The sequence below is a fragment of the Azospirillum sp. 11R-A genome (genome assembly GCF_049472615.1).
Taxonomy (GTDB): domain Bacteria; phylum Pseudomonadota; class Alphaproteobacteria; order Azospirillales; family Azospirillaceae; genus Azospirillum; species Azospirillum palustre.
The window spans coordinates 112,572-169,242 of sequence record NZ_JBCEBL010000005.1 but is presented as its reverse complement, the minus strand read 5'-3'; the positions used below and the strand labels follow the sequence as shown (position 1 = coordinate 169,242).

54 protein-coding genes (1 of these 54 running past the window's edge) are annotated in these 56,671 nt (G+C 68.0%); 29 read left to right on the top strand and 25 right to left on the bottom strand.

Translation table 11 applies throughout. The features are described from left to right. Positions 1-170: 170 nt before the first annotated feature. On the bottom strand, positions 171-464 hold the full coding sequence (locus tag VH569_RS10065) for a (2Fe-2S)-binding protein (protein ID WP_423315220.1): 294 nt from the start codon (positions 462-464) through the stop codon (positions 171-173). Positions 465-672: 208 nt separating this feature from the next. Between VH569_RS10065 and VH569_RS10060 the strand changes: the two genes are divergently transcribed. Next, entirely contained in the window at positions 673-1,656 is a 984-nt protein-coding gene (locus VH569_RS10060) for an SAM-dependent methyltransferase (protein ID WP_423315219.1), read from the top strand. Between the two features lie 30 nt (positions 1,657-1,686). Here the strand turns inward: VH569_RS10060 and VH569_RS10055 are convergent, their stop codons facing one another. Further along, complete coding sequence (locus VH569_RS10055) at positions 1,687-3,267, bottom strand: matrixin family metalloprotease (RefSeq protein ID WP_423315218.1); 1,581 nt, start codon at positions 3,265-3,267, stop codon at positions 1,687-1,689. Positions 3,268-3,401: 134 nt separating this feature from the next. Beyond that, the gene (locus tag VH569_RS10050; RefSeq protein ID WP_423315217.1) at positions 3,402-4,424 is read right to left on the bottom strand and encodes a patatin-like phospholipase family protein; all 1,023 of its coding nucleotides are present in this window, start codon (positions 4,422-4,424) and stop codon (positions 3,402-3,404) included. A 362-nt stretch (positions 4,425-4,786) separates the two neighbouring features. On the opposite strand from VH569_RS10050, the gene VH569_RS10045 reads away from it, so the two are divergent. The 5 genes from VH569_RS10045 to VH569_RS10025 all read left to right on the top strand — a co-directional run bounded on the left by VH569_RS10045 (position 4,787) and on the right by VH569_RS10025 (position 11,120). Beyond that, positions 4,787-4,915, top strand: coding sequence for a hypothetical protein (locus VH569_RS10045; protein WP_280177257.1), 129 nt, complete (start codon positions 4,787-4,789; stop codon positions 4,913-4,915). 294 nt (positions 4,916-5,209) lie between these two features. Then, complete coding sequence (locus VH569_RS10040) at positions 5,210-5,917, top strand: protein phosphatase CheZ (RefSeq protein WP_423315216.1); 708 nt, start codon at positions 5,210-5,212, stop codon at positions 5,915-5,917. Between the two features lie 4 nt (positions 5,918-5,921). Then, the gene (locus VH569_RS10035; protein WP_423315215.1) at positions 5,922-6,776 is read left to right on the top strand and encodes a hypothetical protein; all 855 of its coding nucleotides are present in this window, start codon (positions 5,922-5,924) and stop codon (positions 6,774-6,776) included. After that, positions 6,773-7,504, top strand: a complete 732-nt coding sequence (locus VH569_RS10030) for an OmpA/MotB family protein (RefSeq protein WP_423315213.1) — start codon at positions 6,773-6,775, stop codon at positions 7,502-7,504. Before VH569_RS10035 ends, VH569_RS10030 begins: the two co-directional genes overlap by 4 nt. A 1-nt stretch (position 7,505) precedes the next feature. After that, positions 7,506-11,120 carry a tetratricopeptide repeat protein gene (locus tag VH569_RS10025; RefSeq protein ID WP_423315212.1) on the top strand — a complete coding sequence of 1,205 codons (3,615 nt, stop codon included), beginning with the start codon at positions 7,506-7,508 and terminating at the stop codon, positions 11,118-11,120. Positions 11,121-11,190: 70 nt separating this feature from the next. On the opposite strand, the gene VH569_RS10020 is transcribed toward VH569_RS10025, so the two are convergent. From VH569_RS10020 to VH569_RS09995, 6 genes are all read right to left on the bottom strand, one after another. Beyond that, the gene (locus VH569_RS10020; protein WP_423315211.1) at positions 11,191-11,736 is read right to left on the bottom strand and encodes a fasciclin domain-containing protein; all 546 of its coding nucleotides are present in this window, start codon (positions 11,734-11,736) and stop codon (positions 11,191-11,193) included. Positions 11,737-11,906: 170 nt separating this feature from the next. Beyond that, positions 11,907-13,805: a potassium transporter Kup gene (locus VH569_RS10015; RefSeq protein WP_423315210.1), complete on the bottom strand. Its 1,899-nt coding sequence runs from the start codon at positions 13,803-13,805 to the stop codon at positions 11,907-11,909. Positions 13,806-14,081: 276 nt separating this feature from the next. After that, positions 14,082-14,870: a flagellar type III secretion system pore protein FliP gene (gene fliP / locus VH569_RS10010; protein ID WP_423315209.1), complete on the bottom strand. Its 789-nt coding sequence runs from the start codon at positions 14,868-14,870 to the stop codon at positions 14,082-14,084. After that, a complete protein-coding gene (locus VH569_RS10005; RefSeq protein WP_423315208.1) occupies positions 14,867-15,208 on the bottom strand; it encodes a FliO/MopB family protein in 342 nt (113 codons plus the stop codon). The genes fliP and VH569_RS10005 overlap by 4 nt, the downstream gene beginning before the upstream one ends. A 22-nt stretch (positions 15,209-15,230) precedes the next feature. Further along, positions 15,231-15,716 (bottom strand): hypothetical protein, encoded by a 486-nt coding sequence (locus tag VH569_RS10000; protein ID WP_423315207.1) that lies wholly within the window; start codon positions 15,714-15,716, stop codon positions 15,231-15,233. Beyond that, entirely contained in the window at positions 15,713-16,096 is a 384-nt protein-coding gene (locus tag VH569_RS09995; RefSeq protein WP_423315206.1) for an EscU/YscU/HrcU family type III secretion system export apparatus switch protein, read from the bottom strand. Before VH569_RS09995 ends, VH569_RS10000 begins: the two co-directional genes overlap by 4 nt. 223 nt (positions 16,097-16,319) lie before the next feature. Between VH569_RS09995 and flgB the strand changes: the two genes are divergently transcribed. The 8 genes from flgB (at position 16,320) to recA (ending at position 23,746) form a co-directional block, all read left to right on the top strand. Continuing rightward, positions 16,320-16,724, top strand: coding sequence for a flagellar basal body rod protein FlgB (flgB, locus tag VH569_RS09990; protein ID WP_423315205.1), 405 nt, complete (start codon positions 16,320-16,322; stop codon positions 16,722-16,724). 49 nt (positions 16,725-16,773) lie between these two features. After that, positions 16,774-17,184 carry a flagellar basal body rod protein FlgC gene (flgC, locus tag VH569_RS09985; protein WP_174475116.1) on the top strand — a complete coding sequence of 137 codons (411 nt, stop codon included), beginning with the start codon at positions 16,774-16,776 and terminating at the stop codon, positions 17,182-17,184. A gap of 52 nt (positions 17,185-17,236) precedes the next feature. Then, positions 17,237-17,536, top strand: a complete 300-nt coding sequence (fliE, locus tag VH569_RS09980; protein WP_395458160.1) for a flagellar hook-basal body complex protein FliE — start codon at positions 17,237-17,239, stop codon at positions 17,534-17,536. A 45-nt stretch (positions 17,537-17,581) separates the two neighbouring features. Then, entirely contained in the window at positions 17,582-17,941 is a 360-nt protein-coding gene (locus VH569_RS09975) for a flagellar biosynthetic protein FliQ (RefSeq protein WP_395458158.1), read from the top strand. Beyond that, positions 17,938-18,708 (top strand): flagellar biosynthetic protein FliR, encoded by a 771-nt coding sequence (gene fliR / locus VH569_RS09970; protein WP_423315204.1) that lies wholly within the window; start codon positions 17,938-17,940, stop codon positions 18,706-18,708. Before VH569_RS09975 ends, fliR begins: the two co-directional genes overlap by 4 nt. A gap of 13 nt (positions 18,709-18,721) precedes the next feature. Further along, positions 18,722-19,798, top strand: coding sequence for a flagellar biosynthesis protein FlhB (gene flhB / locus VH569_RS09965; RefSeq protein WP_423315203.1), 1,077 nt, complete (start codon positions 18,722-18,724; stop codon positions 19,796-19,798). 147 nt (positions 19,799-19,945) lie between these two features. Further along, positions 19,946-22,492, top strand: coding sequence for an ATP-binding protein (locus VH569_RS09960; RefSeq protein WP_423315202.1), 2,547 nt, complete (start codon positions 19,946-19,948; stop codon positions 22,490-22,492). Positions 22,493-22,666: 174 nt separating this feature from the next. Further along, entirely contained in the window at positions 22,667-23,746 is a 1,080-nt protein-coding gene (gene recA, locus VH569_RS09955) for a recombinase RecA (RefSeq protein WP_423315201.1), read from the top strand. 91 nt (positions 23,747-23,837) lie between these two features. Here the strand turns inward: recA and VH569_RS09950 are convergent, their stop codons facing one another. Beyond that, a complete protein-coding gene (locus VH569_RS09950; RefSeq protein ID WP_423315200.1) occupies positions 23,838-24,404 on the bottom strand; it encodes a hypothetical protein in 567 nt (188 codons plus the stop codon). Positions 24,405-24,492: 88 nt separating this feature from the next. After that, complete coding sequence (locus tag VH569_RS09945) at positions 24,493-27,102, bottom strand: glycosyltransferase family 2 protein (RefSeq protein WP_423315199.1); 2,610 nt, start codon at positions 27,100-27,102, stop codon at positions 24,493-24,495. Between the two features lie 271 nt (positions 27,103-27,373). On the opposite strand from VH569_RS09945, the gene VH569_RS09940 reads away from it, so the two are divergent. After that, a complete protein-coding gene (locus VH569_RS09940; RefSeq protein ID WP_423315198.1) occupies positions 27,374-27,814 on the top strand; it encodes an HIT domain-containing protein in 441 nt (146 codons plus the stop codon). Between the two features lie 42 nt (positions 27,815-27,856). Here the strand turns inward: VH569_RS09940 and VH569_RS09935 are convergent, their stop codons facing one another. Further along, a complete protein-coding gene (locus tag VH569_RS09935) occupies positions 27,857-29,788 on the bottom strand; it encodes a di-heme-cytochrome C peroxidase (protein WP_423315197.1) in 1,932 nt (643 codons plus the stop codon). 195 nt (positions 29,789-29,983) lie between these two features. Here VH569_RS09935 and VH569_RS09930 point away from each other — a divergent pair, with 195 nt between their 5' ends. Then, entirely contained in the window at positions 29,984-30,181 is a 198-nt protein-coding gene (locus VH569_RS09930; protein ID WP_098740080.1) for a hypothetical protein, read from the top strand. A gap of 63 nt (positions 30,182-30,244) precedes the next feature. Here VH569_RS09930 and VH569_RS09925 read toward each other — a convergent pair whose 3' ends face one another. The 3 genes from VH569_RS09925 to VH569_RS09915 form a co-directional block, all read right to left on the bottom strand. After that, entirely contained in the window at positions 30,245-31,198 is a 954-nt protein-coding gene (locus tag VH569_RS09925; RefSeq protein WP_423315196.1) for an ACT domain-containing protein, read from the bottom strand. A gap of 1 nt (position 31,199) precedes the next feature. Continuing rightward, positions 31,200-34,841, bottom strand: coding sequence for a transcription-repair coupling factor (mfd, locus tag VH569_RS09920; protein WP_423315195.1), 3,642 nt, complete (start codon positions 34,839-34,841; stop codon positions 31,200-31,202). A gap of 78 nt (positions 34,842-34,919) precedes the next feature. Continuing rightward, on the bottom strand, positions 34,920-35,243 hold the full coding sequence (locus tag VH569_RS09915; RefSeq protein ID WP_423315194.1) for a succinate dehydrogenase assembly factor 2: 324 nt from the start codon (positions 35,241-35,243) through the stop codon (positions 34,920-34,922). A gap of 237 nt (positions 35,244-35,480) precedes the next feature. Here VH569_RS09915 and sugE point away from each other — a divergent pair, with 237 nt between their 5' ends. Continuing rightward, entirely contained in the window at positions 35,481-35,798 is a 318-nt protein-coding gene (gene sugE, locus VH569_RS09910) for a quaternary ammonium compound efflux SMR transporter SugE (protein ID WP_098740076.1), read from the top strand. A gap of 18 nt (positions 35,799-35,816) precedes the next feature. Here sugE and VH569_RS09905 read toward each other — a convergent pair whose 3' ends face one another. The 4 genes from VH569_RS09905 to tldD form a co-directional block, all read right to left on the bottom strand. Beyond that, complete coding sequence (locus VH569_RS09905) at positions 35,817-36,356, bottom strand: glycine cleavage system protein R (RefSeq protein ID WP_423315192.1); 540 nt, start codon at positions 36,354-36,356, stop codon at positions 35,817-35,819. 247 nt (positions 36,357-36,603) lie between these two features. Continuing rightward, a complete protein-coding gene (locus tag VH569_RS09900) occupies positions 36,604-36,891 on the bottom strand; it encodes an immunity protein Tsi6 family protein (RefSeq protein WP_423315191.1) in 288 nt (95 codons plus the stop codon). A 46-nt stretch (positions 36,892-36,937) separates the two neighbouring features. Next, positions 36,938-37,498 carry a polymorphic toxin type 46 domain-containing protein gene (locus VH569_RS09895; RefSeq protein WP_423315189.1) on the bottom strand — a complete coding sequence of 187 codons (561 nt, stop codon included), beginning with the start codon at positions 37,496-37,498 and terminating at the stop codon, positions 36,938-36,940. Positions 37,499-37,652: 154 nt separating this feature from the next. Then, the gene (tldD, locus tag VH569_RS09890) at positions 37,653-39,086 is read right to left on the bottom strand and encodes a metalloprotease TldD (RefSeq protein WP_174469714.1); all 1,434 of its coding nucleotides are present in this window, start codon (positions 39,084-39,086) and stop codon (positions 37,653-37,655) included. 230 nt (positions 39,087-39,316) lie between these two features. Between tldD and VH569_RS09885 the strand changes: the two genes are divergently transcribed. The 10 genes from VH569_RS09885 to VH569_RS09840 all read left to right on the top strand — a co-directional run bounded on the left by VH569_RS09885 (position 39,317) and on the right by VH569_RS09840 (position 49,375). Continuing rightward, complete coding sequence (locus tag VH569_RS09885; RefSeq protein ID WP_423315188.1) at positions 39,317-40,702, top strand: DUF3422 family protein; 1,386 nt, start codon at positions 39,317-39,319, stop codon at positions 40,700-40,702. 567 nt (positions 40,703-41,269) lie between these two features. Further along, positions 41,270-42,118, top strand: a complete 849-nt coding sequence (coxB, locus tag VH569_RS09880) for a cytochrome c oxidase subunit II (RefSeq protein WP_423315187.1) — start codon at positions 41,270-41,272, stop codon at positions 42,116-42,118. Between the two features lie 119 nt (positions 42,119-42,237). Continuing rightward, positions 42,238-43,857 (top strand): cytochrome c oxidase subunit I, encoded by a 1,620-nt coding sequence (gene ctaD / locus VH569_RS09875; protein WP_423315186.1) that lies wholly within the window; start codon positions 42,238-42,240, stop codon positions 43,855-43,857. Positions 43,858-44,023: 166 nt separating this feature from the next. Next, positions 44,024-44,935, top strand: a complete 912-nt coding sequence (cyoE, locus tag VH569_RS09870) for a heme o synthase (RefSeq protein ID WP_423315185.1) — start codon at positions 44,024-44,026, stop codon at positions 44,933-44,935. Further along, positions 44,932-45,117, top strand: coding sequence for a hypothetical protein (locus tag VH569_RS09865; RefSeq protein ID WP_109051101.1), 186 nt, complete (start codon positions 44,932-44,934; stop codon positions 45,115-45,117). Before cyoE ends, VH569_RS09865 begins: the two co-directional genes overlap by 4 nt. Position 45,118: 1 nt before the next feature. Beyond that, the gene (locus VH569_RS09860) at positions 45,119-45,760 is read left to right on the top strand and encodes a cytochrome c oxidase assembly protein (RefSeq protein ID WP_423315184.1); all 642 of its coding nucleotides are present in this window, start codon (positions 45,119-45,121) and stop codon (positions 45,758-45,760) included. Positions 45,761-45,781: 21 nt separating this feature from the next. Continuing rightward, on the top strand, positions 45,782-46,657 hold the full coding sequence (locus tag VH569_RS09855) for a cytochrome c oxidase subunit 3 (protein WP_423315183.1): 876 nt from the start codon (positions 45,782-45,784) through the stop codon (positions 46,655-46,657). Positions 46,658-46,729: 72 nt separating this feature from the next. After that, the gene (locus tag VH569_RS09850; RefSeq protein WP_109449459.1) at positions 46,730-47,101 is read left to right on the top strand and encodes a DUF983 domain-containing protein; all 372 of its coding nucleotides are present in this window, start codon (positions 46,730-46,732) and stop codon (positions 47,099-47,101) included. After that, positions 47,098-47,910, top strand: a complete 813-nt coding sequence (locus tag VH569_RS09845; protein ID WP_423315182.1) for an SURF1 family protein — start codon at positions 47,098-47,100, stop codon at positions 47,908-47,910. The genes VH569_RS09850 and VH569_RS09845 overlap by 4 nt, the downstream gene beginning before the upstream one ends. Further along, positions 47,888-49,375, top strand: coding sequence for a carboxypeptidase M32 (locus tag VH569_RS09840; protein WP_423315180.1), 1,488 nt, complete (start codon positions 47,888-47,890; stop codon positions 49,373-49,375). Before VH569_RS09845 ends, VH569_RS09840 begins: the two co-directional genes overlap by 23 nt. A 413-nt stretch (positions 49,376-49,788) precedes the next feature. Here VH569_RS09840 and trpE read toward each other — a convergent pair whose 3' ends face one another. From trpE to VH569_RS09815, 5 genes are all read right to left on the bottom strand, one after another. After that, positions 49,789-51,300 carry an anthranilate synthase component I gene (gene trpE, locus VH569_RS09835; protein WP_423315179.1) on the bottom strand — a complete coding sequence of 504 codons (1,512 nt, stop codon included), beginning with the start codon at positions 51,298-51,300 and terminating at the stop codon, positions 49,789-49,791. A gap of 41 nt (positions 51,301-51,341) precedes the next feature. Next, the gene (locus tag VH569_RS09830; protein ID WP_423315178.1) at positions 51,342-53,222 is read right to left on the bottom strand and encodes a SurA N-terminal domain-containing protein; all 1,881 of its coding nucleotides are present in this window, start codon (positions 53,220-53,222) and stop codon (positions 51,342-51,344) included. Between the two features lie 243 nt (positions 53,223-53,465). After that, complete coding sequence (locus VH569_RS09825) at positions 53,466-53,645, bottom strand: CsbD family protein (protein WP_098740061.1); 180 nt, start codon at positions 53,643-53,645, stop codon at positions 53,466-53,468. Between the two features lie 117 nt (positions 53,646-53,762). Beyond that, complete coding sequence (locus VH569_RS09820; protein WP_423315177.1) at positions 53,763-54,101, bottom strand: hypothetical protein; 339 nt, start codon at positions 54,099-54,101, stop codon at positions 53,763-53,765. 22 nt (positions 54,102-54,123) lie between these two features. Then, positions 54,124-54,342, bottom strand: coding sequence for a hypothetical protein (locus tag VH569_RS09815; protein ID WP_146255511.1), 219 nt, complete (start codon positions 54,340-54,342; stop codon positions 54,124-54,126). A gap of 184 nt (positions 54,343-54,526) precedes the next feature. Between VH569_RS09815 and VH569_RS09810 the strand changes: the two genes are divergently transcribed. After that, positions 54,527-54,868 (top strand): YnfA family protein, encoded by a 342-nt coding sequence (locus VH569_RS09810; RefSeq protein WP_423315341.1) that lies wholly within the window; start codon positions 54,527-54,529, stop codon positions 54,866-54,868. Here the strand turns inward: VH569_RS09810 and VH569_RS09805 are convergent. Then, the gene (locus VH569_RS09805) at positions 54,840-55,082 is read right to left on the bottom strand and encodes a hypothetical protein (protein ID WP_174469726.1); all 243 of its coding nucleotides are present in this window, start codon (positions 55,080-55,082) and stop codon (positions 54,840-54,842) included. The genes VH569_RS09810 and VH569_RS09805 overlap by 29 nt on opposite strands. Positions 55,083-55,668: 586 nt before the next feature. Between VH569_RS09805 and VH569_RS09800 the strand changes: the two genes are divergently transcribed. After that, a protein-coding gene (locus VH569_RS09800) for a putative bifunctional diguanylate cyclase/phosphodiesterase (protein ID WP_423315176.1) crosses the window boundary here: on the top strand, positions 55,669-56,671 show its beginning. 1,169 nt of this gene lie beyond the right edge of the window; 1,003 of the gene's 2,172 nt are visible here — the first part of the coding sequence; it begins with the start codon at positions 55,669-55,671; its stop codon lies beyond the right edge, outside the window.

The window sequence follows — 56,671 nt, the reverse complement described above, 5'->3', positions numbered from 1 at the left end:
TTGGTGACGCTTTTGTGCCGGAATGCCGGTGCCGGGTCAATCCGCCCAAAAATCATAGTCGGCGCGCAATCTGTCGCAGCCTTAAGGCGAGGTTGTAGACCTGTTATTCAGCACAAAGTCGGAAGTGGTAGACCCGCCGGGAATGTGGTCCTACACCTGTGTGCGCATGTTCACTCGGCCGCGATGGCATAGGCGGGAACCGCCTCGGCATTGGCCGGCTCAGGCAAGGGGGAGCCGCAGCAGGGGGCGGCGACCGGCGTCGCCGCAACGGCGGCGGCAGCGGCGGTCTGCTGCGCGAAGGTTGCGCGGTGTTCGCTGGCCATGCTGCGCATGGTCGGAACGCATTTGCCGCACTGGACCTGGCAATTGTGATGGCGGAACACCGAGGCCGGGGTCGTGGCGCCCTGATCGAGCGCAGCCTTGACCTTCTTATCGTTCAACGCGTGGCAGATGCAGACGTACATAAGCCCTCGGCGAAAATCGGTTTCGGATGAGGTGTCCCGAGCCCAGCAATAGCTGAGAGTGAGAATCGTTGTCAATGCCGCTATTGCGAGCCAATCGCATATAAGAAGTTTCGAGACGCTTTGTCACAGCCCCTTCGCGTCACGTCGAAAGGGGTGCGCCGCATCCTTGCGCTTGCATTCGACGGCCGGCAGCGGTAGCCCCTGGGGCATGGACGACAGCACCCCCAAAGCCGCCCCCCCGAATGCCCCCGGCACCGACCCGCAAGCCGTTCCCGGCGCGGTGGTGACCCCGCTCGGCCAGACCATCTATCTGGCGGCGGACGGCTTCCTCGACGATCTGGTGGCGGAGCTGGGGGGCGTCGCATCGGTCGATGGCCGGCTGGTCTTCGTCGACGGCCCGGCCCGGCCGGCGGCCTGGGCGCAGAACATCTGGTACGACCCGGTCCGCATCGAGTTCCCCTCGATCAAGGGCGGGGCGAAGGCTCTGCGCGGCATCCAGCGCAATTGGGCGCTGTGGTCGCAGCGCCATCACCGCCGCGCCGCCCTGATCCAGGAAAACCTGCCGCATGTGTCGGCCAAGCCGGTGGTCTTCCCGTCGCCCCTGCCGACGGCGCCGCTGGGCTCCTGGACGCTGACCGACGAGTCCACCATCATCGCCGCGGCACGCTGTTCCAGCCCGTTCCGCAACGGCGAGGTGACCTTCATCGAGAACCGCACGGCGCCGCCCAACCGCGCCTATCTGAAGCTGTGGGAGGCGCTGACCCTGTTCGGCGAGCAGCCGGGACCGGGCGACCGCTGCCTCGACCTCGGCGCCTGTCCCGGCGGCTGGACCTGGGTGCTGCACGAGCTGGGGGCGTCGGTGGTCAGCGTCGACAAGGCGCCGCTCGATCCGGCCATCGCCGCCCTGCCGCGGGTGGAGATCCGCCAGGAGAGCGCCTTTGGCCTGAAGCCGGCGACGGTCGGTCCGGTCGATTGGCTGTGCTGCGACGTGATCTGCTACCCGACCCGCCTGCTGCGGCTGGTGAAGGAGTGGATGGACAGCGGGCTCGCCAAGCGCTTCGTCTGCACGCTGAAGTTCCAGGCGGAAACCGACCATGAGACCGCCCGCGCCTTCGCGGAAATCCCCGGCGGCCGGGTGCTCCACCTCCACCACAACAAGCACGAGCTGACCTGGATCTGGCCGGCGAAATAAGGGCCGGCAAAATGAGGGAGGCCGGCCGGCTCAGGCCAGCGCCCGTCCCTCGGCATAGCCATAGCTGACATAATGCTGCTTGGCGGCGGTCAGGTTGCCAGCGACGGCGGTGCGGACGTCCGGGTTGGCCGCCAGATAGGCGGCGGCGTTGAAGCGGGTCAGCGAGCGGCCCTCCAGCCGGCCGCTGACGATGTAATGCAGCTCCACCGCTTCGCGGTTGTCGCCGAAGGCGGCGATCAGGTCGGGGTTGCTGGCCTCGTAGGACAGCGTGTCGAACAGGGTGGAACTGCGCCCCTCGCGGTTGCCGGCCTCGATGTAATGGCGGGTGGCGGCGGCGACGTCGCTGCCGAAGCTGGCCAGCAGGTCGCCATAACCGGCCAGGTAGTTGTAGGGATCGAAGCCGGTCAGGCTGCGGCCCTCATAGACGCCGGCACCGATCAGATGCTGGGTCGCCGCTGCGGCGTTGGTGCCGAGCGCCGCGATCAGGTCGCTGTTGGAGGCGACGTAGCGCAGCGCGTCGAAAGTGCCGGACACCATCGACGCCAGGGCGGTGCTGCCGTCGGCGAAACGCAGATAGTCGATGTTGGTCAGCAGGTCGTTGCCGTCGGCGCCGCTGACGATATAGCGGCCGGCGTCCAGCAGCTGGACGCGATACTGGGCGCGGCGGCCGCTGAACACCACGGTGTCGGTGCCGGCGCCGCCGTCAATGATGTTGCCCAGATCGTTGACGGTGAAGCTGTCGTTGCCGCTGCCGCCGGTCGCCAGCTGCACCCTGGTGCCATAGGCCAGCGCCAGGAATGTCGTGCCGCCGGCACTGCTGAACTGGCCGCTGCGCAAATCCAGCGACAGGTCGGCTGTCTGGGCGGCGCCGTTCAGGCTGTTGTGGCCGGTGGGGTCCCACAGGGTGGTGAAGCTGGCGGTGTTCAGCGTGTAGCCGGTGTCGCCGGCCCCGGTCGCCATGTTGGCGCCGTAGAGATACTGGATCGCGGCGATGTCGTAGAGGCTGGGGCTGGTCAGGTAGGTCCCCGACGGCAGCGCGGCGTTCTCGTTGTAGGACATGATGCTGAACGCATAATTGTCCGTCGCCGCCGGCAGATAGGGCCCCTCCGTCCCGTCGTCGGTGCCGGCGTTGTAGTTGCCGGGATGCTTCAGCCCCAGCGCATGGCCGATCTCGTGGATGACGGTCATGTAGCTGTAGCTGCCCGACGTCGGATTAGTGTTCCCGGCGCTGTCGTTGGCCAGGAACACCTGTCCGCCCTGGATGCCGGTGGAGGGATAGTAGGCGTAGGCCGCCGACTGGCCGCGCTGCCGGTTGGTCCCGAAGGCGACCGCTGCGCTCGCGGCGTCGGAAATCTCCACGAAGGTGACGTTGGCGACCGCGCTCCAGGCCGCCAGCGCCTGCCGGACGGCGGCGCGCTGGGCGGTGTTCATGGCGGCGAAGCCGGTGGAGTCGGTGGCGGAGACCTGCCGCGCGCTGGTCAGGAAGCCATAGGTGACGGTGGCGGCGGCGCCGACGGAACCGCCGTCCAGCACCGTGCCGTTGGCGCCCCAGTGTGGCGTCCCGCTGGCGAGCAGGGTGGCGACGGTGTCGGACGGCGCAGACTGGCTCATGGACGCTGGCTCTCGCGGCAAACGGGGAAGGGCAAACGGGGAGGGGGCAGACGGAGACGTAGTCCGGGCGGACGCCGGGACACGAGGGATATATGGCTGATACGGAAGACGGGAACAGCCTCCAGCGCAACCGGTCAGGCGCGGCGCAGGGCCAGTTCGATGGAGGGGCGCAGCATGGAGGCGGCGGCATGGCCGATCTCCACCGCCTCGGCGGCGCGGTCGAACTCCAGGATGCCGATATGGGCCAGCCGCGGCGCGATCAGCACGTCGGGCGGCTCGCCGGCCAGGCGGGACCGGGTGATGCGGTCCTGCATGATGTCGATGGAGCCGGCCATCACCTCCAGCGCGTTGGGCATCTGCTTGTGGGCATGGGCGTCGTCGATCTGGTCGGCCAGGAACTGGGTGCGCCGGCCGGGCTTGCGGCCGAGCCATGTCGAGATCTGGCTGGTCAGGTGGGACAGGGCGGGGGAGCCGGCATCGCCGCCCGCCACCACCGGCTCCGGTGCCTTGACCGCGACCGTGTTGCCGCCAATTCCCTTGCCGTTTAGCCCCTTGCCGTTGCCGGCCCCGCGGCCGGTCGGCCGGCCCAGCGGCGACAGCTCGCTGTTCAGGTTGACCGCGACCACGATGTCGGCCCCCAGCGCCCGGCAGAGCGAGACCGGCACCGGATTGACCAGGGCGCCGTCCACCAGCAGGTGATGGTCGCGCCGCACCGCCGGGAACAGGCCGGGCATGGCGGCCGAGGCCATCACCGCCGACATCAGCGGGCCGTCGCGCAGCCACATCTCGCGCCCCGTCGACAGGTCGGTGGCGACGGTGGCGAAGGGCATCGGCAGCTTTTCGATCAGGATGTTGCTGCGCTCGTTGTCGAAGCGCCCGAATGCCTTCTCGGCCGCCACCAGACCGCCGCGGCGGAAGGTGAGGTCGATGATGCCCAGCATGCCGAGCCAGCCCATCTTCTGCGCCCAGGCCTGAAGCTCGTCCAGCTGGTCGGTCAGATAGGCGGCCCCCACCGCGGCGCCGATCGAGGTGCCGCAGATGATGTCGGGCTTGATGCCGATCTCCTCCAGCGCGCGCAGGACGCCGATGTGCGCCCAGCCGCGCGCCGCACCGCTGCCCAGCGCAAGCCCGATCTTCAGGTCGGTTCCCCTCGCCATCCGCATCTCCCGTCGGCGCCCCCGGCCTTGGAGGCCAAATGCCTCCGGCGTCGGAGGCCAGATGCCCCCGGCATCGGAGGCTTGATCTAGAGCTTATCATCTAGGCATTACCGCCCGGTTTCGGAAGCGGCCGGAAGTGGCACGCCGCCGGAGACGGGGGCATCGCCGCACGCGAGATGGGAAATGTCGAAAATTTGGCCGATCTTTGACCTGGATCAGAGGTCAGCTGGGCATGACTGTGGCAATTCTGTGCCAGTGGTCGAGCATTGTCGTGTCGCCGGGCGATTTTAACCATGCGTCAACTGGCCCGGATGCAGTTTCGTTGCGTTGCAATGTAGTTCCCGAACCCCGGAAGGTTTGTCATGGCCGACGAACTGAAAAGCTTCAGAAAAGACTGGAAGCGCTGGTCGCCGATGGAGCGGCTGGTTGCCGTGACCGTGCTGGTCCTGATCGCGCTCCTCGGTGCGCCGGCCGCCGCCAGCCTGTTCTGAGCCGCGCCGCTGTCGAGGCCCGCGCCCATGCGGACGCGCCGGCCACAGTGTGACGCGCCGGCAACTCAGGCGCAGCGTCAGGACCCTTGGCGGGGTCATCTTTACGGGCTCTTAACCCTCGCGTCCTAGGCTTTGTCGGCTCGGACAGTTCCTTGGACGGTTGGGCGCCACAAGCGGTCGGAGCATCGAACCTCCGCTGCGGAAGGCACCGACGGTGCGCTCGCTGGAGGGCGCGAACCGGGGAGGTTCCGGCACATTCCGCCAAGGCCTTGCCCCTCTCGCTGGACACGCCCGATGACCTTCTCCGCCCAATCCGCCGTGACGGAACAGAAGCTCCTGAGACAGCGCCTCGACACCGCCTTCGCGGAAGCCGCACAGCCGCTGTCGCGCGACGAGGTGACGGACATCGTCCGCAACATCCTGGGCAGCATGGACGGCGACATCTCCGCCACCGACCTGCGCCTGTACAAGGAGGTCGTGGACCTCGCCAAGTACATCGAGACGGCCAAGCAGGAGATCGCAGCGCTCCAGCCGGCCGAAATCCGCGACGAACACATCCGCACCGCCACGGACGAGCTGGACGCGGTGATCGGCGCGACGGAAAAGGCGACCTTCGCCATCTTCGACGCCTGCGACGCCATCGGCGCCATCGCCGGCCAGACGGAAGCCGGCACCTCGGCCAAGCTGAACGACCAGATCACCGCGATCTACGAGGCCTGCAACTTCCAGGACATTACCGGCCAGCGCATCAGCAAGGTGGTGCGCACCCTCAAGCACATCGAATCGAAGGTGGACATGATCGTCGCCGCCTTCGGCAGCGAGGTGCGCCAGAACCACGCCCCGCGGCTGGCGAAGCTGGCGGCGGAGGAGGCGGAGGCCGCTGTGCATTTCGAGCCGATGAGCGCGGCAGAGGCCGATCAGCAGCTTCTGCACGGCCCGCAGCTGCCGGGCAACGCCATGGACCAGGACGAGATCGACCGTCTGCTGGCCAGCTTCGACTGACGCCATGCTGCCCGGCTCCCCCACCAGCAGGCCCGGCGGCGGGCACACGGCCCAGGGCATCGCCCCGGGGACGGGAAGCGCCGGGTTGCCGTTGCTGCTGCGGGCCGGGCGCGCCGGCGGTTCCCATAACCATGCCAACCCGAACAACGGCAGCATCCTGCTCCTGCTGTCGCTGTTCCTGCTGCTTCTGGTCTTCTTCATCGTGCTGAACGCTCATTCGGTGCAGACGGTGCAGAAGGTCAAGGCGGTCGCTGCCTCGCTGGAGCGGACCTTTCCCAGCTTCGTCATCGACCCGCGCCTGCGCGACGGGTCCGAGCCGGTGGCCTCGCGCGCCGGGACCGTCTTCGCCGTGCAGCGGCTGGAGGATGTCGGCACCCTGTTCGCCACCGCGGTTGCGGTCTCCAAGGTGGAGGTGGTCGCCCCCGGCCAGTTGCTGGAGGTGCGCCTGCCCGCCGACGACCTGTTCGTTCCCGGCACCATGACCCTGCGGCCGGACCGCCAGGGGCTGATCGACCGCATCGCCGATGCGCTCCGCCAGTCGCGCCAGGGCGAACGGGTCGAGCTGGACGCGCTGCTCGGCATCGGGCCAACGGGAACGCCCAGCCAGCCGCCGGGGCCGGTCGCCCGTGCCGGCGTGCTGGCCCGCGCGCTGGTCGAGGATGGGGCGCCGGCCCGCAACGTCACCGTCGGGATCGAACGCGGCGAGCCCGGCGGGGTGCGGCTGCTGTTCTCCCTACGCTGGGACGAGGGCGGGGCGGTCCGCCCGGCCGCGAAGACCGCACCGGCCACGGCCGTGCCCGCGCCTGCCAAGGCCCCCCCGGCGAATGCGGCACCGGCGAAAGCCGAGGTGCGGAAATGATCCGCGTTCCCCGCATCGCCGGCAGGACGGGGGCGGACGATGGCGGCGCCCAGCGCAAGACGCTGTGGCTGATCAGCTTCACCGACCTGATCTCACTTATGCTCGCCTTCTTCGTGCTGATGTATTCGATGAGCGAGCCCGAGGCGGAGCGCTGGACCCGTCTGGCGAAGGGCGTGTCGGAGTCGATCCCCGCTGCGCGGTCGACCGCCACCGCCCCGTCGGACCGGCCGGCCGATCCCGGCGCCGCCTTCAACGCCATGGCGGTGGAGGCGAGGGCGGCCATCGACCTGCATTATCTGGCGGCATTGCTGGGAAGCCAGCTGCGGTCGAATGCGGAGCTGGCGGTGGTCGATGTCCGGCGCGAAGATGACCGGGTGGTCATCCGCCTGCCGGGAGAGCGGATGTTCGACCCCACCGGCGCCGCCTTCACCGAGGAGGGGCGGCGGGTGCTGTTCCTGCTGGGCGCCGTCATCGGCCGCATCGGCAACCGCATCGAGCTGGTCGGCCATGCGGAGCGCGAGGACACGACCGGCGGCGTTGCCTGGGAACGGGCGCTGACGCGGGCGGTCGCCGTCTCCGCCGCCCTGCGCGAGACTGGCTATCGCCGCGATCTGGTGGCGCGGGCGGTGATGATGCCGGTGGACGGGGCGGGGATTGCCGGCGATGTGTCGAGCGGCGGGGGGCGCCTGCCGGTCGACATCGTGGTGCGCGAGGAAGGAGCGGATTGAGGTGACGGACGGCTCGGGCAATCGAAGGAAGCGCTGGCTGCGCGGCTGTGCCGCGGCGGTGGCGCTGCTTGCCGTGCCGGTCCTGCTCTCCCCCCTGCCGGCCGATGCCGCCAGCGTGCCGGTGCGCGGCGGCACCCACAAGGATTTCGGCCGGCTCGTCTTCGACTGGCCGGGCAAGGTCGATTTCACCGCGGCGGTCGAGGGCGACCGGCTGGTCATCGCCTTCACCGAGCCCATCGACGCCCCGCTCGACCGGCTGGTGCGGGCGCTGCCCGACTATCTCGCCGCCGGGCGGGTGGAGGCCGATGGCAAGACGGTTTCCTTCGACCTGAAGCGCCCGGTTTCGCTGAAGAGCTTCCGCAACGGCAACGCCGTCGCCATCGATCTGTCGCCCGCTGCGGCGGGGACCACGCCACAACAGGCCGCCGCCAAGGCCGAGAGCGCGCCGCCCCCCGCGCCGCCTGCGCCCGCACTGCCCGCACCCGCCAAGGCGGACGCCGCGAAGCCGGTGCCGTCCGCCGGCCGGCTGCGGGTGCAGGGGGGCGACCAGCCCGACCAGAGCCGGCTGACCTTCGATTGGCCGGCCCCGGTTGGCTACAAGGTGACCCGCGACGGCGCCGCGGTGACCGTCGCCTTCGACAAGGGCGGCACCGCCGACCTGTCGGCCCTGCCCAAGGCGCCGCTGCGCAACATCCGCAACATCGAATCCTACCGCCAGCCCGACGGCTCGCTGGCGGTCACGCTCGCCGTGCCGCAGGACGCCGAGGTGAGCGACAGCGCGTCGGGGAAGTCGATGGTGCTGTCCGTCGGCAATCCGGGGTCACGTGCCGGCTTGCCCAAGGGCGATGGGGCCGCTCCGGCCGCCACTGCGCCCGCTTCCGGCTCCCAGGGAACGCCGGCCGGCCAGGGCAACCAGGGCGCCAGCGGCAACCAGGGCGCCAGCCAGCCGGCACCGGCGAAGGACGTGGCCAGGGAGGGCGGCAAGGACGCGCCCATGGTGGCGTCGGCCACCTCCGGCCGGTCGGCCGTCGCCGCGAACGCCGCCGCGGCCAACACCGCTCCCGCCCCGGCCTCCACTGCCGCGCCCGCTGCTCCGCCGGCCGAAGCCAAGGCGGCTCCGGCGGCCCCTGCCGATGCGAAGGCCCAGCCGGCGGCGGGTCCGAAGGGACCGGTGCTGACCTTCGACACCGGCGGACCCGCCTCCATCGCGGTCTATCCGCGGGCGGGACAGCTCTACATCGCCTTCGACCGGCCGATGCCGATCGGCGCCGGCAAGCTCAGCGGTCCCGGTGCCGAGTTGATGGGCGCGGTGGAGCCGGTGCCGGCGACCGGCGGCAGCGTCTTCCGCACCAAGATCGGCCCGATGGTGTGGCCGACGGTGGAGCGGCAGGGCACCACATGGCGCATCCTGTCCTCCGCCCGCCCCGCCAACATGGGCAGCACCGGCGATCTGCGGGTGGAGCCGGACCCCGATTTCCTGCTCGGCGCCCGGCTGCTGGTGCGGGCCCCCGATGCGGCCAACGTCGTGCAGTTCGCCGACCCGGACGTCGGCGACCGCATCCAGGTCGTTCCGCTTCCCAGCCCGGGGCAGGGGGTGCCCGAACCCCACCGCTATCCTGACCTCGAGGTCATGGCCTCCTACCAGGGCGTGGTGGTGCGGCCGATCTCCGACAATGTGACGGTGCGGGCGATCAAGGAAGGGGTGGAGCTGACCACGGCCGGCGGCCTGCACATCTCGCCCACCGCCGATGCCGGCAACGCGGCGTCGCCGCCGCCGCCCGCGGCCTCCGCTCCCCAGCCGGTTCCGGCGCAGCTGGCCGCCGCGCCGATGCCGGCGCCGCCGGCCGGCGGGTCGTCGGCCGCCATGGAGCCGCCGAAGGCCCAGCCCGCCCAGATGCAGGGCCGCCGGCTGTTCAACCTGCCGGCCTGGAAGCGCGGCGACCTCGACCATTTCACCGAGGCGCGGCAGGATCTCCAGCTTGCCGTCGTCAACGCGCCGGAATCGGAACGGGCGAAGGCGCAGCTCGACCTTGCGCGCTTCTATTTCGCCAACGGGTTCGGGCAGGAGACGCTCGGCCTGCTGGACGTGCTGCAACAGAACCAGCCCGACCTGGAGGGATGGCCGGAGTTCCGGGCGTTGCGCGGCGCCGCCCGCGTGCTGACCGGCGATCTCGACGGCGGCGAGGCCGACTTGTCGATCCCCTCGCTTGCCGGCAATCCGGAAGCCAATCTGTGGCGCGCCGCCATCGCCGCCGACCGCCGCGACTGGCCCAAGGCGATGGCCGGCTTCAAGGCGTCGGGCCAGATCCTGAACAGCTATCCCGATCCGATGCTCGGCAAGCTCGGGCTGCGGGCGGCCGAAGCGGCGCTGGAGACGCGCGACACCGCGACCGCCAAGCGGCTGTTCGACCGCGTCATCGAGCATGGCGGCCCGGATCAGGAGGAGAACCCGCAGACCCAGTATCTGCGCGGCCTGCTCTATGCCCAGACCGGCGAGATCGATCAGGCACGCCAGCAGTTGACCGCCGCCTACAACAGCTACGACCGCTTCTACCGTGCCAAGGCCGGGCTGGCGCTGACCAATCTGGAGCTGTCGGAAGGCAAGATGTCGCCGACCGCGGCGGCGGAGCAGCTGGCCGGCCTGACCTTCACCTGGCGCGGCGACGACCTGGAGATGCAGATCCGCTCGCGCATGGGCGAGGTGCTGATTGCCGGCGGCGAATATGCCAAGGGCTTCAACACGATGAAGGAGACGGCGGCCCTGGTCGCCGACACGCCGCGGGCCGAGGCGATCACCAAGGAGATGTCGCGCATCTTCGCCGACCTCTACAAGGACGGGGCGCAGCGCCTGCCCACGCTGGACGCCATGCAGCTCTACGACCAGTTCCGCGAGCTGACCCCGGTGGGCGAGGCCGGCGACGAGATCATCCGGCAGCTGGCGGAACGGCTGATTTCCATCGACCTGCTGAACCGCGCCGCCGACCTGCTGCAGCATCAGGTTGAATTCCGCCTGTCCGGGCTGGACAAGGCGCGGGTCGGCACCCGGCTGGCCTCGGTCCGGCTGCTCGACAACAAGCCGGAAGAGGCGCTGAAGGCGCTTGAACTGTCGAACGTCGCCGGCCTGCCGGCCGATCTGGTGGCGGAGCGGCGGCTGATGCAGGCCAAGGCGCTGGCGGAGCTGAACCGCGGCGACGAGGCGATGCAGATTCTGGCCCAGGACGACAGCACCAACGCCAATCTGCTGCGCGTCGACATCGCCTGGAAGGGGCAGAAGTGGGATGCGGCGGCGCTGGCGCTGAACAAGGTGATCGGGGCACCGCCCACGCCGGGCAAGCCGCTCGACCCCAACATGTCTCAGCTGGTGCTGAACCGGGCCGTGGCGCTGGCGCTGGCCGGCGACGGCAACGGGCTGAATCTGCTGAAAAAGGATTTCGAAGGCGCGATGAAGGGCGGGCCGAACGAGGATGCCTTCCGCATTCTGACCCGCCCCGAACAGGCGATGGGCCTGATCGACGTCGGCACGATCCGCTCCCGCGTCGCGGAAGTGGATATGTTCAAGAAGTTTTTGAAGCAGTATCGCGGCGGCAAGCAATCCGCGGACAAGCCGACGTCTTAAATCGGCGCGGAATGCCGGACGGTATTCCCGGCTTCGTGCTGCCCGCCGGTCATCGTAAGCCTTTGGGCGGTTACTTCGGCAGCAGAACCTTGTCGATGACGTGGACGACGCCGTTGGACTGCTGGACGTCGGCGATGGTGACGCGGGCGGTGTTGCCCGACGCGTCGGCGACCATCACGGCATCGCCGGATTGGGTGAAGGTCAGCGGCATGCCTTCCACCGTCTTCAGCATCGCCTTACCGTTGCCCTTCTTGATGTCCGCCACGATATCCTTGGCGTCCAGCTTGCCGGGAATGACGTGATAGGTCAGCACCTTGGTCAACTGGCCCTTGTTCTCCGGCTTCAGCAGCGTGTCGACGGTGCCGGCGGGCAAGGCGGCGAAGGCCTCGTTGGTCGGGGCGAAGACGGTGAAGGGCCCCTTGCCGTTCAGCGTGTCGACCAGCCCGGCGGCCTTCACGGCGGCGACGAGCGTGGTGTGGTCCTTGGACTGGGACGCGTTCTCCACGATGGTCTTGCTGGGGTACATCGGCGCGCCGCCGACCATCTTCTCCATGGCCGCATTGGCGCAACCGGCAAAAAGAAGGGTGGCGATCGCCACGGTGGCAACCTTCTTCATAGCATTCCCTCATGTCGGTGAAGGTCCGCTTCCCGCGGACATAACACCGTTACGGAGGATGCTTTCGCTCGGATCACAGCGATTTCTAAACGGACCGCCGATTTTTTCGAAAGCGAAGGACGTAATTCTTTGGTGGTATGCGTCCGTGCTTCGATCCGTCCTTCAGCCGGCTAGAGCTGTACCTGAGTGCCGAGTTCCACCACGCGGTTGGGCGGCAGCTTGAAGAAGTCGGTGGCGCTGACCGAGGTGCGCGACATCACCACGAACAGCTTCTCCCGCCACAGCGCCATCTGGGAGTTCATCTGCGGGATCAGCGTCTCGCGGCCCAGGAAGAAGGAGGTCGCCATCACGTCGAACTCCAGGCCGAAGGCCTTGCACAGCCGCAGGGCCTTGGGAATGTTCGGCTCCTGCGAGAAGCCGTAGCGCACCGTGATGCGGTAGAAGCCGTCGGCCAGCCCTTCGACCAGCACGCGGTCCTTGGCCGGGACGCGCGGCACGTCGTCCACCACGACGGTGACGAAGACGATGCGCTCGTGCAGGACCTGATTGTGCTTCAGGTTGTGCAGCAGGGCGATCGGTACGGTGTTGGAGCTGGAGGTCATGAAGACCGCCGTCCCCTTGACCCGGTGGATGTCGCCCTTCTTCGCCTGCCGCTGGATGAAGGCGTCGAGCGGCAGCGATTCCTCGGCCAGCCGCTTGGTCAGCACCGCACGGCCGCGGCGCCAGGTGGACATCAGGCCCAGCGTGACGCAGGCGATCACCAGCGGCACCCAGCCGCCATGGGGGATCTTCACCGCATTGGCGGCGAAGAAGGAGACCTCCACCGTCAGGAAGGCGGCGCCGACGCCGAAGCAGAGCGGCAGGCTCCAGTTCCAGCGGCGGCGGGCCACCACCAGGAACAGGGTGGTGGTGATGATCATGTCGCCGGTCACCGCGATGCCGTAGGCAGCGGCGAGACGGCTGGAGGACTGGAACACCAGAACGAGGCCCAGCACCGCGGCCAGCAGGCCCCAGTTGGCGCGGGGGATGTAGATCTGCCCCTCCTCCTCGCTGGAGGTGTGGCGGATGTCGAGACGCGGGCAGAGCCCGAGCTGCACCGCCTGCCGGGTCAGCGAGAAGACGCCGGAGATGACCGCCTGGCTGGCGATGACGGCGGCGGCGGTCGACAGGCCGATCAGCGGATAGAGCGCCCAGTCCGGCGCCAGCAGGTAGAAGGGGCTGCGCACCGCTGTCGGGTCGTTCAGCAGAAGCGCGCACTGGCCCAGATAGTTCAGCAGCAGTGCCGGCAGCACCACGGCCAGCCATGCCACCTGGATGGGGCGGCGGCCGAAATGGCCCATGTCGGCATAGAGCGCCTCGCCGCCGGTCACCGCCAGCACCACCGCGCCCAGCACCAGGAAACCGGCGATGCCGTGGTCGGCGAAGAAGGAGATGGCGTAGAGCGGGTTGAAGGCGACCAGCACGCTCGGCTGCTGGATCACCTCCAGCAGACCGAGGATGCCCAGCGTGGCGAACCAGACCAGCATGATCGGACCGAACAGCGCGCCGACGCGCGAGGTGCCGTGGCTCTGGATGGCGAACAGGGCGATCACGATGGTGACGGTCAGCGGCACCACCGCCGATTCCAGCGCCGGTTCCGCCACGCCCAGCCCCTCCACCGCGGACAGCACCGACATCGCCGGGGTGATCATGCCGTCGCCGTAAAACAGCGCGGCGCCGAACAGCCCCAGCGCGGTCAGCACGGTCAGCCGGCCCGAGGCGTCGGGCCGCGTCTTCGACGCCAGCGCCAGCAGGGAGAGGATGCCGCCCTCGCCCTTGTTGTCGGCCCGCATGACGAAGCCGACATACTTGACGGTGACGACCATCACCAGCGCCCAGAATACCAGGGACATGATGCCGAGCACGTTGTCATGGGTCAGCGGCAGCCCATGCTCGCCGCCGAAGCATTCGCGCAGCGTGTAGAGCGGGCTGGTGCCGATGTCGCCAAAAACGACGCCCAGGGCACCCAGGGTCAGCGTCGCGAGCTTGCCGGTGTCGGGCTGCGCGGCCTTCAAAGCGGTATCAGTCATGCGGTGATTGCGGTCCGAAGTTGGTCCGTCGTTCAAAACGTCCGTTCGATGGCGCCCGTCGTGGCGCCCGGACCGTCCATTCCGCCCTGTCGGGGCTGTGGGCGGTCGAAGCCATCCGGCGGACCGGCTTCCTTGCCGCCCATCCCGCCGTAAACGCGCATCGTCTTTCCTCATACGCGTTTACGGCGGCCAACGCCAGAGCGTGCTTGCGCGGCCCCTCCGGCGCCGGGGGGATGCGACGAAGTGCGCGGTGGTTTTCCCGCTGTGCGTGTGAACTCAGAGCGTTCCGAAACTGCGGGCAAGTGAACCGGCGATCAGATACCACCCGTCGACCAGCACGAAGAAGATGATCTTGAACGGAATCGCCACCATGGTTGGAGGCAGCATCATCATGCCCATCGACATCAGGATCGACGAGACCACCATGTCGATGATCAGGAAGGGCAGGAACAGCAGGAAGCCGATCTCGAAACCGCGCTTGATCTCGGAAATCATGAAGGCCGGGACCAGAACATGCAGAGGCATGTCGTTCGCCTCCGGCACCGACTGGATGCGGGCCATGTCCATGAACAGGCGCAGATCTTTCTCGGCGGTGTGGTGCAGCATGAAATCGCGGAGCGGCGCCATCGTCCGGCGGAACGCCTCCATCTCGTCGATTTCCTGGTTCATCAGCGGCTGGATGCCCTGGGTGTAGCTGCGCTCGAACACCGGGGCCATGACGAAGAAGGTCAGGAACAGCGCCAGCGACATCATCACCGTGGTCGGCGGCACCTGCTGCACGCCCAGCGCGTTGCGCAGGAAGGACAGCACGATGACGATGCGGGTGAAGGCCGTCATCATGATCAGGATCGACGGCGCCAGCGACAGCACGGTGATCAGCCCGATGGTCTGGACGATGCGGCCGGTGGCGGTGCCGCCGGCATCGCCCAGGTCGAAGGTCAGGCTCTGCGCCAGCGCCGGTCCGGCGCTCAGGCCCAGCGCCACCCCGACGGCGAGCGCCAGCGCCAGCCCGGCGGCGGCCGGCTTCCAGCAGGCCCGGAGACGGCGGAGGATGCCCCGCCTCATCGCGGATCGCTCCCCGCCGGGCGGGGGGCGTCGGCCGGTGCGGCCTCCACCCCGGCGAGCGCGCTGTCGAACCCGCCCGCCGGCGTGCTGTCGACCAGCAGGTCGCCGTTGGCGCTCAGCAGGATCAGATGCTCGCGGTCGTCGCGGCGGACCAGGACCAGCCGCCGCTTGGCGTCGATCGGCAGGGCCTCCACCACGCTCAGCCGGCGCTGGCGGGCGCGTCCGCGCACCGTTCCGCCGGCCATGCCGATCCGGCGCATCACCCAGGCGACGACCATGATGAGCGCGACCACAAAGAGGAGCGCCATCAGGAATTTGATATACTGGTCGAGATCCATGGAAACGGCAGGCTTTCTCTGATCAGGGCGTATCGGCAGGCCGGCCGGGATCTGCCAGACCGGGATCTGCCAGACCGGACCCGGCCGGGCCGGCGCTGCGGCCATAGGCGGCCGCCGCGCGCTGGCGGGCGGTGTGCGGATCGTCGCGGCCGGCCAGCGCGGCGGCGATGACCTCCTCCCGCCCTTTTTGCTGGTCGGTCAGGGCGGCGGCAAGCGGACCCAGCGCCGCCACCAGATCGCCGAGCGGGCCGAGCAGCGTGCGCGCTTCTCCCCGCGGCAGCGCCTCCGCGGCGAGGCAGAGACGGGCGACGCGGTCCTCCAGCCCGGCGAGGTCGATCAGCACGCCGGCCTCCGCCTGTGCCCGCGCGTCGTCGAGCGTGGCGCCCAGCACCGCCGCCTGCTGCGCGATGCCGGCGGCCGATTCGGCGCCTTCCGGGGTGGGAGGAGTGGGGGAGGGCGATAGGGAGGATGGCGGCATGGGCGGCGGCATGGGCGGCGGACGTGTCACGGCGTGTCCTCCTCCGGACTCTCTTCGGATCGCGGCTCCGGCGGCAGGGTGCCGTTGGCGCGGTAGACATAGGCCAGGATTTCGGCCACCGCGGCGATGGCTTCGACCGGAATGTCGCTGTCGACCTCGATGGCGGACAGGATCTCGACCAGATCGGCGTCCTCGCGCACCTTCACGCCGTTGGCGAAGGCGACCTCCAGGATTTGCTCCGCCACCGTGCCCTTGCCGGTGGCGACGATCCGCGGCAGGCTTTCCGTGCCCAGCTCGTACTTCAGCGCCACCGCGACCGGGCGTTGGGCCGGGCGCCGGGCGGAAGACGCCGTCTTGCCGGCAGTCTTGCCGGCAGGCGACGAGGCGGGAGGGCGGGCTTGCGCGGACAACAGGCGGCCTTGGTCGGAGGGTCCTTCCTGCGCCGCATCCTGGACCGGTAGGCTTAACGAACTGTAAAGGCGGTCATCCCGACCGATTCGCGCAGGTAAGGATTCATCCTTCGTTAACGCAAACGGGCGACCATTGCAGTCTATGGCGATATCCTTGCCGGACGCCGCCGTCAGGGCGGCATTTGGCGGAATCGGCGGCGGTCTTGGCGGCGGGATCAGGGCGATGGACCTCGGAAATCTCGGACTCTTCAAACTGATGTCGCGCAAGATGGACTGGCTGACCCAACGCCAGGAAGTCCTGTCGCAGAACATCGCCAACGCCGACACGCCCGAATACAAGAGCCGCGACCTGAAGCCCTTCAGCTTCCGCGACGCGCTGAGCGACAGCCGGCGGCTGACCCCGGTGGCGACCAACGCGTCCCATCTGGCCGGCACCCGCGGCGCCGGCGGCATGGCCGAGGAACAGAAGGTGCGCGATCCGTACGAGACGGCGCCGGACGGCAACAACGTCGTGCTGGAAGACCAGATGATGCGGATGAGCCAGAGTTCGATGGATTATCAGACCATCACGAACCTGTATAAGAAGCAGGTGGCGATGATCAAATCGGCGATCCGCTCGGGCAGCTGAGTGTCTTTCCGACCGGTCTTTCCGGCCGGATTTTTGAGGAGGCGGTGCGATGGATCTCTACAAGTCGATGGCGGTGTCCGCCTCGGGCATGAAGGCGCAGGGCACGCGCCTGAAGGTCATCTCGGAGAATCTGGCCAACGCCAACACCACCGCCGAAACGCCCGGCGATCTGCCCTATCGCCGCAAGACCGTCATCTTCAAGAACGAGCTGGACCGGGCGATGGACGTCGACAAGGTCCGCGTCGCCAAGGTCGATGTGGACAAGAGCGATTTCCAGCGCAAGTACGACCCGTCGCACCCGTCGGCCGACGCCGAGGGCTATGTCCTGATGCCCAACGTCAATTCGGTGGTGGAGGCGATGGACATGCGCGAGGCCCAGCGCAGCTACGAAGCCAACCTGTCGGCGATCGACACCGCGCGCCAGATGCTGACCCGCACGCTCGACCTCCTGCGCACCTGATATTTCGCCGCCTCACGTCCGCCAACCATCCTGACCGACCGGAACCGCCGCCATGATCAATCCGCTGAACGCCGCCGCGGCTTATGCCACCACCGCCGCCAAGACGACCGGCCCTGGCATGGCCGCGCGCGACGGCGCGTCCTTCGGCGACGTGCTGGAGCAGGCGGCCAAGGAGAGCATCGGCACCCTGAAGAAGAGCGAGGACATCTCGGCGATGGCCGCCGTCGGCAAGGCCGACCTGAACGACGTCGTCCAGGCGGTGACCAATGCCGAGGTGACGCTGCAGACCGTCACCGCCGTGCGCGACAAGGTGCTGAACGCCTACCAGGAAATCCTGCGCATGCCGATGTGACGGCCTGCGCCCGGTCCTACACGCCGTCATGCCCGGCTTGCCGTTATGAACGAGACCGAAGTCATCGAGCTTTGCCGCACCTCGATCGTCACGCTGGTGATCGTGTGCGGGCCGATTCTGGTCATCATGATGGCGCTCGGCACCGTCATCTCCATCTTCCAGGCGGTCACCCAGATCAGCGAGCAGACCATCGCCATGGTGCCGAAGGTGATGCTGGTCTTCGGGCTCAGCATCCTGCTGATGCCCTTCATGCTGGGAAAGCTGACCGAGTTCTTCGAACATGAGGTCGCCGACCGCATCGTCGCCATCGGCGTCGGCGCCAACGAAAATGGCGGCGCGCCCTTCACGCCGGGCACCGGCGTGACGCCCGCCCCGGCCCCGACTGCCGCCGCGGCGGGCCAATGAACATCCTGCAACAGCTGCTGGGCGAACAGATCTTCGTCTGGATGCTGGTCTTCATGCGGGTCGGCACCGCCTTCAGCGTGATGCCGACCATCGGCGACGCCTTCGTTCCCACCCGCGCGCGGCTGCTGTTCGCGCTGGTGGTCAGCATGGTGGCGGCGCCGGCGATCCGGCCGATGCTGCCGCCGATGCCGGGCAATCCGTTCCAGCTGCTGGTGCTGGCCGCCGGCGAGATGACCATCGGCATCTTCATGGGCACCATCGCCCGGCTGCTGATGGGCGCGCTGGAGGTGGCCGGCACCATCATCAGCCTGCAGAGCGGGCTGGCCAACGCCCAGATCTTCAACCCGGCGATGGCGTCGGCCGGATCGCTGCCCGGTTCGCTGATGGGGTGGCTGGGGCTGCTTCTGCTGTTCGTCACCGACCTGCACCATCTGCTGATCATGGCGGTGGTCGACAGCTATTCCACCTTCGCGCCCGGGGCGGCGATCCCGATCGACGACATGGCGAATGTGATCGGACAGCTGGTGTCGAAGAGCTTCATGATGGGGGTGCAGATGGCCGCCCCCTTCCTGATCACCGGCATCCTGTTCGCGCTGGCGCTGGGGCTCTTGAACAAGCTGGCGCCGCAGGTGCAGGTGTTCCAGCTCTTCACCTCGGTCCAGGTGCTGCTGGGCCTGTTCATGTTCGCCCTGACGCTGGGGGCGATGATGCTGTTCTGGCTGTCGCGATTCGAATCGACCTTCATCGAATTCCTGAAGCCGCTGTAGAGGGAGGACGCCGGTGTCGGAAGAAGCTGACGAGTCCTCCAAAACAGAAGACCCGACGGGAAAAAAGCTCGACGAGGCCCACAAACAGGGCCAGTTCGCGATGACCCGCGAGGCCGCGAACTGGTTGATGGTCGCGGCGATGCTGGTGGTTCTGGTCTCCATCCTGCCCGGCACGATGAAGGGGCTGGTCTTCCGCCTGAACTATTATTTCGAGAACCTGGACCGCATCACCTTCGACCGGGCCGGCGTCGGCGCGCTGCTGTTCCGGGTGATGAGCGACGCCATGTGGGCGCTGTGGCTGCCCATCCTGCTGTTCGTGGTGGCCGGCGTCATGTCGACCATCGGGCAGACCGGCTTCCATATCTCGTGGGAGCTGATCTCGCCGAAGTTCGGCAAGCTGAACCCGCTGCCCGGCCTGATGAACATGTTCAAGGCCAACCAGGGCGTGGAGCTGCTGAAGAGCATCGTCAAGCTGGGGGTGGTCGGCGGCGTCGCCTATATGGCGCTGGTGCCGATGTTCGGCGGCATCGAGGCCTATATCGGCATCGACATCGTCGCCATGCTGTTGCAGATGGACGGGCTGGCCCATCGCCTGCTGGTCTGGGTTCTCGTCGTCCTGACCTTCATCGCCGCCGGCGACTTCCTGTGGCAGAAGCAGCAGTTCGACAAGAAGATGAAGATGACCAAGCAGGAGGTGAAGGACGAGCACAAGCAGCAGGAAGGCGACCCCGTGGTCAAGGGCCGCATTCGGCAGATCCGGTTCGAACGCGCGCGCAAGCGCATGATGGCCGCGGTGCCGAACGCCGACGTGGTGGTCACCAACCCGACCCACTTCGCGGTTGCGCTGAAATACGATCCGACCCAGATGGGCGCGCCGATGGTGCTGGCGAAGGGCGTGGATCAGGTCGCCTTCAAGATTCGCGAGATCGCCGAATCGAACAACGTGCCGGTCATAGAAAACCCGCCCCTTGCCCGTGCGCTCTATGCCGCTTGCGATATCGACGCGGAAGTGCCATCCGAGCATTATCGGGCGGTCGCCGAAGTCATCACCTATGTCTTCAAGCTGAAAGGGCGGTCGCTGCGCAACTGATCCGGGTGCAACCGATATGGGCGCAACGGATCCGGCCCCGTGATGGTTGATGGGATCGGTTGGATCGGCCGGCCATCGCAGGTGGTGTGACGGGCAAGTGCGGACCGGGGCATGTCCCGGCCGGACCGTGTGGGGTTTGGAGTATTGGTGGACGACACAACTTCCCTTTCCGACAGCGCGCGCAATGCAGTGAACCGCAAGGCTTCGTCCGGCGGGGTGTTGATGCTGGTCCAATATGCGCTGGCGCCGGCCGGACTGCTGGTGCTGGCCGCCGGGTTGCTGTTGGAGCGCGACGCGGTCGGCTGGCTGGGGGCGGCGCTGGTGGCCTTGGGCGTGGTCCTGCTGATCGCCCGCAGCGTGTCGGTGGTGCGGCGGTCGGCCCACATCGGCGCGCTTCTCGGCGGTGCGCTGGAAGGAATGCCGGCCGGACAGCTGGTCTGCGACGGAACGGACGATGTGGTGTTCGTCAACGCCGCCTTCCGCGAGCTGGCGGGCTGGCGCCGCGGCGAACGGCCGCTGGACGCCCTGGCCCGCCAATTCTCCGGCGACCCCGACAGCGCGCGCGAATTCCGCCGCCTGCGCGAACGGGTGAGGGCAGGGGGCGCCGCCTCGGCCGAGCTGGCGATCCCGGCGCTGGACGGCCACCCGCCGGAATGGCGCAAGGTGCAGGGCCAGCCGGTGGCCGGCTTCCCCGGCTCCGTCCACTGGCGGATCGAGGACATCACCGCCCGGCGAGAGCTGGAGCATGTCATGCTGCGCGAGCAGGCCAAGCTCGCCGACTTCATGGAGCATGCGCCGGTCGGCTTCTTCTCGGTCGATCAGAACGGCCATTTCCTGTTCGTGAACGCCACCCTGGCGCAATGGCTGGAGGCGGCCCCCGGCGACCTGACCGACGGCGAGGCGCGGCTGCACGGCATCCTGGCGGCCCCTCCGGTTTCCGCCGCCCCCTATGACCTGTTCGACCATGGCGGCGGCGAGCAGCGCGGCGAACTGACCATGGTGGGTTTGGGCCGCCGGCGGTTCCAGGTCGCGGTGGCGCAGAGCGTGGTGCATGCCGACGACGGCACCATCCACACCCGCTCGGTGGTGCGCGACCTGTCCCCGGAACGGGAGTGGCAGGAGGCGCTGCGCCAGTCCGAGCAGCGGTTCCAGCGCTTCTTCGAGGATGCGCCCATCGGCATCGCGCTCGTCGACGAGACCGGGCAGCTGACCGAATGCAACGAGGCCTTCCTGGCGCTGATCGGCAGCGAGACCGGCAGCGTCATCAACCGCCCGATGGCCGACCTGATCGTTCCGGCGGAGCGCGAGGCGGTGATCGCCCGGCTGCGGGCGGTGCAGGGCGGCGCCGACCCGGCCCACCCGCTGGAGGTCCGGCTGTCCGGCGGGCGCGAGCTGACCGCCCAGCTCTATGCCCGGCGCCTCGCCAACCCGGTGCGCACGGATGGCCGTGCGGATGGCGCCAGGGGGGATGGCGCCAGGGGAGATGGGGTGGGCCTGATCCTGCACTTCATCGACATGACCGAGCGCAAGAGCCTGGAGGCCCAGTTCGCCCAGTCGCAGAAGATGCAGGCGGTCGGCCAGCTGGCCGGCGGCGTGGCGCACGACTTCAATAACCTGCTGACGGCGATGATCGGCTTCTGCGACCTGCTGCTGCTGCGGCACAAGCCGGGCGACCAGTCCTTCAGCGACATCATGCAGATCAAGCAGAACGCCAACCGCGCCGCCAACCTCGTGCGGCAGCTGCTGGCCTTCTCGCGCCAGCAGACCCTGCAGCCGCGCGTCATCAATGTGACCGACGTGCTGGCGGAGCTGGCGAACCTGCTGCGCCGGCTGATCGGCGAGAACATCGAACTGAAAATGATCCACGGCCGCGACCTGGGTCTGGTCAAGGTCGACCAGAACCAGCTGGAGCAGGTCATCATCAATCTGGTGGTCAATGCCCGCGACGCCATGGCCGGCGGCGGCAAGCTGATCGTCAACACCACCAACTACGTCGTCAGCCAGCCGGAACGGCGGGAGCACGAGACGGTGCCGGCCGGCAGCTACGTCTCCATCGAGGTGATCGACACCGGCTGTGGCATCGCGCGGGAGAATCTCCAGCGCATCTTCGAGCCCTTCTATACGACCAAGGAGGTCGGATCGGGCACCGGGCTCGGCCTGTCGACGGTCTACGGCATCGTGCGGCAGACCGGCGGATTCGTGCTGGTCGATTCGGCGGTGGGGGAGGGAACGACCTTCACCATCCTGCTGCCTCACCACCAGGGCGAGCTGCGCCCGGTCGATACGGCGGAGCCGCGCGAGCGGCGCGGCAGCGACCTGACCGGCACCGGCATCATCCTGCTGGTGGAGGACGAGGACGCGGTGCGCGTCTTCTCCGCCCGCGCGCTGCGCAACAAGGGCTATCAGGTGCTGGAGGCCAAGAACGGCGAGGCGGCCTTGCAGCAGATCGAGACCAACGGCGCCTCCATCGACCTGCTGATCACCGACGTGGTGATGCCGCAGATGGACGGCCCGACGCTGGCCCGCCATGTCCGCAGGCTGCGCCCGGAGATGCGGGTCATCTTCATCTCCGGCTATGCCGAGGACCGGCTGGGCGAGATCGACGGCGTCGAAGTCGCCCATTTCCTGCCCAAGCCCTTCTCGCTGAAGCAGCTGGCTTCCAAGGTGAAGGAGGTCATCCGCGACGGGCGTTAGGGGGCGGTGACGGGCAGGCGGGGGAGCGAATTCGTTCGCGAAAAAGAGCCCGGCCAACCCCGGTAAAATAGGAACGCACAGGCAACATCGGCGCTTGCAAACGAGAACGAAGAGAGTACATTCAGCCTCGTTGCAAGAGCGCTGACCGTGTGTTCTAAGAGAGGGGTACCGGGCATGTCGTCCGCACAGCTTCGTTTGGTCGAGAAGGATTCCATGGACAAGCAGAAGGCGCTCGATGCCGCCCTGAGCCAGATCGAACGCGCGTTCGGCAAGGGCTCGATCATGAAGCTCGGCGCCAAGGAGAGCTTGGTCGAGACGGAGGTGATTTCCACCGGCTCCCTGGGACTCGACATCGCGCTGGGCATCGGCGGCCTGCCGAAGGGCCGCATCATCGAAATCTACGGCCCGGAAAGCTCGGGCAAGACCACGCTGGCGCTGCACGCCATCGCCCAGGCCCAGAAGGCCGGCGGCACCTGTGCGTTCATCGACGCCGAGCATGCGCTCGACCCGTCCTATGCCCGCAAGCTCGGCGTCAAGGTCGACGATCTGCTGATCTCCCAGCCCGATGCCGGCGAGCAGGCGCTGGAGATCGCCGACACGCTGGTGCGCTCCGGCGCCATCGACGTGCTGGTGGTCGACTCGGTTGCGGCGCTGGTGCCGCGCGCCGAACTGGAAGGCGAGATGGGCGACAGCCATGTCGGCCTGCATGCCCGCCTGATGAGCCAGGCGCTGCGCAAGCTGACCGGCTCGATCTCCAAGTCGAACTGCCTCGTCATCTTCATCAACCAGATCCGCCTGAAGATCGGCGTGATGTTCGGCAATCCGGAGACGACGACCGGCGGCAACGCGCTGAAGTTCTACGCCTCGGTCCGTCTCGACATCCGCCGCATCGGCGCGATCAAGGACCGCGACGCCGTCGTCGGCAACCAGACCCGCGTCAAGGTGGTGAAGAACAAGATGGCCCCGCCGTTCCGCGTGGTCGAGTTCGACATCATGTATGGCGAGGGCGTGTCGAAGGTGGGCGAGCTGCTCGACCTCGGCATCCAGGCCGGCGTGGTGGACAAGTCGGGGGCGTGGTTCAGCTATGACGGCACCCGCATCGGCCAGGGCCGCGAGAACGCCAAGACGTATCTGCGCAACAACCCGGAGATGGCCGACGCCATCGAGGCCAAGATCCGCGGCAACGCCGGTCTGGTCGCCGATGCGATGATGGGCACCCCGGAGACCGACGGCGAAGCCTCCACGCCGGAGTGACGCCGAACGGCCGTCTGTGACGAAAAGCCCCGCCTTCCGAAAGGAAAGCGGGGCTTTTCGCTTTGGGGTGTCGGCTGGCGAATGCCCTCACCTACACATCTACCACCATATGCGGCCGGAACGCTCCCTCCAGCGTCAGCAGCAGATGCAGGTAGACCGCCACCTTGCGCGCCCGGTCGGTGTTGCGGGAGAGGCAGTCGCGCAGCTGTTCGGCCATCCGGGCGGTTTCCGCATCCTGCTCCGGCGCTGCCGCGGTGACGGCCTGGACGATGTGTTCGGGATCGACCGGGATCGGCGCCGCCGGGTCCTTCAGCAGGGCCTCGGCCAGCGCCTCCTCGTCATGGGGGACCGACGGCGCCGCGCTCGGCTTGGCAGGAGTGCTTCGGGACAGATGGTTGCGGAGGCTGTCCTTCAGCCGGCTGCGCTGCCGGTCGTCCAGCCCGTCGAACTGATCGACCTCATCGAACAGCAGGTCGTAGAGGCGGCGGCGCTGCGGGTTCGGCGGGCTCTGCTCGCGCCGCTCCTGCTCACGCTCCTGCTGTTCCCGCCGCGGGTTGCGGCGGTGGTTGCGGTCGGTGGCGCTGCCGGCCCGCTCGACGCCCGCGGTGGTGCGGACGCTGAATTCCGGTGGGCCGACACCGTGGACATTGCCGGACATGTGCCGCCTCCCGGGGAACCGCCCCGTCAGCGATCAAGTCTGGCAGAGCCGGCGCTTCCTTCCAAGCCGAAGCGCCGGCCTATGACCATCAGTCGCCGGCGCCGGCCACCGCATTGTCGGCCGGTTGCGGCTTGTTCCTGCCGAATCCCAGCGTCGGGAAGACGTTGATCAGCGCGGTGATGAAGGCGGCCAGATAGGGCAGCGACTGCACCACCAGCAGGCCCGACCACATGAAGGCGTCTCGGTTCTCGTGGCCGAAGACCATGACGATGGCGAGCGCGGCGCCCCACAGCGACACCAGCAGCACCAGTTCCTCCCGCGCCATCAGGAAGGCCTGCATCAGCGCCGGCTGGTTCTCGCACTTCGGCGTGCGGACGAAGGGACGGCCGGAGGTGAACATGCCGAGCCACATGGCGCGGCCGACCGTGTGGGTCAGCGCCATGCCGGCCACGGCAGCGCCGACCTTGTCCCAGAAGCCGCACTTCACCCGCGCCTCGTAGAGCCAGAGCGAGGCGCCGACCTTGAAGGCGAAGACGCTGAGCGTCGGGATCATGAAGACGTTGGGCGGGAACTCGAAATATTTCGGGAAGGCCATCAGCCCGATGGACCACAGGATGCCGGCGATGCCGAACACCATGTGGGCGGCGTCGGCGAACCAGGGCAGCCAGCCGGTGATGAAGTGGTATTTCTGGCCGGCGGTCAGCTCCTTGGCGCCGGGCGACAGTTGGCGCCAATGATGCTTCAGGATCTGCACCGCACCGTAGGCCCAGCGGAAGCGCTGCGTCTTGTAGGCGGAGAAGCTGTCGGGCACGAGGCCCTTGCCGTAGCTCTCCGGCATGTAGACGGCTTCATAGCCATGCTCGAACAGGCGCAGGCCGAGGTCGGCGTCCTCGGTGATGCACCATTCGCCCCAGCGGCCGACCTTTTCCAGGGCCGACTTGCGGATGATGGTCATGGTGCCGTGCTGGATGATCGCGTTGCGCTCGTTGCGCTGGATCATGCCGATGTGGAAGAAGCCGGCATATTCCCAGTTGGTCATGCGCTGGAACAGGTCGTGTTCCCACTCGCGATAATCCTGCGGCGACTGGACGAAGCCGACCTCCGGCCGGTTGAAGTGCGGGATGGTCGCCTTCAGCCAGTCGGGATGGACCTGATAGTCGCTGTCGATGACGGCGATGTGCTCGGCATCCGGGGCGGTCTGCGCCAGACCGAAGTTCAGCGCGCCGGCCTTGAAGCCCGGCCAGTTGTCGAGGTGGAAGAAGCGGAACTTCGGCCCCAGCTTCCGGCAATACTCCTCGATCGGCCGCCAGACCGCCGGATCCTTGGTGTTGTTGTCGAGCAGCAGGACTTCGTAATTCGGGTAGTCGAGGTTCGCCAGCGCATCCAGCGTCTGCATGACCATGTGCGGCGGCTCGTTGTAGCAGGGCACATGGATCGACACCTTCGCCGCGTTGGGCAGCGGGGCGGCGGAGCAGGGGATGAATTTGCGCTTGAACTTGTGTTGCCAGACGACCTCGGTCAGCTCCATGCCGTCGATCAGCATGACCGCGAACAGCACCAGCTGGCAGAAGATCAGCAGGCCCCAGGCGATTTCGGTGGTGAGCGCGAGGCCGGCGGCCGAGGCGGCGCTGACGGTGAAGACCAGCACGGAGGCGACCGCCTGGATCAGCGCGCCGTAGAAGATCTGGCCGCCGATTTTCAGGTCGCCGCGGCGCCACAGGAAGAACACCAGCGGCAGGAAGCCCAGCGCCACGGCGGTGGCGCACTTGATCTCCCAGTTGCGGACCTCGTTCACCCCGCCGATCATCGGGAATTTCGGGTTGCGCTGATAGTCCCACAGGCCCCAGCTGGTGCCCGCCGTGCCTTCGATCTCCCGCTTCCAGGGCTGGTCGAAGGCCTCCATGATGAAGTAGTCGAGCTTGTTCTGGGCGGCGACGTTCAGGAAGTTGCGGATGAACTTGGCCTGATTGACCTGGCTCGCCTCGGCGCCGCGGCGCCACGGGCCGTCGGCCGGCCAGCCGATCTCGCCGATCAGGATGTGCTTGTTGGGGAACTTCGCCTTCAGCTCGTTGTAGCGGAACATGGCGTAATCGACCGACTGGTCGACCGGCACGCCTTCCCAGTAGGGCAGCAGATGGACGGCGAGGAAGTCGACCGCGTCGGCCAGTTCGGGGTTCTTCAGCCAGACGTGCCACGGCTCGGCGATGGAGACCGGGACGTTGACCTTCTTCTTCACCCGCTTGACGTACTCGATGGCCTGCGCGACCGTCAGGTCGGCGCGCAGGATCGCCTCGTTGCCGACCAGCACCCGGCGGACGTTGCTGTTGGCGCGGGCGAGCTTGATCAGGCCGGCCAGCTCGGGCTCGTCGATCTCCGGCTTGCCGGCGGTCCAGGCGCCGGCGGTCACCGGCAGGCCGTGCTTGGCGGCGATGGCCGCCACCATTTCCGAGCCGTCGGTGGTCGAATAGGTTCTGACCGCCTTCACCGCGCCTTCCAGCGCCGTCATGTCCTTTTCGATGTCGTCGGCGGACGCCTTGTCGCCCTTCGACGGGCTCTTGTCCGAATGGAACGGGGTATAGGCGACGCCGGTGATGGCGCCGGCCCAGGACCGCTCGTCCACCGGACGGTTCCACAGCGCCCAGAAGGCGATGTTGCCGAGGATCACCAGGATCAGAACCGCAAAGGCCGATTTGCGCATGTGGGTCGTTCTCGCTCGCCGCACCAGAAAACATGGATACGGCCCGCGGAAATGGCGCAAGGGGATCGCTGCCGCCCCGACCATTGCCTCGGACCGAACTCTATAAACGTCCAACGAAAGCCGCTCGGGCCATATGGCCGGCGCGCACGGCCTTCTATACAAGCTTCGCGGTTGGCCCGCCACTGCCGGCTACAACAGGGCAGCCTCCGGATTATTCCCGGATGATGCTTCCGGCCAGTACCGGACAGCCAGTGTCAGAAAGGAGTGAAGCATGTTTTCCCTTAACGAACGGCTACAGGCCGACACCTGTCCTGTGACCGATCTGGAGCTTTGCCGGGTCCTGCTGATGAACAACCGGCTGTGGCCCTGGCTGATCCTGGTGCCGATGCGCGAAGGCGCGGTGGAAATCCACCGGCTGGCCGAAGAGGATCAGGCGACGCTGATGCGGGAGATCGCGCTGGCGTCCCGCGTGGTGGAACGGCTGTTCGCGCCGGACAAGATGAATGTCGGGGCGCTGGGCAACATGGTGCCGCAGCTGCACGTCCATGTGATCGGGCGGACGCGCGGCGATCCGGCATGGCCGGGTCCGGTCTGGGGGGCCGGCCACGCCGAGCCCTACGAGCCGGCGGAGGCGGAGGCCCTGGCGCAACGGCTGGCCGACGCGCTGCTGGCCGACACGCTGCCGGCCGACACGCTGCGTGTGGAGGACTGACCGCCGGCCCGGTCGCGAGGCGGGGCCGGCGGGGGACAGGCGTTACAGGGTCTTCAGATATTCCACCAGATCCCAGCGCTCCTGTTCCGACAGGCCGCGGCCGATGATGCCGCTGCCGGCGACACCGGACCCGACGAACTGGTGCCCGACATTGGTGTTGCCGGGGATTTTGGTGTCGAGGGTGAAGGTGCCGTCGGCGCAGTCGGTCCGGTAGCCGACCTTCACCGGATCGAAGCTGCGCAGGCCGAGGCAGAAGCTCTTCGGCCGCTCGGCCAGCGGCGACAGCAGGTCGTAAAGCGTGGGGACCGAGCCGTTGTGCAGGTAGGGACCGGCGGCCCAGATGCCATCCAGCGGACGGGCCTTGTAGCCGCCTTCGGCCTGCAGGCAGTTCGGACGGAAGCCGTTCATCTCCTCCCGCTTGGCGGGCGGGATTTTGTTCTCGTCATAGGCGGTCTCGGCCGTCTTCTGGACGACGTAGCCCAGCGCCGCCGCGAAGCTGGTCCTGGTGACTGGCTCGCCCGGCTTGCCGTTGCACAGGCTGGCGGGGTCGACCTTCAGGAAGGCGGGCAGCTGCACCGTCCGGGTCTGGAGGATGTTGGCCTGGGCCGGATCGGTGCCGACATTGATCGGCGTGACCTTCAGATAGCTCTGCTTGGCGGCGTTCGGCTTGGTCCAGTATTTGGCGTCCCAGAAGGCCGGGGTGTCGACCGGCGGAAGGTGGCAGCCCTGGCACAGCTCCTGGTACAGGCCGGCGCCGCGCGCCCGCTTGGCCTCATCGACGGTGCCGAGCACGGCTTGCGGCCATTTCGGCGCGGTCAGCCCCTGGAAGCCGGTCATGCTGCCGTCCGGCTTGCGGGCCCGCGGGTTGGGACCGGCCAGCAGCTGTTCCATCCTGTAGAGATTGTCGACCGGAACGGAGGAGGCATAGAGCTTGCGGTCCGGGTTCGACAGGTTCACCCGCGCCGCCACGCCCATCGCCTCGCCGGCGTTGCGCACCATCGGCTGCATGATCGAGGCGTCGTACTGCACCCAGTCGAACCAGGACGCGTTCCAGATGTGCGGATACTTCACCGGCGCCGTGATGGCGGCGACGTTGGTGAAGGGGTCGAACTCCACCTTGCCGTTCAGCAGGTCGTTGGTGAAGACGGTGTTGCCGATCCGGGTCAGCGCGTCCAGACGGTTGAAGCCTTCGACGACCGCCGGATTGCCGCTCTGCGCCGCGCCGCGCTTCGCCAGGGCTTCCAGGGTGGCCAGCGTCTGCTCGAACTGCTCGCGCAGGGCGGCCGTCTGTTCGGCGGTGCGGTTGGGGCCGAGCACGCGGTCGGCGAAGCGGTCGAACCGGCCGGGCAGGACCTTGGTGTAGGCCAGCGAATAGCCCAGCGCCGCCGTCAGCGCATCGAGGTTGATGACGGCCGGCGCGCCGTCGATGCGCAGGCTGACCTCGTTATACTCGATATGGCCGGTGTGGCAGGCGGCGCAGGTCAGGCCGATCTGGTCGGGCAGCGGCGTGCCGGTCGTCGGGTCGGTATAGCCCTTGGTGCGGGCGAAGCCGACCGGCAGGCCGTCCGGGTTGACCTCGTCCTCCGACTGGTTGTAGGCGGCCAGCACCGCCTTGGCCGAGCCGGGTTCCGCCCCATAGCCGTAATCCCGCGCCGTGCCGCCGCCCAGCCGCTTCGGGCTGGGGATGAAGCCGAACTGTTGGAGATACGATTCGTCCGCCAGCATCCTGGGTTCGCCGAAGACCCGGATGTCCGGCTGCTCCAGCGCCATGAACCAGGCATAGGAGATCGGGAAGGTCGAGGTGCCCTGGCTGGCATGGTGGTACCAATAGCGCTCGCCCGGCTTCCAGTTCTGGTCGAGCCAGACCGTTTCCTTGACGGGGGCCGGTGTCGGCAGGGCCGGCGCACAGGCGCCGAGCAAAGTCAGCGGCAGCAGGCCGGCCGCCGCCACAATCGACAGGCGAGACGCATTCATGGGCGAAACCTCCACGCGCGGGGGTTGATGATCGATAACCCCACTGTCGCTGTGATAAATAAGCCCGGGCAACAGGAAAATTGTATTTCTTTACGACATGCAATTTTTGAAACGGGAGTGGAACCGCAGGGCCGGGCGCGTGGTTGTCAGGTCGGAACCGTTCGTGGGTTCAGCAAAAATCCGGAGATCGCCGCCATGGCCACCGAAGACCGCCCCGCCTCCCGCACCTCCGACGCCCCGTCCGACGCCGCCCAGCGGATCGAGGACAAGCTGGTCGATGAGACCGGCAAGGCCTCCGGCGATCCCGACAAGCCGGTCCAGAAGAAGTGGGAGGAGATGGGCGAGCGCGAGGAGATCGCCGAGCAAAGCCAGCGGGAGGGCGGCGGCGCCTGATCGACCATCCCCCGCCCCTTGCCGACCGAAGGCCGGTCCGGGGCGGGGGAGGGCAATCCCGTCCTACCGCTTCACCGTGCAGGTCAGCGCCAGCACGTCCGCGGCCTTGTCCAGATCGTCGGCGCGGACCAGCACATAGTCGGTGTTGTAGGTGGAGATCGCGAAGATCGGCAGATGAGCCTGGGCCAGTGGCACGGCGATGCGGGCCAGGATGCCGAACAGGGTGAAATCGACCACGCCCTCCACCCGGAAGGCGCGCCAGCCGCGTTCGGCCTTCACCCCCTCGGGCACGCGCTCCTCCCGGCAGAGGATCGACAGCTCCTCGCCGGTGCGGGTGGCGCCGACCAGCGGGTCGGTCCAGTCGAGCCAGTCCGGCAGGCCGCTGCCCGGCGGCAGCTGCGCCACCGCCAGACGCTCGGGCAGGATCGACAGGGTCAGGCCGGTCTGCTCGCGCACCAGCGCCGCGGTCAGCGTCGCCTCGTCCACCTCGAAGGGCTTCAGGATGCGGCGGGCGCGGGCGGCCAGCGACGGCACGCCGGAGCGCATGGCGCGGCCCAGCATCTCCGCCGAGGTTGCGCGCAGGCCGGCGTCCGATTCGGCCAGATCGACCACCGCCTGCAAGGCGCTGGTCTGGACGATGCGGCTGGGGCTGTTCTCGAACCAGTCGGCCAGCAGGACGGCGGCGCGGTGGCGCTGCTCCTCCGTCATGGTCAGGCGCGGCACGATCTGGGCGATGTGCCAGCGCACCTCCGCCTGCTCGATGGCGACGGCATCGGTCAGCAGATGCTCGACATAGGGGTCGAGCCAGCCGGCATTGCCGCGCGACACCCGTTCCAGCGCGTCGGCGGCGCGCATGCGCACGCTGGCATTGCGGTCGAACAGGCAGCCGACCAGCTCCGCCAGCTTGCCGCGGTCGGCCGACACCTCGTCGGCGACGGACGGGGCGTCGCCCATCGCACGCCGGTCGCCGATGGCCAGGCGGCGGGCCAGCGACGCGTTGCGGATCAACTCATCCATGTCAGCGCCGCCCGGTCGGACGGCCGAAGCGCGACGGCGTGCCGAAGCGCGAGGCGATCTTGGCCCCGGTCGGCTTCGGCGGCGGCGGAGGAGGGGGCGGCGGCGGGGTCTCGCCGCGCGGCACGCCGCCGCCCGACGCCATCTCCGCCAGATCCTTGACCAGCTTCTGCACGCTGCGCACGCGGGCCGCCGGGTCGGGCCATTCGCGGATATAGACCAGCTTGTGGTCGGGCCGCAGCTTCATCAGCGTCAAATGCTGGGCGATGTAGGTCAGCAGTTTGGCGGGCTCGGCATAGAAATTGTCGTGGAAGGCCAGCACCAGCCCCTTCGGACCGGCATCGACGCGGTCGATGTTGGCCTGCTTGCACCAGCGCTTGATGGTGACGACGTCCAGCAGGTTCTCCACCTCCTCCGGCAGCTTGCCGAAGCGGTCGATCAGCTCGGCGGCGAAGCCGTCCACCTCGGCGCGGTCGACCAGATCGGCGATGCGGCGGTAGAGCGACAGCCGCACCGTCAGGTCGGGGACGTAGCTTTCCGGGATCAGCACCGGTGTGCCCAGGTTGATCTGCGGCACCCACTCCTGCGCCGCGGCGGCGGCGACCGCGCCCTCCTGCATCGATGCCCGCGCGCTGGCGACGGCCTCCTCCAGCATCTGCTGGTAAAGCTCGACGCCGACCTCGCGCACCTGACCCGACTGCTCCTCGCCCAGCAGATTGCCGGCGCCGCGGATGTCCATGTCGTGGCTGGCGAGCTGGAAGCCGGCGCCCAGGCTGTCCAGCGTCTCGATGACGTGCAGGCGCTGCTGGGCGGTGCCGCTCAGCGGCTTGTTCGGCGCATAGGTCAGATAGGCGTAGCCGCGCTTCTTCGACCGGCCGACACGGCCGCGGATCTGGTAGAGCTGCGCCAGCCCGAACAGGTCGGCGCGGTGGACGATCAGCGTGTTGGCGTTGGGAATGTCCAGCCCGCTCTCGATGATGTTGGTGGCGAGCAGAACCTCGAACTTGCCCTCGTCGAAGGCGGTCATCACGTCTTCCAGCTCGCTGGCCGGCATCTGGCCGTGGGCGGTGACGATCTTGACCTCCGGCACCAGCTCGCGCACGCGCTCGGCCACCTTCGCCAGATCCTCCACGCGCGGGCAGACATAGAAGCTCTGGCCGCCGCGGTAATGCTCGCGCAGGATCGCCTCGCGGATCACCACCGGGTCGTAGGGCAGCACGAAGGTGCGCACCGCCAGACGGTCGACCGGCGGCGTCGCGATCAGCGACAGCTCGCGCACGCCGGACAGCGCCATCTGGAGCGTGCGCGGGATCGGCGTGGCGGTCAGCGTCAGCACATGGATGTCGGCGCGCAGCTCCTTCAGCCGCTCCTTCTGCTTCACGCCGAAATGCTGCTCCTCGTCGACGATGACCATGCCGAGCCGCTTGAAGTCGAGGCCCTTGGCGAGCAGGGCGTGGGTGCCGACGACGATGTCGGCGGTGCCCTCCGCCAGCTCCTTCTTGACCAGCGTCTGTTCGCGCGCGGTGACCATGCGCGACAGCTGCACGACGCGCACCGGCAGCCCGTTGAAGCGGGTCGAGAAGGTGCGGAAATGCTGGCGGGCGAGCAGGGTTGTCGGCACGACGACGGCGACCTGCTTGCCGCTCATCGCCACCATGAAGGCGGCGCGCAGCGCCACCTCGGTCTTGCCGAAGCCGACGTCGCCGCAGACCAGCCGGTCCATCGGCCGGCCGCTGCCGAGGTCGGTGAAGATGTCCTCGATGGCCTTCAACTGGTCGTCGGTCTCGGGGTAGGGGAAGCGGGCGGCGAACTCCTGATAGACGCCTTCCGGGGTCAGCACTGGATCGGCCTTCTTCAGCATGCGCTCCGCCGCGATCTTCAGCAGGGCCTCCGCCATGTCCTTCAGGCGCTTCTTGACCCGCGCCTTGCGGCCCTGCCAGCCGGCGCCGCCCAGCTTGTCGAGCTGGACATTGGCGTCCTCCGAGCCGTAGCGCGACAGCACCTCGATGTTCTCGACCGGGACGTAGAGCTTGTCGCCGCCCTCGTAGATCAGGCGCAGGCAGTCGTGCGGCGCGCCGGTGACGTCCAGCGTCTCCAGCCCATCGTAGCGGCCGATGCCGTGGTCCATATGGACGACGATGTCGCCCTCATGCAGGGCCGAATGCTCGGCGATGAAGTTGGCGGCCTTGCGCTTCTTCTTGGCCGGGCGGACCAGACGGTCGCCCAGGATGTCCTGCTCGGTGATGACGGCGAGGTCGGCGGAGGTGAAGCCATGCTCCATCCCCAGCACGATGGTGCCGATGATGCCGCGGTCGAACCGGCGGACATCCTCCATGCTCTCCGCCGGCTCCAGGCCGGGGATGCCGTGGTCGGCCAGCACGTTGGACAGGCGGTCGCGCGAGCCGGCGGAATATCCCGCGATCAGCACGCGGCGCCCGTCGGCGCGCAGTGCCCGGATATGGTCCTTCACCGCGTCGAAGACGTTCACGTCGGGGCGGTTGCGCTCCTCGGCGAAGTCATGGCCGCGCTTGCCGCCGGCATCGACCGTGCCCTTGATGCCGGGGGGCGTCGAGAAGATCTGGAGCTGCGCCACCGCGCGTTCCGCCAGCAGCGCGTCCCAGCCGATCCCGTCGAGGAACATCGAGGCGACCGGCACCGGCTTGTAGACCGGCGAGCCGGCCCGCTTCTCGATGGTCATCATGCCGTCGCGCGAGGCGTGGAAATCCACCACCTGGGCGATGCGGGCGTCGCGCGCCTCGTTGGCCTGATGGTCCAGGCTGACGATGCCGCGCGGCAGATAGTCCAGCACCGTGTCCATGCTCTCGTGGAACAGCGGCAGCCAATGCTCCATCCCGCCATAGCTGCGGCCGGCGGAGATCGCCTCGTAGAGCGGGTCGTCGTCGGTCACCGCGCCGAACAGCTCGCGGTAGCCGGAGCGGAAACGGGCGATCCCGGCGTCGTCGAGGAAGACCTCCGACATCGGCTTCAGCTCGACGCTGTCCCGCTTGTCGGTGGTGCGCTGGGTCATCGGATCGAAGGCGCGCACGCCCTCCAGCTCGTCGCCGAACAGGTCGAGGCGCAGCGGCTCCTCGGTGCCGGGCGGAAACAGGTCGACGATGCCGCCGCGCACCGCGAACTCGCCGGGCTCCCGCACCGTCTGCGCGCGGGTGTAGCCGTTGCCGGCGAGGTAGCGCTGCAGCTTCTCCAGGTCGATCCGGTCGCGCAGTTTGGCCGAGAACACCGCGTTCTTGAAGGCGCTGCGCGGCGGCACCTTCTGCACCACGGCGTTGACCGTGGTCAGCACGATCAGCGGCGCCAGACCGTCGCGGTTGGACGCCGCATCGCGCCGGGCGATCAGGCGGGTCAGCGTGTCGATGCGCCGGGCGACGATGCCGCCGTTGGGCGACACCCGGTCATAGGGCAGGCAGTCCCAGGCCGGGAAGGTCAGCACCTCCAGCTTCGGCGCGAAGAAGGCCAGCGCCTCCGCCAGCAGGGCGCAGCGCGTGTCGTCCAGCGCCACATGCAGCAGGCCGTAGCCGCCGGCCTTCTGCGCAAGCTCCGCCAGGATGCGGGCGTCATGACCCTCGGGCGCGCCGCCGATCAGGAGACGGCCGGCGCGGCCGGGCTGGAGATCGTAACTGACCAAAGGAGGATGCCTCGGAGAAGGGAAGTGCCTGTGGGGGAGCCTGGACCGGCTCCGTCGGGAGCCTTGACCGTGGCTCCGTCAGGAGCCTTGACGTGGTGTGTAACGGAACGCCGTCAACAGGCGCATCACATCGCTGTCATGCTCCGCCGGAACCGGCTCGCGGCCCGACATCCAGTCATAGAGGTCGGGATCGCCAAGCTCCAGCAGCGCCTCGAAGCGGTCGAGCATGGCGTGGTCGAACTCGCCGACATGGGCGTCGGCGAAGCTTCCCATCAGCAGGTCCATCTCGCGCGTGCCGCGGTGCCAGGAGCGGAAGCGCAGCCGCTTGCGCCGGTTTTCAAGCGATTCGGCCTTCTCGGGAGCCGGTGCCTTGGAAGCCGTGTGGGGGCCGTTATCGGTCATTGCAGTCCAACGTCGAAAGCCCCCAGCGCCACCAGCGGCGAAGGGGGAACCATTCAGGAACCCCATCCTGCACGGGCCGGCGTGGCGATGCAACATTCGCCGCCCACCCTGACCCGCCGGTCTTGACCTGATGGGCAGCCTGTCCTATCTGCGATCTGGCCCGCGGGGACGACCCCGCCGATTGCAGAGGCAAACCGGGTGGGGACGACCCCGCCATTCCAGGACGGAGGTACCGTCATGGCGTGGGTCACGCTGTTCTTCGCCGGTCTTTTCGAAATCGGTTGGGCCGTCGGCCTGAAATACACCGAAGGCTTCACCCGCCTGGTCCCCAGCGTGCTGACCGCTGCGGCGATGCTGGCAAGCATCCTGCTGCTGGGGGCGGCGCTGAAGACCCTGCCGCTCGGCACCGCCTATGCGGTGTGGACGGGCATCGGCACGGTCGGCACCGCCCTGCTCGGCATGATGCTGTTCGGCGAACCCGCCGGCGCGCTGCGCCTGCTGTGCATCGCGGCAATCGTCGGCGGGATCGTCGGGCTGAAAGTCCTGCATGGGTGAGGTGAGGGGGAAGCCCCCTCACAGCCCCTCCGCCCGGCAGGTCAGCCCCAGCGTTTCCGCGGTGTTGGCCACCGCCGACAGGCAGACCTCCGCCCGCTCCGGCGGGATCGAAACCGAGAAGCGCAGGACATAGCGCTCGCCGGCGCGGTCGGGCAGGGTCTGCGCGTCCAGGCGCACGATGTTGGCGTCGAACTGGGTGAAGATCTCCGACAGGCGGGCGACGAGGCCGGGCTGGTCGCCGCCCGACACCTCGACGCGGTGGGTGACCATCGCCTGCGGGCCCGGCTGCGGATCGAAGGCGAAGGGGGTGACCTTCACCTCGGCGCCGGCCAGGACGGGCAGGGACGACAGGCTGGCCTGGACTTCCGCCACCGTCAGGCCGGCGGGCAGTTCACAGACGGCGGAGAACTCGGCCCCGCTGCCCAGCGAGGCGAAGGTGGCGTCGCGCAGGTTGATGCCCTGTTCGAACAGGTGGCTGGTGATGCCGGACACCAGCCCGACCCGGTCGGGGCAGAAGGTGGAAACCAGGGCCAGCCCAGCGGTCGATTCCGTCGCCATCGCACATCTCCCGTTTTGCTTTTCTTCGACGGGCACGGGTTCGGCCGTGCCGTCCGGAAGGGCGATCATCGAAGCGGGGTGCCGGGAACGCCAGCACAAAATCGCACCCATACCGGCAAGCCAATGACTTGACTTGCCGTATTGCGTTCAAACGCCACGCAGGCTTTTCCGCGCCCATGTGGGCGCGCCGCCGCCGTCGCGGCGGCCAGGGAACGCCTGAAGAGGTCGGTTCAGGCGTTCCCTGGTATCAGAAGCCGAACAGGCGGCGGGTCGCGGCGCTGATGGCGTGAAGCTCCGCCGCCAGCGCCGGGTCGACGTCGTCGACATAGTGGGAGGCGAGCAGGCCGAAATTCAGCTCGTCGGCGCGGTCGAGCCGCTCGGCCCCATCCCGCGCCGCCCCGTCCACATAGTCGAGCTGGCGCTGGATGCTGGTCAGCCAGCTGTTTTCCGGTTCCCGCCGGGCCAGCGCCGCAACCCCGGCCTGGGCCTGCGCGATGCGGCGGCGCAACTCGTCGGCGGTGGCGATGTCGGGCATGGCGGGACTCCGGTTGCGATGGAGGGGTTGCGATTGCGGCGGGGTGTTACTGTACCAGACCGCCGCTGGTGACGCCGGCCTTCACGCTGTTGGGCACCACGACCTGGGCGCAGCCGCCCGCGGTCTGAACGCTGGTGCCGGGGGTGGTCCAGCTGTCGACGATGGGGGCGGCAACCGACTTCAGCCCCTGGCCGGCGGGCAGGACCGCCTTGTATTCGGCCCGGCCGGCGCCGGAGATGCCGAGGCAGTCGGGCGTCGCCGTCACCACGGGGGAGAAGAAATTGCCGAAGCGGACGCTGTCGTAGCCGGTGCGGACAAACTGGTACCAGCCGGTGCCGGCGGCGACGTCGATCACCTCCAGCGGCTTGGAGAAATCGATTCCCTTGGAATCGTCCGAATAGCGGGCGGAGGTGAGATCGGTGGAGGCATAGAAATAGCTCGCCACCACGACGCGGGCGTTCAACTGATCGGCGCTGGCGCCGGGCGCCTTGGCGGCGGTCACCTGCTCGACGCTCGGGGCGGTCTGGGCATGGCCCGGAAGGGCCGCGGCCAGCGCCAGTCCGAAAGAGAGCGTCGCGGCCATGAAAATGCGCGAAAAAGAATGCATCGGTGTTCATCCAATCCGGAAAGTTGAAAAACTCCGGAATGACGATACCGATGCAATCGGCGGCTCCAAACCCGAAATGCCAAAAGGCCCGAAATACGAAAAGGGCCGGACCGCAGAAGCGATCCGGCCCCATGTCAGGGACTGTCGTGCTGTGTCAGGCGGCGGTGCCGCCGACCGTCAGGCCTTCCAGCTTCAGCGTCGGCTGGCCGACGCCCACCGGCACGCCCTGGCCGTCCTTGCCGCAGGTGCCGACGCCGGGGTCGAGGCGGCTGTCGTTGCCGATCATCGACACGCGGGTCAGGCTGTCCGGGCCGTTGCCGATCAGGGTGGCGCCCTTCACCGCCGGACCCAGCTTGCCGTCCTCGATCAGGTAGGCTTCGCTGGCCGAGAAGACGAACTTGCCGTTGGTGATGTCAACCTGGCCGCCGCCGAAGTTCTTGGCGTAGATGCCCTTCTTGACCGAGGCGATGATCTCGTCCGGGCTGTGGTTGCCGTTGCGCATCACCGTGTTGGTCATGCGCGGCATCGGGTTGTAGGCGAAGCTCTGGCGCCGGCCGTTGCCGGTCGGGCGCATGCCCATCAGGCGGGCGTTCATGCGGTCTTGCATGAAGCCGACCAGGATGCCGTCCTCGATCAGCGTGGTGCACTGGCCGGGCGTGCCCTCGTCGTCGACGCTGATCGAGCCGCGCGAGTTCTCGATGGTGCCGTCATCGACGATGGTCACGCCGGGGGCGGCGATGCGCTGGCCCAGCAGGCCGGAGAAGGCGGAGGTCTTCTTGCGGTTGAAATCGCCCTCCAGCCCGTGGCCGATGGCCTCGTGCAGCAGGATGCCGGGCCAGCCGCTGCCCAGCACCACCGTCATCTCGCCGGCCGGTGCGGGGACGGAGGACAGGTTGACCAGCGCCTGCCGCAGCGCCTCGTCGACGAAGCCGCGCCAGGTTTCCGGCTGGATGTAGTGTTCGTAGGTGACGCGGCCGCCGCCGCCGTAGCCGCCGGTCTCCATCCGGTCGCCCTCGGCCACCACGACCGAGACGTTCAGGCGCACCAGCGGGCGCAGGTCGGCGACGCGCACGCCGTCGGCGCGCATGATCTGCACCGCCTGCCATTCGCCGCTGATCGAGCAGCTGACCTGCCGGACGCGCTCGTCCTTGGCGCGGGCATAGGCGTCGATGTCGGCCAGCAGCTTCACCTTCTCTTCGAAGGGGACGAGGTGCAGGGGATTGTCGGGGATGTAGAGCGCGCGGTTGGTGCCGGCCGGCGGCTCGGCCAGCGTGCCGGTGTGGCCGGCCTGCACGGCGCGCACGGTGGCGGCTGCGCGGCGGATCGCCTCTTCCGACAGGTTGCTGGCATGGGCGTAGCCGGTCGCCTCGCCGGCGATGGCGCGCAGGCCGAAGCCCTGGGTGGTGTCGAAGCTGGCGGATTTCAGCTTCCCATCGTCCCAGCCCAGCGACTCGCTCTGGGCGTATTCGAGGTAGAGCTCCCCATCGTCGGCACTGTGCAGGGCGTCCTGCACGACGCCTTCCACGCGGGCGCGGTCCATGCCGGCGCGGTTGAAGAAGAGATCGTCGGTGACGGCAAGCGCGCTCATGAAAACTCCGAACCTGTGATGGGGCGGAACCCGGCCTGCCCGGCCCGCGGGGAGTAGCGGCCTTGTTCCATGGTAGGACACAGTGTCATAGCGGGCGATCTCGCGCCGCACCGTACGATGTGTTCTAACGGACGGACTATAGTGTGGCGACGCTGGCGCGATCCGGCAAGTTCGCCGATGCCTGATTGTGTAACCTGACGGTGGGCGGTGCCGGGATGGCGGAGGGGATCATGACCGACGGTGTGGCGCGGACGACAGCCGATACCCTGAACCGCGCCGGCCTGACCGGAGCCGGAGCCGGCGGCGCCATGTCCGGCCTGCGCCCACTGCGCGACCATCCGCTGCGCCAGACGCTCACCAACGAGGTGCATGCCCGCCCGCCGGAGGCGCTGGCCGCCCCGGTGCGCGCCACCATGCTGGCGATGCTGTCGGGCGAAGGGGCGGCGGAGGCCGACCGCCGGCATCTGGAGGCGCTGTGCGACTGGGCCGGCGTCGTCCGTCCGCCGCAGGGCGCCACCCACCACAGCGCCTCCTTCGGCAGCTTCAACCTGAAGTGGGAGCGGCACACCGAGTTTTCGACCTGGACGGTCTTCCGTCCCAGCGCCATGCCGGCCGGCTCCGTCGTCGATCCCTTCGTGGATCCGGCGCTGCACGCCCTGCCGCGCGACTGGCTGGCCGGGCTGCCGGGCGAACTGCTGGTCGGCATCCATGTCGCGGTGCTCGACCCCGACACGCCGGAGCCGTCGGCCAACATGATGGCGGCGATGTTCGGCTCGGAAAGCTATGTCGGATCGCGAATCGCCGGGCGGTCGGCCACCGCCTGGACCGACTTCCGCATCCATGGCGACGGCTTCTCCCGCATGCTGGTCGCCGACCATTCGATGACGCCACGCCAGACCGGCCGCGTCGTCCAGCGCCTGCTGGAGATCGAGACCTACCGCGTGCTGGCCCTGCTGGCCCTGCCGATGGCGCGCGGCGTGCTGCCCCGAATCGGCCCGATCGAGGCCGGGCTGTCCGAGGTCACCACCCGCATCGCCAGCCTGCGCGGCTTGCAGGACGAGCGCGACCTGCTCGACCGCCTGACCCTGCTGGCGGCGCAGACCGAGCAGATCGCCGCCGAGACCGCCTACCGATTCGGCGCCGCCCGCGCCTATCACGAGCTGGTGGAGCGGCGAATCGAGGAGCTGCGCGAGATCCGGATCGAGGGGTTGCAGACCGTCCAGGAGTTCATGGACCGCCGCCTGACCCCGGCGATCCGCACCTGCGAGGCGGTGGAGGAGCGGCTCGATTCGCTGTCGCAGCGCGTCGCGCGGGCCAGCACGCTGCTGCGCACCCGCGTCGAGATCGCGGTGGAAGGGCAGAATGCCGAGCTGCTCCAGTCGATGGACCGGCGCGCGCAGTTGCAGCTTCGCCTGCAGGAGACGGTCGAGGGGCTGTCGGTGGTGGCGATCAGCTATTACCTCGTCGGCATCGTCGGCTATGCGGCCAAGGGCTTGAAAGGCTTCGGCTTCAAGATCGATCCCGACCTGCTGGTCGGGCTGATGATCCCCATCGTCATCGCCTTCGTCTGGTCGGGTGTGCGGCGGATTCGCAAGGTGCTGGTCGGCGGGCATTGACCGGCGCGGCTGCCGCCTGTCCGGTCCGTTGATGGTGCCGCAAACCCTCTCTGGCCGGGCCGGGGAGGGGGCGTGGCGCCTATCACCTTCGCGCATCTGGCGGGACGCCCGGACCTCGCCCATCCTTCAATCCTGAGTCGCGCTCCGCCGCCGCAACAATCCTGCGCGCCGCGGCCTGAGCGCTTCCATTCATTTCCCGAAGCCAATCCCAAGAAAATCAGCTGGCCCAACGGACTGCGGCGGAATGCCGCATGGCATGACCCCTGTTTCCGCTCAACCTTTGTTCCCACGGTTCATCTGAATGTGAGGAAAAGTCTATGCAAACGATGGGGCAATCGGTGGGAGAGAGGAAAGGCTTGTAACCCAGCGGGGCACGGGGATAAGCTCCGGCTGCGGGTATATGTCGCGCTAAGATGGCGTGATCCCTGCATAAACTGACGTTCGCTGATAAGCCCAACTATGGACCGCGCGAACAGAAACCGGTCCGGATCAACAGGGCGGAGGGAGCGTCGGCGGGAGAGACGACCGCGGGCCATGACGAGCGTCGCGGCTAAGAAGGGGTTGGGGATGAGAAGGCAAAGCCTGTACGCCGCCGGCCTGGCGGCGGTCCTGTCGATGGTGGGCGGCTTGAGCACGGCCGCCCTGGCGAACGAGCCGCGACCGTGGGAAATGGGCATGCAGCCCTCCGCCTCGCCGGTCAAACACCTGATGACCTCGTTCAACGACCTGCTGACCGTCGTCATCACGCTGATCGTGATCTTCGTCGCCGGGCTGATGGCCTATTGCGTCGTCCGGTTCAACGCGAAGAGGAACCCGGTCCCGTCCAGGACCTCGCACCACACGCTGCTCGAGGTCGCCTGGACCGTGGTCCCGGTCATCATCCTGATCGTGATCGCCGTTCCGTCCTTCAAGCTGCTCTACGCGGCGGAACGCATTCCGCAGGCCGACATGACCATCAAGGTGATCGGCCACCAGTGGTACTGGGATTACGAATATCCCGACCATGGCAACATCACCTTCTCCAGCTACATGATCGCCGAAGCCGACCTGAAGCCCGGCCAGAAGCGCCTGCTGGAGGTCGACAACCGCGTGGTCGTTCCGGTCAACACCACCGTCCGCGTGCTGGTGACGGCCGGCGACGTGATCCATTCCTGGGCGGTTCCCGCCTTCGGCCTGAAGAAGGACGGCGTGCCCGGCCGCATCAACGAGACGTGGTTCAAGGCCGAGCGCGAAGGCGTCTATTACGGCCAGTGCTCCGAGATCTGCGGCACCAACCACGGCTTCATGCCGATCGCGGTGGAAGCCGTGTCGAAGGAGGCGTTCGACGCCTGGGTCGCCAAGGCCAAGACCGCCTACGCGCCCAAGGACGGCGACCGTGACGTGGCGCAGCGCCCGACCGGAACGCTGGTCGAATAAGCGCACTTCGCACAGCCCGCCACAGGGACGACGCGATAAGAAGAACCCAACCCAGCTGCCGGCGCTTCGCGACAGACCGGATCGGACGGCGGCCAGGGACAGCGACAAAGGGTAGAGACATGGCAAACGCCACACCGGGACATGGTGAGCATGTGGGTGACCATGGGCACGGGCATGACGATCATCACGTCCCCGGCTTCGTGCAGCGCTGGTTCTATTCGACCAACCACAAGGACATCGGCACGCTCTATCTGATCTTCTCGGTCATCGCCGGGCTGATCGGCGGCCTGTTCTCCGTCATCATGCGGGCGGAGCTTCAGTCGCCGGGGCTGCAGTTCGTCTCCGACGGCCAGATGTGGAACGTGCTGATCACGGCGCACGGCCTGATCATGGTGTTCTTCGTGGTGATGCCGGCGCTGATCGGCGGCTTCGGCAACTGGTTCGTGCCGCTCATGATCGGCGCGCCCGACATGGCCTTCCCGCGCATGAACAACATCAGCTTCTGGCTGATCGTGCCGGCCTTCCTGCTGCTGCTGGGCTCCGCCTTCGTCGGCACCGGCGCGGGCACGGGGTGGACGATCTACCCGCCGCTGTCCTCGCCGCTGGGGCACAGCGGGCCGTCGGTCGACATGGCGATCTTCGCCCTGCATCTGGCCGGCGCCAGCTCGATCCTGGGCGCGGTGAACTTCATCACCACCATCTTCAACATGCGCGCGCCGGGCATGACGCTGCACAAGATGCCGCTGTTCGTCTGGGCGATGCTGGTGACGGCCTTCCTGCTGCTGCTGGCGGTCCCGGTTCTGGGCGGCGCCATCACCATGCTGCTGACCGACCGCAACTTCGGCACCACCTTCTTCAATCCCGAAGGCGGCGGCGACCCGATCCTGTTCCAGCACCTGTTCTGGTTCTTCGGCCACCCCGAAGTCTACATCATGATCCTGCCGGCCTTCGGCATCATCAGCCACATCGTGTCGACCTTCTCCAAGAAGCCGGTGTTCGGCTATCTCGGCATGGCCTATGCCATGGTCGCCATCGGCGTGGTCGGCTTCGTCGTGTGGGCGCACCACATGTACACGGTCGGGCTGGACGTCAACACCAAGGCCTACTTCACCGCCGCCACCATGATCATCGCGGTGCCGACCGGCGTGAAGATCTTCTCGTGGATCGCCACCATGTGGGGCGGGTCGATCGAGTTCCGGGTGCCGATGCTGTGGGCGCTGGGCTTCATCTTCCTGTTCACGGTCGGCGGCGTCACCGGCGTGGTGCTGGCGAACGGCGGTCTCGACAACTACATGCACGACACCTACTACGTCGTGGCGCACTTCCACTATGTGCTGTCGCTGGGCGCGGTGTTCTCGATCTTCGCCGGCTGGTACTACTGGATCGGCAAGATGTCGGGGCGCCAGTATCCGGAGTTCTGGGGCAAGGTTCATTTCTACACCACCTTCATCGGCGTCAATCTGGTGTTCTTCCCGCAGCACTTCCTCGGCCTGTCGGGCATGCCCCGCCGCATCCCGGACTATCCGGATGCCTTCTGGGGCTGGAACATGATCTCGTCGCTGGGCGCCTACCTCTCCTTCGCCTCCACCCTGCTGTTCGTGTGGATCGCCTGGAAGACGCTGCGCAGCGGCGAAAGGGTGCCGGGCGCCTATTGGGGCCCGCAGGCCGGCACGCTGGAATGGACGGTCAGCTCGCCGCCGCCGTTCCATGCGTTCGAGACGTTGCCCCAGGTCAAGTAAGCGTGCTAACGGGCGGGCGTCGCCGTGAAGGAGGCACCCGCCCGATACAAGGGACACCGATACAGGGGACCGACCCGAGCAGCCCGAAAATGGGCGCCGGTTGCGGAGGGTGCCGGGGTGACGACTTTTTGTTGGAAGGCCCGGGGTTAGAAGACAAGGACATGATATGACGGACGTGACGAACGAACTGGCGCTCAACCACTCAGGGGGCGCGTCGGCCGGTGACTTCATCGAGCTTCTCAAGCCGCGGGTCATGTCGCTTGTGGTCTTCACCGGGCTGGCCGGCATCGTGCTGGCGCCCGGCCACATCCACCCCTTCCTCGCCTTGGTCGCCGTCCTGTGCATCGCCGTCGGCGCCGGGGCGTCGGGCGCCATCAACATGTGGTACGACCGCGACATCGACGCGGTGATGACCCGCACGGTGAAGCGCCCGATTCCGTCGGGCCGGGTCGAGCCGGCCGAGGCTCTGGGATTCGGCGTCACCCTGTCGGTCCTGTCGGTGGTGGTGATGGGGCTGGCGGTGAACTGGACCGCATCGGCGCTGCTGGCGCTGACCATCGGCTTCTACGTCTTCGTCTACACCATGTGGCTGAAGCGCCGGACCCCGCAGAACATCGTGATCGGCGGGGCCGCCGGCGCCTTCCCGCCGATGATCGGCTGGGCTGCGGTGACCGGCAGCGTCGATCTGCCGTCGATCCTGCTGTTCCTGCTGATCTTCCTGTGGACGCCGCCGCATTTCTGGGCGCTGGCCCTGTTCCGCAACGGCGACTACACCCGCGCCGGTGTGCCGATGATGCCGGTGGTGGCGGGCGAGGCGGCGACCAAGCGGCAGATGCTGCTCTACACGCTGATCCTGCTGCCGGTGGCCGCGGCGCCGTCCTTCGTCGGCATCGCCGGGCCGGTCTATCTGGCGGCGTCATCCATCCTCGGCCTGATGTTCGTCGGCTGCGCCGTCCGCGTCCTGCGGGCCAGCGACGACAAGCCGGCCAAGAAGATGTTCGGTTTCTCGATCCTGTACCTGTTCCTGCTGTTCGCCGTGATGATGGGCGAACGGCTTATCCTTGGAGGGTGGGCATGACGGTGATGGAACGCGACGACCTGACCGATACCCGCAACTCCGTCGAAGAGCAGCGCCGCCAGGAAGCCGCCCTGCGGGCCAAAAAGCTGCGCGGGCGCAATCTGGCCGTTCTGGCGGCGTTGCTGGCCCTGGTGGTCCTGTTCTATGCGATCACCGTCGTCCGGATGGGCGGGGCGCACTGATATGCGGCGCGACGACAGGCTGCGCCGCCGCAACCGCCTCGTCCTCGGCACGCTGTTCGGGCTGGTGGCGGGGATGATCGGGCTGACCTACGCGTCGGTCCCGCTCTACAACCTGTTCTGCTCGGTCACCGGCTTCGGCGGCACCACCCAGCGGGCCGAACAGGCCGCGGCGCGCGTCGTCGAGCGCACCGTGACCGTCCGCTTCAACGCCGACACCAACGCCGCCCTTCCCTGGGGCTTCCGGCCGGAACAGAAGGATCTGGTGCTGAAGCTGGGCGAGACCGGTTTCGCCGCCTACCGGGCGGAGAACCGCGGAAAGTCACCCACGGTCGGCACCGCCGTCTACAACGTCACGCCGGAAAAGGCGGGCGCCTATTTCAACAAGATGCAGTGTTTCTGCTTCACCGAACAGGTCCTCGAACCCGGTCAGGTCGTGGACATGCCGGTGACCTTCTTCGTCGACCCGTCGATGGCCGACGACCCGAACATGGACGACGTGAGCACCATCACGCTGTCCTACACCTTCTTCCGCGCCAAGGACAGCGAGGCCAGGCTGGCACAGCACACGGCCGCCGCATCCACGTCCCCGGCGCCGGACTCAGGAAAACAAAAGGCGGAGCCGGGGGCGACCGCCACAAACTGAACCATATGGGGTAGTGAGACGATGGCCGACATCACCCACGGGCAAATGCCGCACGCCGAACCGTCAGCCTATGAATCGGGCGCCGGCATCCCGCATCCCTACCATCTGCTGAAGCCGAGCCCCTGGCCGCTGATCGGCGCCTTTTCCGGCGGGCTTCTGGCGACCGGTCTGGTCATCTTCATGCACGGCGGCGGCAAGCTGCTGATGATCCTGGGCGTGCTGGCCATCCTGGTGACGATGTTCGGCTGGTGGCGGTCGGTCATCCGGGAATCGGTGGTGGAGCGGGCCCACACCCCGGTGGTGAAGATCGGCCTGCGCTACGGCATGGCGCTGTTCATCGCGTCGGAGGTGATGTTCTTCGCCGCCTTCTTCTGGGCCTTCTTCCACGCGGCGCTGGAACCGAAGGTGTCGCCGCTCAATCCCGACGCCATCTGGCCGCCGCCGAACGTGCATGTCATCGACGCCTTCGACATGCCGCTGATGATGACGCTGACCCTGCTGCTGTCCGGCGTCACCGTCACCTGGGCCCATCATGCGATCATCGAGGGGCACAACCGCACGGCGGCCAAGGCGCTGGGCCTGACCGTGCTGCTCGGCGTCCTGTTCAGCTTCTTCCAGGTCTATGAATACGTCCACGCCTCCTTCAAGTTCACCGACGGCATCTTCCCCTCGACCTTCTACATGGCGACCGGTTTCCACGGCTTCCATGTGCTGGTCGGCACCATCTTCCTGGCGGTGTGCTGGTTCCGGACGAACAAGGGGCACTTCACTCCGGAAAGCCATTTCGGCTTCGAGGCGGCGGCGTGGTACTGGCACTTCGTCGACGTGGTCTGGCTGTTCCTGTTCGTGTCGGTCTACTGGTGGGGTGGTCATGGCGGCGTGGTCGCCGTCCACTGACGCGACCGGTGCCGAGCCGTTCCGGCGGCGGTCTGTATCGCTGCCGGAACGGTCCGGACTGGAGGTGATGGCGTGATCGATCTCTACCCCAGTGTTTCCCCATTGTCGGCGGGCCTGCGCAGCGTCTGCCCGCGTTGCGGCAAGGGACGGCTGTACGACGGCTACCTGACGGTGGCGGAGCGCTGCAACGTCTGCGGCTTGGATTTTTCGCAAGTCGACAGCGGTGACGGCCCCGCCGTCTTCCTCATCTTCATCCTGGGCTTCCTCGTCGTGCCGGTCGCACTCTGGGTATCGATGACGGTGGACTGGCCGCTGTGGCTGCATGCCATCGTCTGGAGCATCGTCGTGCTGGGCCTGACGCTGGGCATGCTGCGGCCGGCCAAGGCCGCCGTGATCGCCCTCCAGTACCGCTACCGCCGCAGCGAAGTGGAGAAGGGCTCTTGAGCGCAACCGCGGTCGAGACGGCGGGCCGGCGGCATTTCCGCCCCACGCTGGGGGCGACTTTGGTCACGCTGGCCGGGCTTGCGGTCACCATCGGGCTCGGCACATGGCAGCTGGAGCGGCTGCACTGGAAGCAGGAGCTGATCGCCCGGATCGACCGGCAGATGGCCGAGCCGCCCGCGCCGCTGCCCGCCCGGATCGACGATCCCGCCGCCTGGGAGTTCCGGCCGGTGACGCTCGCCGGGCATTTCCTGAACGATAAGGATTTGCTGGTGATCGCCCGCCCGCACCAGGGGCAGGTCGGCTACGAGGTGCTGACCCCGTTCGAACGAGCCGACGGGGCCGGCATCCTGCTGGTCAACCGCGGCTTCGTGCCGATGGACCGCCGCGATCCGGCGACCCGCGCCGCCGCCCGGGTGGAGGGCGAGACGACCGTCAGGGGCATCGTCCGCGTCCCGCAGCCGCCCGGTTTCTTCCAGCCCGGCAACGGCACCCCGGCGCCCGGTTCCGCCTGGATGCGCGCCGATCCGCCGGCGATGGCCGCCGCGCTGTCGCTAAGCGGCGTGGCGCCTGTGGTGATCGAGATGCTGCCGGGGCAGGGGAGCATCAACGGGAGCAAGCTTCCCGGTGCGCCGGCCGGGACGCTGGCGGGGATCGAGCCGCGGGTGGAACTGCCGAACAACCACCTGCAGTATGCCTTGACCTGGTACGGGCTTGCGGTGACGCTCGCCGGGATCTACGCGCTGTCACAGCGCAAGCGCGCCGACACCGGAACCGACGGACGACCCGATGACCGCATATCAGGAGCTTGAACGCCGCCACGCCCGCATCGCCGCCATCGGCGACGCGCTGGGCATTCTCGGCTGGGACACCCAGACGATCATGCCGGAGGGGGCCAACGATGGCCGGGCGGAGCAGACCGCGACCCTGTCGGTGATCGCCCACGAACTGGCGACCGACCCGCGCATGGGCGATCTGCTGGCGGAGGCGGAGGGCGACGGCAGCCTCGACGCCTGGCAGCGCGCCAACCTGCGCGAGATGCGCCGCCACCACATCCAGGCCACCGCCATTCCCGCCGATCTGGTGGAGGCGACCAGCAAGGCGGTGTCGGTCTGCGAGATGACCTGGCGCGCCGCGCGGGCGGAGAGCGACTATGCCAAGCTGCTGCCCTCGCTGACCGAGGTTCTGGCCCGCGTCCGCGAGGGAGCCGAGGCGCTTGGCTCCGTGATGGGGATCAGCGCCTATGACGCGCTGCTCGACAGCCACGATCCGGGTGCGCGGGCGGAGCGGATCGACGCGCTGTTCGCCGATCTGTCCGGCTTCCTGCCCGACCTGATCGGCCGCGTCCTCGACAAGCAGGCGGCGGCACCGGCGGTGACCGAGCCGCAGGGGCCGTTCCCGGTGGAGACGCAGCGCGGGCTTGGCGTCCGCATGATGGAGCGGCTGGGCTTCGACTTCCGCCGCGGCCGGCTGGACGTGTCGCTGCATCCCTTCTGCGGTGGAGCCACCGGCGATGTGCGCATCACCACCCGCTATGACGAGGCGAACTTCACCGATGCGCTAATGGGCATCCTGCACGAGACCGGCCACGCGCTGTACGAGCAGAACCGCCCGGCCGCGTGGCTGACCCAGCCGGTGGGCCAGTCCCGCGGCATGGCGGTGCATGAAAGCCAGTCGCTGCTGATGGAGATGCAGGCCTGCCGCTCGGCCGAATTCATCACCTGGCTGGCGCCGGTGGTGCGCGAGACCTTCGCTGGGGAGGGGCCGGCCTGGGAGGCCGACAATCTGCGCCGCCTCTACAGCCGGGTGGAGCGCGGCTTCATCCGCGTCAATGCCGACGAGGTGACCTATCCCGCCCACATCATCCTGCGCTACCGCCTGGAAAAGGCGCTGGTTGCAGGCGACCTGACCCTGCCGGACCTGCCGGGCGCCTGGAACGACGGCATGGCCGAACTCGTCGGTGTGGTTCCGCCGAACGACCGGCTCGGCTGTTTGCAGGATATCCACTGGCCCGGCGGCGGCTGGGGCTATTTCCCCAGCTACACGCTGGGCGCGATGACCGCGGCCCAGCTGTTCGACGCCGCCCGCACCGCCGATCCGGAAATCGTCCCGGCGCTGTCGCGTGGCGAGTTCGCGCCTCTGGTGAACTGGCTGCGGGTGAATGTCCATCAGACCGGCTGTTTCCACGCCTCCGGCGACGAGCTGCTGACCGCGGCGACCGGCCGGCCGCTCGACGCGTCGGTGTTCAAGCGGCATCTGGAGCAGCGGTATCTCTGACTGCCAACTCGCGGAAGGCGTGCGGAAGCCTCTTGGCAAGCGCGGGAAATGGCTTATCTTTAGGGACAGGTGCATCGAGGCCGGCCAGCCCCGATGCACCCATCCGATCAGCGGTTCAGAAGATCAAGGCACGCCTTGACGATCTGCAACAGCAGGATCAGGAGTGTGAGGATCTTGTCCATCCTCTTTTCTCCCTTGTTAGTGTGCGGCGGTGGCGGCGTATCCGCCACCCCGTTCACACAGTCCTACTATAGATGCATGGTTGCAGATGTGTGCGACGCTACTGCCCGGCGGCGTGCATTTTCCTGTGGATAATCCGGATTGGCGGGAGTGGGCCCGTTGCCCCCGCAACCTTCCGCGCATGAAAAAGGCCGCCCAGGAGGCGGCCTTTCCGTTGAGCGCGGTTGTGACGGTCAGCCGCGCGCGGTGGTGCGCAGGGTCTCCTCGGCGGCGCGGATCAGCGCCATCGACTTGTTGACGGTCTCCTGATACTCGGCTTCCGGGTCGCTGTCGGCGACGACGCCGCCGCCGGCCTGGACATACATCATGCCGTCCTTCAGCACGGCGGTGCGCAGCGCGATGCAGGTGTCCATCGCGCCCGAGGCGCCGAAATAACCGACGCAGCCGGCATAGACGCCGCGGCGGGCCTTCTCCAGCTCGTCGATGATCTCCATGGCGCGGACCTTCGGCGCACCGGACACCGTGCCGGCGGGGAAGCCGGCGACCAGCGCATCGAGCGCGTCGAACTTCGGATCGAGCTCGCCCTCGACGTTGGAGACGATGTGCATGACGTGGCTGTAAAGCTCCACGATCATCTTGGCCGTCACCTTGACCGTGCCGACCTTCGCCACCCGGCCGACGTCGTTGCGGCCGAGGTCGAGCAGCATCAGGTGCTCGGCCAGTTCCTTCGGATCGCTCAGCAGGTCGGCGGCCAGCGCCTCGTCCTCCGCCGTGGTGGCGCCGCGCTTGCGGGTGCCGGCGATAGGACGGACGGTGACCTTGCCGTCGCGCACGCGCACCAGGATTTCCGGGCTGGAGCCGACGACGGTCAGGTCGCCGAAATCGCAGTGGAACAGGAAGGGCGAGGGGTTCAGCCGGCGCAGCGTGCGGTACAGCGCCAGCGGCGACGGCTTGAAGGGGAAGCGGATGCGCTGCGACGGCACGACCTGGAAGATGTCGCCGGCCCGGATGTACTCCTTCGCCTTCTCCACGATCGCGTGATACTCCTCGCGCGTCGTGTTGGAGGTCCAGGCCAGCGGCAGGCCGTCCTCCGCCCGCGGCTCCCGCCGGTAGGGCAGGGGGCGTTCCAGATCGGCCAGCGCGTCGGTCAGCCGCTCCCGCGCATCGGCGTAGGCGGTGGCGGCATCCTTGCCGGCCTTCGGCCAGACCGGGGTCACCAGCGTGATCGAGTCGGTGTGGCTGTCGAAGATGGCGACGATGCTGGGCCGGGTCAGGATGGCGTCCGGGATGTTCAGCTCGTCCGGATTGTTGTCCGGCAGCCGCTCCATCAGGCGGACCATGTCGTAGGTCATGTAGCCGAACAGGCCGGCGGCCATCGGCGGCAGCGCTTCCGGCAGGTCGATCCGGCTCTCGTTGATCAGCGCGCGCAGCTCGTCCAGCGGTGCGTTGTCGAGCGGCTTGAAGGCGTCGCGGTCGTGCAGCGCATCGCGGTTGATCTCCGCCCGGTTGCCGCGCGACCGCCACACCACGTCCGGCTTGAAGCCGATCACCGAATAGCGGTCGCGCCGCGATCCCGCCCCGCGCTCCGCCGACTCCAGCAGGAAGCCGAAGGGACGGCCGTCCGCCAGCTTCATGTAGGCGGAGACCGGGGTCTCCAGATCGCTGACCAGCGTGGTCCACACCACCTGCGGCCGACCGGCGGCGTAAGCGGCATTGAAGCTGGTGATATCGGGCTGGACCTTCACGGCACGAGACCTCTTGGATTGCTGTCGGCTGCGCCGAAGCCTCAGTTGCTGGCGAAGAACTGGTCGATGCGCTGGCGATGGATGCGGACCGGGTACTTGTCGCGCAGCGCGTTGGTGAACTCCGCCACCAGATCGCCCTCCATCCCCTGTTCGACCGCGGCGCGGACCGGCGCCAGATCGGCGTCGGCGGCCTTCGGATCGGCCGGGATGATCTCCTTCAGGCGGGTGACCACCTGGGCATCGGCGGTGTTGCCGGTGACGACCTCGTTCGGCTTGGCGGCGAACAGCTTGGCGACCAGCTCCGCCGGCAGGCCCTGGACCGCCTGGGCGTCGCGGGTGAAGGGGCTGGTCATGGCGAAGGTGGCGCCGGCCTGGGTGGCGACGTCCTGGGCCGCGGCCTCCGCACCCTGCTTCAGCCGGGCGGCGATCTCCTCCGCCTTCTTGGCGGCGCGCTCGGCGCGCTGTTCCTGCTGCCAGTCGGCGATGACCTGCTCGCGCACGTCGGCCAGCGGACGGACGGCGGCGGGGATCACGCTGTCGACGCGGACGGCGGTGAAGTTGCTTCCCTCGCCCTCCGTCAGGTTGGAGGAAGCGCCGGTCTTCAGCTGGAAGGCGTTCGGCAGCAGCGCCTTCAGGCCGGGCAGGTCCGGGGCGGCGTCCTTGCCGTCCGGGGCCTTGCCGGTGCTGTCGATGGCGGCGACCTTGCTCAGCACCAGACCCTGGGCCTGGGCGACCTCGTCCAGCGAGGCGCCGCTGGCCAGCTGGTCCTCGACCCGGTTGGCGATGGAGAAGACGGAGTCGAGCGCCTGCTCCTTCTTCATCTCGGCCGCCAGCTGGTCGCGCACATCCTCGAAGCTCTTGGTCGAGGACGGGGTGACGCCGGTGACGGCCATGACGTGCCAGCCGAGCGCGCTCCTGATCGGGTCGGAGGGCTTGCCCGGCTCCAGCGCGAAGGCGGCGTCGCCGATCTCCGGCAGGTCGGCCTTGGCGATGTTGTCCAGGGTCACCGGCTCCACGCCGGCGTCCTTGGCGGCCTCGGCCAGACCCTTGGCCTTGGCGGCCTCGGCGATCTGCTTGGCCTTCGCCTCGTCGTCGGTCACCACCATCTGGACCGAGCGCTTTTCCGGGGCGCCGAACTCGTTCGCGCGCTCCTCATACGCCTTGCGCAGCTGGGCGTCGTCGATCTTGATGTCCTTCGCCAGCGCGTCGGGCGACAGGCGGGCGACCGTGAGGGCGCGGTATTCCGGGGCGGTGAAGCGGACCTGATGGTCGTCGTAGGCCTGCTTGATCGTCGCGTCGTCGGGCACGCCGACATCGCCGATGGAGGCGTTGGGCAGGGTCACCACCTCCGCCACGCGCTTTTCGCCGCGATAGCGGTAGAGGTCCTGCACCAGCGGCTGCGGCGGGGTCAGGCCGGCCGACACCGCGCCGGCCACCAGCTGGCGCGCCGTCTCGCGCTGGATCATCGCGACATAGCCGTCTTCGGTCAGCTGGTTGTTGCGCAGCACGGACCGGAAGATGTTGGGGTCGAACTGGCCCTGCTGGTTGCGGAAGGCCGGCTCGTCGGCGATGCGCAGGCGGACCACCTCCGGCCCGACGGCGATGCCCATGTCGGCGGCGGCGAGGTCGAACAGCGTGCGCTGGATCAGCGATTGCAGCGACTGTTCCAGAAGGCCGAAGCGCTTGGCCTGCTCGGCGGTCAGGTTGCCGCCCAGCATCGGGCGCAGCCGTTCCATCTGCCGGCGGAATTCCTGGTCCAGCGCCTGCTGCCCGATCTCCACCTTGCCGACTTCGGCGACGGTGGTGGGCGTGGTGGAGCGGAATACGTCGCCGATCCCCCAGATGCCGAAGCTGAGGATCAACAGCACGAACAGGATCTTGACGACCCAGGAGCCGGCGAAATTGCGGATGAACTGGAGCATGGGACCCGAATCTAAGCGCGTCGTTCGGCCATCCGGCCGGGGCGGCGCATCATAGATAGGGGAGGGAAGGGCGGCAACAGCCCATTTCCGGCTTGGGCGTCGCCATCACCACCGCCACCGGCGCCCGCCCGGAGGGGCGCGAACATGCGAACGCCCCGGCCCTGCATGGAAATGCGGGACCGGGGCGTCCGATGGCTACGCCGGGTCGGCAAACCCTTGCGGGCGCCGGGATCGCTTCGGCGGTTACTTCAGCGCGTCGCGCACGGCATCCTTGGCGCCGCCGACGCTGTTCTGCACCTTGCCGGCCGCCTTCTCGCCGCGGCCCTCGGCCTCGGTCTTGGTGTCGCCGGTCAGCTTGCCGGCGGCTTCCTTGATGGCACCCTTGATGGAACGGGCAGCGCCCTCGATGCGATCCTTGTCCATGGTGGCAACCTCGTCTGTGTTGGTTATGCCTGGACAACGGAACGGAAGGCAAAAGGGTCCATTAAAAATATGACACGAAAGGCGAGCGGCCCGCCTCTCCCCAGGCTCATGCCCGGTTCACGCCCGGCGCGGCCCGTCGATTCCGCGGCCGGACGATCGCGCCGGCACGCCGCCATCGACCGGCAGGTCGCGGCGCATCGGTCCGGCGCTGTGACGGCGCAGGGCCGCCAGCTGGAGGGCGTGATGGGTGATCTGGTTGCGGAAATCGCGGTCGACCCGGCTGAAGGCGCTGAAGGCCAGCTTCACCGCCGCCGGGGATCGGGTGTGCAGGGCATCGTTCAGGGAATCGCGCAGGGTGCGCAGTTCGAGGATACCGGGCACGAAGGCCATTTCGACCGCCTCCGCCAGGATCTCGACGGAACACAGCGTGGCTTCGTCATCGAGCGTCAGGCGCACTCCGCGTTCCCCCCGGCCGTGGTCAGGAACCGAGCAGATCCAGCACCGCCGGCAGGCAGCGGCTGCGGGACAGGCACTCTTCGCAACAGCCCGCCATCGGACGCGGGTCCGGACAATGCCGGTTCCGCAACGCCTCCAGCCCCTGGACCAGGACACGCTTCTTCGACTCCGAAATCACGTCGGTGGCCCGGATCGTTTCGATGGCATCCCGCATCGGGTCGGTAGCGTCTATGAGCATCATAGTATGCCTCCTGCCCAGCGAATCTATGCCGCACCCCCAGCCAAGTCCATGAATGCACTGTAATATTAGGACGGCAAATTGAAACGAGCTGTGGCGGGTTGCAATGGCCCGCACCCTATTGACGCCGAAGCACACGGCCGTCAGCATCCTGCCGGTCTGGAGCGGGGCTGAGGTGGACGGGCGGATGGAGCGGACACAGGGCGCGACGCTGGCGCTGTATGGCGCAGCGGCGCTGGCGGAGATCGCCGGCTGCTTCGCCTTCTGGGCCTGGATAAGGCTGGATCGCAGCGCGTGGCTGGTCCTGCCGGGCGTGGCAAGCCTGTGCCTGTTCGCCTGGCTGCTGACGCGGGCCGACGCCGAATTCGCCGGGCGGGCCTATGCCGCCTACGGCGGCGTCTACATCGCGGCGTCGCTGCTGTGGCTGTGGCTGGTCGAGGGGGCGCGGCCGGACCGCTGGGACGCGGCCGGCGCGCTGATCTGTCTGGCCGGTGCGGCGCTTATTCTGGCCGGGCCGCGCGGGGGCTGAGCGCCGACGCCGGCCGGCTGACCCAAGGGTGCAGGGCAGGGCCGTTGACCAGCACCAGCCGGCCGTCATCCACCCGCAGATAGGCCCCGACGCGCACCCGGCGGCGCAGGATGTCGTCGTTGAGCATGATCTGGGCATCGGCCAGGGACAGCGGGGTGCCCTGGTAGTATGCACGGCCGTCGGAGTGTCGGATCTGGCTGAATGCGTTGGTCATGACGGAATGCTCCCAATCGTTTTTTCTCGAACCGCGGACCGTTGGCGGACCCGACGTGACGGCGTCAGCCGACTTGGGGGTCGGTTGTTGCGGCCATTGTCAGGAAAAACGCCTGGGACCTGCGGTTTATTCCTCCATCAGGCACAAAGAGACGGGACTGGTTGGAAAAATGCCGGGACGGTTCCCGGATCGGGGTGTTGGCGAATATCTTGGGGCGTATACCGCCGAAGGTCCAGCACGCCGGACCCGATGCCCCGGAATTGTCGCAGACCACACGCGCGAAAGCTGTGGTGGTGCGGCGGACGGTGCGCGTCTATCTCCGAAACCGCGGCCCGCATTGAACCATGTCAATCGTACTTCGGCCTCTAACCGTTAGAGTGCGAAAGCATCACGGCGACAGGGTTGCGGAAATGTCCTGCATTTACGCGTCCGCTTGACGTTGGAAAAGATGCCGGACGGGGTCATAATACCACCGTCGGGTATCCGAATTCGGTCAGCCGGGATCCCGGCGGTGCATCACGAGGTCCGTCTTTCGGGCCGGACAGAAGAAACGGATGGCTTCGTGAACCTACAACCGGCGGATCAGATGAACGGTTCCGAGTGCAGCGGGTCCGGTGCGGCGGAAGCCGCCGGGATGCCGCGCGATCCGGCCTTTCTGGCCTCGCTGGCCGCCAGCCTGCTCGACGATGGCGGGATGGCGCTCGTCTATCTGGACCGCGACCGCGTGTGCCGGCATGCCGACCGCCATTTCGCCGCGGCGCTCGACCGTTCCCCGGCGGAACTGGTCGGCCGGCCGCTCGCCGCCATCGATCATCCCGTGACCGCGGCGCTGGGGGCTGCCATCGCAGCCATCACCTCCCTGGGCCAGTCCCAGGCGCACGGCTCCGCCCCGGTCGATTGCCCGACGGTCGGCTGCGACGGCCGCCGGTCGATTCTCAGCGGCAGCGTGACCGCCCATCGCGACGGCGCAGGCACGATCCTCGGCTATCTCGGCAACTTTCACCAGACCGGCGATCCCGACCGCATCGCCGAGTTCGTGACCTGCCGCGACGCCTTCGTCGCCACCCTGCTGGACGCCGCGGTGGACGGCATCATCGTGTCCGACCGCAGCGGCACCATCCGCTCGATCAACCGCGCCTGCTGCCGCCTGTTCGGCTATGAGGACAGCGAGCTGGTCGGGCGCAGCATGACCATCCTGATGCCGCCGCCCTTCTCCCGCGACCACACCCGCTATGTCGACACCTACATGCGGACCGAGCGGGCCAAGATCATCGGCATCGGCCGCGACACGCTGGGCCAGCGCAAGGACGGCACGGTGTTCCCCATCCATCTCAGCGTCGGCGAGGCGCGGATGGGCGACGACGTCACCTTCGTCGGCATCATCCGCGACATTTCCGACCGTCTGGCGGCGGAGCAGCGCGCCTCCTACCTTGCGCGGCACGACCCGCTGACCGGCGTTCTGACCCGCACCGCCTTTCTGGAGGAGTGCGAGGCGCTGTTCGCCGGCCACCGCGCCGACGGGCCGGAGGGCAGCGACAGTGGCGGGGCAGGCGGCGGGCTGTTCGCGCTGTTCGCGCTGGACGTCGACC

Coding starts and splice junctions, on each gene's coding strand:
- fliE (WP_395458160.1), top strand. CDS start 17,237: ATGATCAATCCGCTGAACGCCGCCGCGGCTTATGCCACCACCGCCGCC.
- VH569_RS10035 (WP_423315215.1), top strand. CDS start 5,922: ATGCTGCCCGGCTCCCCCACCAGCAGGCCCGGCGGCGGGCACACGGCC.
- VH569_RS10030 (WP_423315213.1), top strand. CDS start 6,773: ATGATCCGCGTTCCCCGCATCGCCGGCAGGACGGGGGCGGACGATGGC.
- VH569_RS09860 (WP_423315184.1), top strand. CDS start 45,119: ATGCGGCGCGACGACAGGCTGCGCCGCCGCAACCGCCTCGTCCTCGGC.
- flgB (WP_423315205.1), top strand. CDS start 16,320: ATGGACCTCGGAAATCTCGGACTCTTCAAACTGATGTCGCGCAAGATG.
- VH569_RS09930 (WP_098740080.1), top strand. CDS start 29,984: ATGGCCACCGAAGACCGCCCCGCCTCCCGCACCTCCGACGCCCCGTCC.
- sugE (WP_098740076.1), top strand. CDS start 35,481: ATGGCGTGGGTCACGCTGTTCTTCGCCGGTCTTTTCGAAATCGGTTGG.
- VH569_RS09855 (WP_423315183.1), top strand. CDS start 45,782: ATGGCCGACATCACCCACGGGCAAATGCCGCACGCCGAACCGTCAGCC.
- VH569_RS10015 (WP_423315210.1), bottom strand. CDS start 13,805: ATGACTGATACCGCTTTGAAGGCCGCGCAGCCCGACACCGGCAAGCTC.
- VH569_RS10055 (WP_423315218.1), bottom strand. CDS start 3,267: ATGAGCCAGTCTGCGCCGTCCGACACCGTCGCCACCCTGCTCGCCAGC.
- VH569_RS09945 (WP_423315199.1), bottom strand. CDS start 27,102: ATGCGCAAATCGGCCTTTGCGGTTCTGATCCTGGTGATCCTCGGCAAC.
- flgC (WP_174475116.1), top strand. CDS start 16,774: ATGGATCTCTACAAGTCGATGGCGGTGTCCGCCTCGGGCATGAAGGCG.
- VH569_RS10065 (WP_423315220.1), bottom strand. CDS start 464: ATGTACGTCTGCATCTGCCACGCGTTGAACGATAAGAAGGTCAAGGCT.
- VH569_RS10060 (WP_423315219.1), top strand. CDS start 673: ATGGACGACAGCACCCCCAAAGCCGCCCCCCCGAATGCCCCCGGCACC.
- fliP (WP_423315209.1), bottom strand. CDS start 14,870: ATGAGGCGGGGCATCCTCCGCCGTCTCCGGGCCTGCTGGAAGCCGGCC.
- VH569_RS09900 (WP_423315191.1), bottom strand. CDS start 36,891: ATGCCCGACATCGCCACCGCCGACGAGTTGCGCCGCCGCATCGCGCAG.
- VH569_RS09940 (WP_423315198.1), top strand. CDS start 27,374: ATGTTTTCCCTTAACGAACGGCTACAGGCCGACACCTGTCCTGTGACC.
- VH569_RS09830 (WP_423315178.1), bottom strand. CDS start 53,222: ATGCTCCAGTTCATCCGCAATTTCGCCGGCTCCTGGGTCGTCAAGATC.
- VH569_RS09865 (WP_109051101.1), top strand. CDS start 44,932: ATGACGGTGATGGAACGCGACGACCTGACCGATACCCGCAACTCCGTC.
- cyoE (WP_423315185.1), top strand. CDS start 44,024: ATGACGGACGTGACGAACGAACTGGCGCTCAACCACTCAGGGGGCGCG.
- VH569_RS10005 (WP_423315208.1), bottom strand. CDS start 15,208: ATGGATCTCGACCAGTATATCAAATTCCTGATGGCGCTCCTCTTTGTG.
- VH569_RS09895 (WP_423315189.1), bottom strand. CDS start 37,498: ATGCATTCTTTTTCGCGCATTTTCATGGCCGCGACGCTCTCTTTCGGA.
- VH569_RS09935 (WP_423315197.1), bottom strand. CDS start 29,788: ATGAATGCGTCTCGCCTGTCGATTGTGGCGGCGGCCGGCCTGCTGCCG.
- VH569_RS09840 (WP_423315180.1), top strand. CDS start 47,888: ATGACCGCATATCAGGAGCTTGAACGCCGCCACGCCCGCATCGCCGCC.
- recA (WP_423315201.1), top strand. CDS start 22,667: ATGTCGTCCGCACAGCTTCGTTTGGTCGAGAAGGATTCCATGGACAAG.
- VH569_RS09915 (WP_423315194.1), bottom strand. CDS start 35,243: ATGACCGATAACGGCCCCCACACGGCTTCCAAGGCACCGGCTCCCGAG.
- ctaD (WP_423315186.1), top strand. CDS start 42,238: ATGGCAAACGCCACACCGGGACATGGTGAGCATGTGGGTGACCATGGG.
- VH569_RS09975 (WP_395458158.1), top strand. CDS start 17,582: ATGAACGAGACCGAAGTCATCGAGCTTTGCCGCACCTCGATCGTCACG.
- coxB (WP_423315187.1), top strand. CDS start 41,270: ATGAGAAGGCAAAGCCTGTACGCCGCCGGCCTGGCGGCGGTCCTGTCG.
- fliR (WP_423315204.1), top strand. CDS start 17,938: ATGAACATCCTGCAACAGCTGCTGGGCGAACAGATCTTCGTCTGGATG.
- VH569_RS10020 (WP_423315211.1), bottom strand. CDS start 11,736: ATGAAGAAGGTTGCCACCGTGGCGATCGCCACCCTTCTTTTTGCCGGT.
- VH569_RS10050 (WP_423315217.1), bottom strand. CDS start 4,424: ATGGCGAGGGGAACCGACCTGAAGATCGGGCTTGCGCTGGGCAGCGGT.
- VH569_RS09885 (WP_423315188.1), top strand. CDS start 39,317: ATGACCGACGGTGTGGCGCGGACGACAGCCGATACCCTGAACCGCGCC.
- VH569_RS09810 (WP_423315341.1), top strand. CDS start 54,527: ATGGAGCGGACACAGGGCGCGACGCTGGCGCTGTATGGCGCAGCGGCG.
- VH569_RS09825 (WP_098740061.1), bottom strand. CDS start 53,645: ATGGACAAGGATCGCATCGAGGGCGCTGCCCGTTCCATCAAGGGTGCC.
- VH569_RS09905 (WP_423315192.1), bottom strand. CDS start 36,356: ATGGCGACGGAATCGACCGCTGGGCTGGCCCTGGTTTCCACCTTCTGC.
- VH569_RS10045 (WP_280177257.1), top strand. CDS start 4,787: ATGGCCGACGAACTGAAAAGCTTCAGAAAAGACTGGAAGCGCTGGTCG.
- tldD (WP_174469714.1), bottom strand. CDS start 39,086: ATGAGCGCGCTTGCCGTCACCGACGATCTCTTCTTCAACCGCGCCGGC.
- VH569_RS09815 (WP_146255511.1), bottom strand. CDS start 54,342: ATGATGCTCATAGACGCTACCGACCCGATGCGGGATGCCATCGAAACG.
- VH569_RS10040 (WP_423315216.1), top strand. CDS start 5,210: ATGACCTTCTCCGCCCAATCCGCCGTGACGGAACAGAAGCTCCTGAGA.
- VH569_RS09805 (WP_174469726.1), bottom strand. CDS start 55,082: ATGACCAACGCATTCAGCCAGATCCGACACTCCGACGGCCGTGCATAC.
- VH569_RS09950 (WP_423315200.1), bottom strand. CDS start 24,404: ATGTCCGGCAATGTCCACGGTGTCGGCCCACCGGAATTCAGCGTCCGC.
- VH569_RS09925 (WP_423315196.1), bottom strand. CDS start 31,198: ATGGATGAGTTGATCCGCAACGCGTCGCTGGCCCGCCGCCTGGCCATC.